The following is a 41,272-nucleotide window of genomic DNA, read 5'->3' as shown; positions in this document are numbered from 1 at the left end:
CGCGATGCGCGATGCGCGATGCGCGATGCGCGATGCGCGATGCGCGATGCGCGATGCGCGATGCGCGATGCGCGATGCGCGATGCGCGATGCGCGATGCATGCGACTGCGCCATGCCGCGTACGTTCCCGCAGAAACGCGGAGGGCCGCGAAAGCGGCCCTCCGGATCTATCGCGTCGATGCGCTCGCTTACTTCACGCGCATGCCGGGCTTCGCGCCGCTATGCGGCTCGAGAATGTAGAGGCCCGGTTCGGCCTTCTCGTCGGCCGCCGACGCGGCGAGCACCATTCCCTCCGACACGCCGAACTTCATCTTGCGCGGCGCGAGGTTCGCGACCATCACCGTCAGCTTGCCGACGAGCTGCTCCGGCTGGTACGCGGATTTGATGCCGGAGAACACGTTGCGGGTCTTCTCCTCGCCGACGTCGAGCGTGAGCTGCAGCAGCTTGTCCGAGCCTTCGACGGCCTGGCACGCGACGATCTTCGCGATGCGCAGATCGATCTTCGCGAAATCGTCGATCGCGATGATCGGCGATGCATCGTCGTCGGCGGGCGCCGCCGCGTTCGTCGCGTTCGCGGCCTTCGCGCTTTTCGCATTCTTCGCGACGTTGCCGCCGCCGTTCGCCGCGCCCGCGTCGGCCGCGGCGGTGCCTTGCAGCGAGCCGCGGTTCGCGGCGAGAAGCGCGTCGATCTGCTTTGGATCGACGCGGGTCATCAGGTGCTGATACGCGCGGATCGGCTGCTCGGACGACAGCGGCCGGTTCGCGTCGGCCCACACGAGCGGCGCGATGCCGAAGAACGCTTCGACGCCTTGCGCGACGCGCGGCAGCACGGGCTTGAGCGCAAGCGACAGCAGGCGGAACGCCTCGAGGCTCACGCTGCACGTTTCGTGCAGCGCGACCGCGTTCGCCGGGTCCTTCGCGAGTTCCCACGGCTTCGCGGTGTCGACGTAGCCGTTGACCGCATCCGCGAGTTCCATCGTCTGGCGCAGCGCGCGGCCGTACTCGCGCGCCTCGTAGTGCGCGGCGATCTGCGGCACCGCGTCGCGCAGCGTCGCGAGAAGCGGATGGTTCATCGCGCTGTCCTGCACGCGGCCGTCGAAGCGCTTGAGCAGGAAGCCCGCCGCGCGGCTCGCGATGTTCACGTACTTGCCGACGAGGTCGCTGTTCACGCGCGCCTGGAAGTCCTCGAGGTTCAGGTCGAGGTCTTCCATCGTCGCGTTCAGCTTCGCGGCGAAGTAGTAGCGCAGCCATTCGGGGTTCAGGCCCGTGTCGATGTAGCTTTGCGCGGTGATGAACGTGCCGCGCGATTTCGACATCTTCGCGCCGTCCACGGTCAGGAAGCCGTGCGCGAACACGTTGGTCGGCGTGCGGTGGCCCGAGAACTCGAGCATCGCGGGCCAGAACAGCGTGTGGAAGTACAGGATGTCCTTGCCGATGAAGTGATACTGCTCGGTCGTCGAATCCTTCTTGATCCACGCGTCGAAATCGATGCCGCGCTGCTCGCACAGGTTCTTGAAGCTCGCGTAGTAGCCGACGGGCGCGTCGAGCCACACGTAGAAATACTTGCCGGGCGCGCCGGGGATCTCGAAGCCGAAGTACGGCGCGTCGCGCGAGATGTCCCAATCGGCGAGCTTCGCTTCGCCCGCGTCGCCGAGCCATTCGCGCATCTTGTTGGTCGCCTCGGGCTGCGCGAGGCCGCTCACCCATTCGCGCAGGAAAGCCTCGCAGCGCGGATCGGACAGGCGGAAGAAGTAGTGCGTCGACGTCTTGCGCACGGGCGTCGCGCCGGACACGACCGAGTACGGATTGACGAGATCCGTCGGCTGGTAGGTCGTGCCGCACACCTCGCAGCTGTCGCCGTACTGGTCCTTCGCATGGCACTTCGGGCACTCGCCCTTGATGAAGCGGTCCGGCAGGAACATTTCCTTGACGGGGTCGTATGCCTGCTCGATCTCGCGCTCGGCGATGAAGCCCGCCTCCTTCAGCGCGAGATAGATCTTCTCGCTCAGCACGCGGTTCTCGTCCGAATCGGTCGTGTAGAAGTTGTCGAACGACACCCCGAAGCTGTCGAAGTCGCGCTTGTGCTCGCGCCACACGCGCTCGATCAGCTGCTTCGGCGTCACGCCCTCCTGCTCGGCGCGCAGCATGACGGGCGTGCCGTGCGTGTCGTCCGCGCCGATGTAGTAGATCTCGTGGCCGTGCATTCGCATCGTCCGCACCCAGATGTCGGTCTGGATGTACTCGACCAGGTGGCCGATGTGAATCTGCCCGTTCGCATAGGGCAGCGCGGACGTGGCGAGGATCTGGCGCCGGCTTTGCGGCGCGCCTGCCTGCACGGAGTTGAGGTCGGATGCGGACATAGGGTCTCTGAAGGGACTGCTTGGGGAAAATCGTAGGGAAGCTGCGATTCTAGCAGGGCGGCCGCTTGGCCGAAGTGCGGGCCGGCCGCGCGCAGCTGCGCACTTCCGGCCGGGTCGCGGCGCGGCGCTCGCCGGCGCGTCACGAATCGTAATATTCGGCGAATTGAAAGCCGCGCGTAAAGCGGCTATGTTTGCGTCGGCTGGCAACGCGGCAGGGCGGTCGGATGTTGCGGCGCAGCGCGGTTGCGTGCGGGCAAAAAAAACCGGGGCGGACTTTGCCCCGGAGCAACAACGACAAGAGGAGAATGGTGACGCGCCGGCAGCACCAGTCACGTACCGTAAAGACAGACTACGCAGCTCGGAAGAAGTTCGAAAAATTTTTCGAGTTGTTACGAGCTGCCTCGAAAGCCTTGTCCGGCGGGGCTCGGCGCGCCATTCTCCGGCGGTCGAAATTACTGCGCCGCTTGCGGAGCGCGCAGGTAGATCTCGACGCGTCGGTTCTGCGCGCGGCCGGCTTCCGTCGCGTTGTCGGCGATCGGGTTCGACGCGCCCATGCCTTGCGCCGACAGGCGGCCGCCCGCGACGCCGCGCTGCGACAGCGCGTTCACGACGCTTTGCGCGCGATTCTGCGACAGTGTCTGGTTGTGCGCGGCCGACCCCGTGCTGTCGGTGTAGCCGACGACCGACGCGGTGATCTGCGGGTTCTGGTTCAGCGTCGACGAGAGGTCGTTCAGGAGCGGCGTGAACGCCGGCGTGATCGCATACTGGTCGGTCGCGAACGTGACCGAGCTCGGCACGTTCAGCTTGAGCGAGCCGTCCGGCTGTTCGGTGACCTGCGTGCCCGTCTGTTGCGCGGACGGCGCGAGCTTGTTCTTGATCGCTTGCCAGTTGTAGCCCGTCACGCCGCCGACGAGCGCGCCGACGCCGGCGCCGATCGCGGCGCCCTTGCCGCCGCCCGCCAGCGCGCCGATGCCCGCGCCGAGCGCGGCGCCGGTACCGGTGCCGACAGCCGTGTTGGTGCCTTGCGGGGTTGCACAACCCGCCAGCAGGGCGCCGGCGAGAGCGAAAACGGACAAGCGCGTCGCGATTTTGGTATTCATCTTGGTTTCCTCTCTTGAGTGACTCGACAAGAACAAAAAAGAACCGCTCTTTCGGCGGGGGTTGCCCGCGCGCCGGCTGTGCGGGCGCGAGCGCATCGATCAGTCCTGCTCCGGGCGGCCGGGCCTGCCGCGATTGCGGACAAGCCCCGTTCGCCAGGATGGCTGTTAGGACCAAGCGCGCCCCAGCCTCTACAATATAGGCGGTGTGGCCCCGATGTGGCCCCGAAGCGCGCCGCCCGCGAAGATTGCTCCGCAAGTCGGCTTTCCGCAATGGCGTGCAATAAATTCTTTCACTTTTCTCGCTTTTCGCTCTGATATTTGAAGGTAGTTGACGTTTTAGGCGATTTTGAGCGACGTTCCCACGGAGTTTCGATGAGTATCGACAGGGCGCTCGTCGACGCCGCACTCGCGGCAGTCGTCGACCCGAACACCGGCCGCCCGTACGCGGCGCACCGCGGCATCCGCAACGTGACGATCGACGGCGACGCCGTTTCGGCCGACGTCGTGCTCGGCTATCCGGCCAAGAGCCAGTTCGACGACGCGCGCGCGCGGGTCGCCGCGGCGTTGTCCGCCGTGCCGGGCGTGCGCGACGCGCGCGTCGCCGTGTCGCAGGAAATCGCCGCGCATGCGGTGCAGCGCGGCGTGCAACTGTTGCCGAACGTGAAGAACATCGTCGCGGTGGCGTCCGGCAAGGGCGGCGTCGGCAAGAGCACGACGGCCGTGAACCTTGCGCTCGCGCTCGCGGCGGAAGGCGCGTCGGTCGGCATCCTCGACGCCGACATCTACGGTCCGTCGCTGCCGACGATGCTCGGCATTCACGAGCGGCCGGAGTCGCCCGACAACAAATCGATGAATCCGCTCGTCGGCCACGGGCTGCAGGCGAACTCGATCGGCTTTCTGGTCGGCGAGGACAATCCGATGGTGTGGCGCGGCCCGATGGCGACGTCGGCGCTCGAGCAACTGCTGCGCCAGACCAACTGGCGCGATCTCGACTATCTGATCGTCGACATGCCGCCCGGCACGGGCGACATCCAGCTCACGCTCGCGCAGCGCGTGCCGGTGACGGGCGCCGTGATCGTCACGACGCCGCAGGACATCGCGCTCCTCGACGCGAAGAAGGGCCTCAAGATGTTCGAGAAGGTGAACATCCCGATCCTCGGCATCGTCGAGAACATGAGCATCCACGTGTGCTCGAACTGCGGGCACGAGGAGCACGTGTTCGGCGCGGGCGGCGCCGAGCGGATGGCGCGGGAGTACGGCGTGACCGTGCTCGGCAGCCTGCCGCTCGACATCCGCATCCGCGAGCAGGCGGACAGCGGCGCGCCGACCGTCGTCGCGGACCCGCAAGGCAAGCTCGCCGAGCGCTACCGCGCGATCGCGCGGGGCGTCGCGATCGCGATCGCCGAGCGCGCGCGGGACATGTCGTCGAAGTTTCCGACGATCGTTGTACAAAATACGTAAAATCCCGGCAGGGCCGCGTCGGACGGTGTCGGCGGCGTGGCGAGTCACGGTATCATGACGACTTTCCCGAAGGTCCCCTTTACCGGCCCGGCGGGCGCTCGTCCGAGCGTTCCGCCCGGCATGAGGATCGCATGAAACGACGACTCGACGGCGTGCCGGGGTGGCTCGCGCTCAATGCGCCGCTTGTCCTGGCCGCCATCGGCCTTTTGGCCGGCTGCACCACTTTTGCATCGCAACACGAAAAGCGCGCCGACGCGCTGCTCCAGCCGACGGTCGGCAGCCAGGCGCGCGGCACCGTGACGCTCGCCGAGCGGCCCGACGGCGTGCAGGTCACGTACAACTTCGCGGGCTTGCCGCCCAACACCGATCACGCGCTGCAAATCCACGAGCGCGGCGACTGCAACGCCGCCGACGGCTCGAGCGCGGGCGCCGTGTTCGCGCCCGCGGCGGACCGCCTGCGCGCGGGCGCGCGCGTCGGCGGCGATCTCGGCAACATCCACGCGGATGCGAACGGCGTCGCGGCGGGCTTCATCGTCGCGCCGGACGTCGCGCTCGACGGCGTGCGCTCGGTGCTCGGCCGCTCGGTGCTCGTCCACCGCGATCCGGGCGACCCGGCGTTCCCGCAGCACGGCGCGGGGCCCGCGCTCGCGTGCGGCGTCGTGCGGCAATGACGCGAGTCGGTCCGTTCGCGATCGCGTAAAATGTGCGCCTTTCACGGCCGCCGGAACGTCCGGCGGCATTCATCCAGACACGCAGCGTTTTCCGGCGCCTTTTTATGAGCATCAAGTCCGACAAGTGGATTCGGCGCATGGCCGAAGAGCACAAGATGATCGAGCCGTTCGTGCCCGATCAGGTTCGCGCCGCCGAGGACGGCCGCAGGATCGTCAGCTACGGCACGTCGAGCTACGGCTATGACATCCGCTGCGCGGACGAATTCAAGATCTTCACGAACATCAATTCGACGATCGTCGATCCGAAGAACTTCGACGAAGGCTCGTTCGTCGATTTCAAGGGCGACGTGTGCATCATTCCGCCGAACTCGTTCGCGCTCGCGCGCACCGTCGAGTACTTCCGCATTCCGCGCACCGTGCTGACCGTCTGCCTCGGCAAGTCGACGTACGCGCGCTGCGGGATCATCGTCAACGTGACGCCGTTCGAGCCCGAATGGGAAGGCTACGTGACGCTCGAATTCTCGAACACGACGCCGCTGCCCGCGAAGATCTACGCGAACGAGGGCGTCGCGCAGGTGCTCTTCTTCGAGAGCGACGAAGTCTGCGACGTGTCGTACGCCGACCGCGGCGGCAAGTATCAGGGACAGCGCGGTGTCACGCTGCCGAAAACCTGATCTGCTTGCATATCGATCTGACCTATCGCCAGTCCGGGTGACCGCTGCGCCAGGGCCTGTTCATGCCCGCGCGCCGCGGTCGTTCTTTTTGGAGAATCGCCCATGAAGTTTCGTTTTCCCGTCGTCATCATCGACGAAGATTTTCGCTCCGAGAACATCTCGGGCTCCGGCATCCGGGCGCTGGCGGAGGCGATCGAGAAAGAAGGCGTCGAAGTGCTCGGCCTCACGAGCTACGGTGACCTGACGTCGTTCGCGCAGCAGTCGAGCCGCGCGTCGTGCTTCATCCTGTCGATCGACGACGACGAGCTGATGCTCGGTGAAATCGGCGCGGACGGCGAGCTGCCCGAGCTCGCGACGGCGATCATCGAGCTGCGCGCGTTCGTGACCGAGGTGCGCCGCCGCAACGCGGACATCCCGATCTTCCTGTACGGCGAGACGCGCACGTCGCGCCATTTGCCGAACGACATCCTGCGCGAGCTGCACGGCTTCATCCACATGTTCGAGGACACGCCGGAGTTCGTCGCGCGCCACATCATCCGCGAAGCGAAGGTCTATCTCGATTCGCTCTCGCCGCCGTTCTTCAAGGAGCTCGTCAAGTACGCCGACGAGGGCTCGTACTCGTGGCACTGCCCCGGCCACTCGGGCGGCGTCGCGTTCCTGAAGAACCCGCTCGGCCAGATGTTCCACCAGTTCTTCGGCGAAAACATGCTGCGCGCGGACGTCTGCAACGCGGTCGACGAGCTCGGCCAGCTGCTCGACCACACGGGCCCCGTGGCCGCGTCCGAGCGCAACGCCGCGCGGATCTTCAGCGCCGATCACCTGTTCTTCGTGACGAACGGCACGTCGACGTCGAACAAGATCGTCTGGCACGCGACCGTCGCTCCAGGCGACATCGTGCTCGTCGATCGCAACTGCCACAAGTCGATCCTGCACGCGATCACGATGACGCATGCGATCCCCGTGTTCCTCACGCCGACGCGCAATCACTTCGGCATCATCGGGCCGATTCCGCGCGACGAGTTCAAGCCGGAGAACATCCGCAAGAAGATCGAGGCGAACCCGTTCGCGCGCGAGGCGCTCGCGAAGAACCCGAACGCGAAGCCGCGAATCCTGACGATCACGCAGAGCACGTACGACGGCGTGGTCTACAACGTCGAGCAGATCAAGGATCTGCTCGGCGACCTCGTCGACACGCTGCACTTCGACGAGGCGTGGCTGCCGCACGCGGAGTTCCACCCGTTCTACCAGGACATGCATGCGATCGGCGCGGGCCGGCCGCGCACGGGCGCGCTCGTGTTCGCGACGCACTCGACGCACAAGCTGCTCGCGGGCATTTCGCAGGCGTCGCAGATCGTCGTGCAGGATTCGGAGAACCGCACGTTCGACAAGCACCGCTTCAACGAGGCGTACCTGATGCACACGTCGACGAGCCCGCAGTACGCGATCATCGCGTCGTGCGACGTCGCGGCCGCGATGATGGAGCCGCCGGGCGGCACCGCGCTCGTCGAGGAATCGATCGCCGAGGCGATCGACTTCCGCCGCGCGATGCGCAAGGTCGACGCCGAGTACGGCGCCGACTGGTTCTTCAGCGTGTGGGGCCCGGACAACCTGTCGGACGAGGGGATCGGCTCGCGCGCCGACTGGCTGCTGAAGCCGAACGATCGCTGGCACGGCTTCGGCCCGCTCGCGGAAGGCTTCAACATGCTCGATCCGATCAAGGCGACGATCATCACGCCGGGGCTCGACGTCGACGGCGAATTCGGCGAGACGGGCATTCCGGCCGCGATCGTCACGAAGTATCTGGCCGAGCACGGGATCATCGTCGAGAAGACGGGCCTGTACTCGTTCTTCATCATGTTCACGATCGGCATCACGAAGGGCCGCTGGAACTCGATGGTGACCGAGCTGCAGCAGTTCAAGGACGATTACGACAACAACCAGCCGCTCTGGCGCGTGCTGCCCGAGTTCGTCGCGCAGTATCCGCTTTACGAGCGCGTCGGCCTGCGCGATCTCTGCACGCAGATTCACGACGTGTACCGCGCGAACGACATCGCGCGCCTCACGACCGAGATGTACCTGTCGGACATGGAGCCGGCGATGAAGCCGTCCGACGCGTTCGCGAAGCTCGCGCACCGCGAGATCGACCGCGTGCCGCTCGACGAGCTCGAAGGGCGCGTGACGAGCATCCTGCTGACGCCGTATCCGCCGGGCATTCCGCTGTTGATTCCGGGCGAGCGCTTCAACAAGACGATCGTCAACTACCTGCGGTTCGCGCGCGATTTCAACGAGCGCTTCCCGGGCTTTCACACCGACATCCACGGTCTCGTCGCGGAAGAGATGAACGGGCGCATCGAGTACTACGTCGACTGCGTGCGCGATTGACGATGACGGCAGTCCGCAAGACGCTCGCGCGCCTGGCCGCCGCCGCGCTCGCCGGATGGCTCGCGGCGGGCGCGGCGCACGCGGAAGTCGCGGCGGCCGATCCGATCGACGTCGCGATGCGGCAGTGTCTCGCGCGGCGCGACCGCTCGTCGACGGCGGGCCAGATCCAGTGCATGGACGAGGCGCGTCAGCGGTGGCTCGGCGAAGTCGACGCCGCGTACCAGCGGCTGCAGAAGGCGGCGCCCGCCGACGCGCGGCGCGGCTGGCAGGAGAGCCAGCGCCGCTGGCTCGCGTGGCGCAAGGACGAGGCGCATCTGGTGCGCGCGGTCTACGAGACGACGCAGGGGACGATGTACGCGATGGCGAGCGCCGACATGCGGCTGCAGCCGGTGCGCGACCGCGCGCTCGCGCTGCGCGGCGCCGCCGACCGCTACGCGCAGCCGGGCGGCGACAAGGGCGCCGTGCACCGCGTGCGGCCTTGCATGCGCGATGCGGCTTGCGAGCATGCGCTCTTCGACATGAACCGCTATTACGCGAAATTGCAGGCGCGGATGCCTGCGGCCTCGCTGCCGACGCTCGTCGCCGCGCAGCGCGAGTGGGCCGCGTTTCGCGACGCGACGACGCCGCTTATCAGCGAGGACGGGCGCGTGGATCTGATCGGCGCGCGCGTCGCGACGCTCAAGCGGTTCTCGGAGACGGTCAACAATCGCTGAGCGCTCAGCGCACCGCGGCCGGGGTTCGTCTCCCGTTTCTTTGGCGCGCGCCGGTGAGGCCGCCCGCCGCCATCCTCGTGTCGATCTTGCGTGTCCGCTGCGCGGCGGCGCCGCGTCCGCTCACGCGTGCGCGGCGTGCGGCCCGAACCACGCGGGCACGAGCGCGACCGCGTCGTCGAGCGAATCGAGCACGCGCAGGCTCAGCGCGACGATCTCGGGCGTCGGCGCCTTCAGGTCCGGCACGGTGACGACAGACGCGCCCGCGCGCGTTGCGGCGAGCGCGCCGAAATCGCTGTCCTCGAACGCGACGCACGCGTGCGCGGGCAGGTTCAGCCGTTCGGCCGCGAGCCGGTAGACGGCCGGATCGGGCTTGCCGCGCTCCACTTCGTCGCCGCCCGCGATCGCGGCGAAGCGCTCCAGCACGCCGACCGCGTGAAGCCGCGTGCGAATCACGTCGCGCGTGGACGACGACGCGACCGCGCACGGCACGCCGGCGTCGGCGAGCGTCGTCAGGAGCGCGTGCGCGCCCGCCTTCAGCGGAAACTTCGGATGAGGCAGCGGTGCGGCGAGCTGCGTGCGCACCTGCGCGGACACCGAGCGGAACGCGTCGTCGCCGAGCAGGCCGGCGAGGATCGTCTGGCCTTCGCGGAACGAGCGGCCGACGATCTGCAGATAGTCGGCGGACGACAGCGCGACGCCGTGCGCGCGCGAGACGTCGATCCACGTATTCATGATGGTCCGCTCGGAATCGACGAGCAGGCCGTCCATATCGAAGATTGCCGCTGAGAACATGGGTTGTCGTCCGTGTATCGAGGCGTGGGCCGCGGGCTGCGCACCGTCGCGCGTTCGGGCGGCGTCGCCAGCGTGGTCGCCGAGCGCGCGGGCAGCCGAAAGCGGTGCGCGCCGTCGCGGCGATCGCCGCGTGTCGCTTGCCGCGCCCGGTTTCGCGTTAGCCGTGTGCCCGTCGATCGCGACGAGCCGCCGGCGCATATCGGCGCGGCCGGGCGCGCATCGCTTTGTGGGCTGCCCGGCGTTTCGCCCGGCAAATAAAAAAGACGGACACCATTCGGTGTCCGCCACGTGCATGCGAGCTTACTTGCCGAGCGCCGCGCGCGCCGCCTTCGCCGCCGCGCGCACCTGGTCCGGCGCGGTGCCGCCCGGATGGTTGCGGCTCGCGACCGAGCCTTCGAGCGTCAGATAGTCGAACACGTCGTCGCCGATCAGGTGCGCGACGTTCGGCAGCTCCTGCTTCATTTCGTCGAGCGAGAGGTCCGCGAGATCGATGCCGCGCGCGTCGCAGACCTTCACCGCATGCGCGACCGCCTCGTGCGCGTCGCGGAACGGCAGCCCGCGCTTGACCAGATAGTCGGCGAGATCCGTCGCGGTCGAGAAGCCCTGCAGCGCCGCCGAGCGCATCGCGTCCGGCTTCACCGTGATGCCCGCCGCCATCTCCGCGAAGATCCGCAGCGTGTCGGCAACCGTGTCGACCGTGTCGAAGAGGGGCTCTTTGTCTTCCTGGTTGTCCTTGTTGTACGCGAGCGGCTGGCCTTTCATCAGCGTGAGCAGCGCCATCAGGTAGCCGTTCACGCGGCCCGTCTTGCCGCGCGCGAGTTCGGGCACGTCCGGGTTCTTCTTCTGCGGCATGATCGAGCTGCCCGTGCAGAAGCGATCGGCGATGTCGATGAAGCCGACGCGCGGGCTCATCCACAGCACCAGCTCCTCGGAGAAGCGCGACACGTGCGTCATCACGAGCGCCGCCGCCGCCGTGAATTCGATCGCGAAGTCGCGATCGGATACGGCGTCGAGCGAGTTCGCGCAGATGCCGTCGAAGCCGAGCGACTTGGCCACCGCGTGACGGTCGATCGGATAGCTCGTGCCCGCGAGCGCGGCCGCGCCGAGCGGCAGGCGGTTCACGCGCGCGCGGCAGTCGCGCATGCGCTCCGCGTCGCGCGAGAACATCTCGACGTACGCGAGCAGGTGATGGCCGAACGTGACGGGCTGCGCAACCTGCAGGTGCGTGAAGCCCGGCAGGATCGTGTCGGCGTTCTTTTCGGCGAGGTCGATGAGCGCGCCGCGCAGGTCGTTCAGCAAGCCGCCGATGCGGTCGATCTCGCCGCGCAGCCACAGGCGGATGTCGGTCGCGACTTGGTCGTTGCGCGAGCGGCCCGTGTGCAGGCGCTTGCCGGCGTCGCCGATGAGGGCGGTCAGGCGCGCCTCGATGTTCAGGTGGACGTCCTCGAGATCGAGCTGCCATTCGAATTCGCCGCGCTCGATCTCGCCCTTGATCTGCGCCATCCCGCGCTCGATCGCGGCGAGATCGTCGGCGCTGATGATCTTCTGCGCGGCGAGCATGTTCGCGTGCGCGAGCGAGCCGGCGATGTCGACGAGCGCGAGGCGCTTGTCGAAGAAAACCGACGACGTATAGCGCTTGACGAGCTCGGACATCGGTTCCGAAAAGCGGGCCGACCAGGCCTCGCCCTTTTTGTGCAGTTGGGACGTCATGGCGATTCTTGAAAGGGGAGTGGAGCGGCGCGCGCCGCGAACGGACAACGCGGATTCTAGCATTCGCGCGGTGGGCGGCCGGTGGGGCGCGGTCGGGGCGGCGCGAGGGGGCGGAGCGCGTGCGCCGGCGGTTTCGGCGCGCGTGCGGGCGGGCTGCACGGCGACGGGCGATACGGCGGGCCGGCGCGGGGGCGCTTGCGCGGCGGGCGCGATGGGTGCGCGATGGGTGCGCGATGGGTGCGCCGCTCGCGGCGGTCGCGAGCGGCGGCCGCTGTCATGGACGCGGCGTCGCCTGATAGATACGGCGGCGCAATCGGGGCGAACGGTGTGAACGTGCGAGCGACGCAAACGACGCAAACGACGCAAACGGCGCAAACGGCGCAAACGGCGCAAACGGCGCAAACGGCGCAAACGATGCAAACGATGCGACCGAACGCCGGCGCCCGGCCGAGTCGGCCGACGCGCCATCGCGGATCGCGCGACGCGCCCGCGTGCGCATCGCGTCACTTCAAATCGCAGGTGAGCGGCCCGATCGTCGGCGGCGTGCCGTCGGCGGGGCGCGTGTAATCGAACGCGACTGCGCAGCGCTTGCCGCGGCCCGTTATCTCCAGATGATTGACGGCCGCGAGGCCGGTGACGAACGTGAGCCCGTCGTAGCCGACGATCGTGCTCGCGCCGCTTTCGCGATGCGTGACCGCAAGCCCGGGCGGCAGCGGCGCGCCGGACGCATCCTCGAGCACGATCGACGCCGATGGCTCGCGCGCGATCGAGAAATGCGCGAGCACGCCCGAGCGTGACTGCGGGACGACGTTGCGGATCGTGTCGGATATGCGCGCGTCGAGCGGCAGCTTCAGCGCGTCGATGCCGATCCGGTTGTTCTGATACGCGTTCAGGTCGGGGATCAGCAGATGTCCGCCGCGGTCGGTCGTGCCGATCACGCGATTCTCGTGCGTCACCGGCACGCCCGCCGATCCGTCCGTCGATACGAGCGCGAAGCCGTCGTCGACGCGCCGGGCGAGGTGCGCGTTGCCGTCCATCAGCACGACGGCGCCCGTCACGTCGAGCGCCGCGTTTTGCCGCCCCGCGATCGTCTGTGCGAGCGCCGTCACTTCGCCCGCGCGGCCGAGGTATTGCGCTTGCGCCTGGCCGTAGCGCGTGCCGCCCGCGTCGCCCGCCTGCGCACTCCAGCCGAAGCCGCCGCCGTAGTCGGGCGCGCGCATCGCGTTCACGTTGTAGACCGTCTTGCCGTTCTGCCGGCCGGCGTTCGTGTTGACGGACGTCCGGTCGCCGAGCGCGACGTTCAGGCTCAGGAACACGCCGCGCGAGTCGCGCTGATGGAAGTCCTGGAACGCGCTGATGTTGATCGACGCGAGGCTGCCGACGTTTACCGAGTACGACACCGAGCCGATCCGCGACGCCTGCAGGCCGGGGTACTTGAGACCGATGTAGCTGATCGCGAACGTCTGCGACCGGATGAACGGCAGCGACAGCGTCACGCGATCGGTCGCGCTCGGCACCGGCGTGCCGTCGCGCGCGGCGAGGTCGCCGTAGTTGCCGAACGCGCGCAGCGTCTCGGCGTCGATCGAGAAGCGCGGGCGCACGAGCTGATAGCCGATGCCGACCTGCGTGCCGGTGAGGCGCCCGAGGCTCTGCGCGACCGACGCGCTCGCGACGCCCGCGCCGCCGAGCCGCACGAGCGTGCCGGCGCCCGCGTTGTAGAGGCCGGGCGTCGCTTCCGCATGCGCCTCGACGGTCAGGCTGTCGGTCGCGCCGTAGCGCGCGGTCGCGCTCGCGGCCGGACGGCGCGCGTAGTCGAACGAGCGCAGGCCCCACGCGCGCCGCAAAAAGCCCGCCTCGACCGAGTAGCTCGCGAGGCCCGGCGCGAGCATTCGCGTGTCGATGTAGAGCGGCAGCGACGTCGCGATCGTGCGCCCGAGCGCGTCGCGCGTGACGACGGTGGCGTTGCCTCCGCCCGTGATGCCCGGCACGCTGTTGATGACGAACGGGCCGCTCGGCACGTCGCTGCTGAACTGGCGCACGCCGTTCACGTACAGATCGACCGTCGACGGCACGACGGCCGTGCCCGCGAGCGAGGGTACCGGGAACGTCACGAGATCGGGGCGCAGCGCGAAGTTGCTGCGCCATTGCAGGCCGCCGAGGCGCAGCGAGCGCGTCCATGCGAGCGACGACGAGATCGTGTCGCCGAACTGCGTCGTCGTGAGCGAGTTCGGATCGGACCTGCTCCACGACGTGTCGTAGCGCGTGTAGCGCTGGCCGCCGTGCTGGAAATACGCGACGCCCGTGCTGCTGAACACGCCCGCCGGGTCGAAGTAGCGCGCTTCGTGCCAGAGCGCGGCGCCCGCGCGGTCGGTCGTCTGCGCGTACAGGTCGTAGTTCAGCACGACGCCGCGGCCGGCGCTCGCGGGGACCGTCGGCGCGAGCGCGCGCGTGTCGAACGTGTGCGGGATGCGCAGCGAGTCGGGCGCGTCGAGGTCGATGGTTTGGCGCGCCGCGTCGTAGCGGTAGCGCAGCGAGTCGAGCGCATCGAGCGCGACGAGCGCGTTCGCCGGCTGCCGCAGCCGGGACGTCGCGATGCCGATGTCGTTCAGGTCGTCCTGGCTCGCGTAGAAGCGGCCGTCGGCGACGACGAAGTGCACGATCAGGTGCGTCGGCTGGCCGTTCAGCGAGACGGCGAGATACAGGTCGTTCGCGGTCACGGTTGCGTCCGCGCCGGGCACGGGCAGGCTCGTCGTCGGGTTGGGCGGTGCGGACAGCGCGGGGGGCGCGGCGGCCACGGCGAGCGGGGTTCGGGCGTTGGCCGAAGCGGGGGAGGCGCGCGATGCGGCCGGTGCGGGCGACGTCGCCGGAGAGGGCGACGTCGCCGGAGAGGGCGATGCCGGCGATGTGGGCGACGCGAACGGCAACGGCGATGCGGCCGGCGAAGGCGACGTGGACGGCGACGGCAATGCCGATGGCGAGGATTGCAAAAACGGCAACGACGGGTGCGACGAGGACGGCGAGGATGACACAGACGACAAAGACGACAAAGACGACAAAGACGACAAAGACGACAAAGACGACAAAGACGACAAAGACGACACGGACGACACGGACGACGCAACCGACTCGCTCCCATTCGCCACCGCCGCGAACCCGCCCGTCGACGTCACCGCGTCAACCGTTGCGGGCGCAACGACCGCGCCGGCCGCCGCCGCCGATGCGCCGCCGGATCCCGCGCGCACGGCGGCGCCGCTGAGCACGCGATCGACGGACGCCCCCGCGGATGTCCTCACGGAGCCCGACGCGAGCACGGCCGGACTCGCCGGCGCGGCGCGCGTTGCCGCATCCTCGGCGCCGGTTTCACCCGAAGCCGATGCGCTTTGCGCGTGCGCGCCCCGGCTCGCCGCGGCAGCGGCGAATGTCGCGGCGGCGAGTGCGATCGTCAGTCCGACGAACCGTCGATGCCGCCCAGGGTCCGTCGAGCGATGCGCGATGCGGACAGTCGGCACGTTCGAGCGAGTGGTTTGGAGGAACGGTCGAAGTGTGTCGTCAAGGCGGGCTCACGTCCGCCTCGACAGGTTGGGTGTTGATCGTCGCGCGCACCTTGCGGATGCGCGGCACGATCCGCGTCGCGTCGAGATGCAGCGGCCACTGCCGCATGCTGCCGGCGAGCGCGTAGCCGAGAAGGCCGGGGGCGATCTCGTAAGTCTTGCCGGCGTCGTCGACGAGCCGCACCGATGCGACCTGCGCATGCCGCCCGCCGTCGTTCGCCACGCGCAACAGCCAGCCCGACGCGCCGCGCACGATACGCCATGTGAGCTTCGGCGGGCCGAGCGCGGTGTCGGGCGCGACGAACACCGGAATCGAGTAGCGCAGCCGGATCGCGATGCCGTTGACGACGGGCGCGTCGCGCGTCGGCAACTCGTCGATCAGCACGCGATAGCTTTCCTCTGCGCGCGGCTTGTCGTGCGCGACGCGCACGAGCCGCACGAGCTGCTCGCTCTGCCCGCCGATCTGCAGCAGCGGCGGACTCGCGACGAGCCCCGGCGCGGGCACGAGCACGTCGTCGCCCTGCTCCTGGCTCCAGCGGAAGGTGCGCACCTGCCCGTAGATCGCCCGCGCGTCGGGGTTGCGCAGCATGACGCCCGCCGCCGGATTGTCGGCCGCCATCTCGACCGTGACGGGCGAGATCTGCAGCGTCGCGGCGCGGGCGGCCGGGACGGTGGCGGCAGCGACGGCGAGAACGGCGAGCCACCGGCGGACGAGCGACGTCACGGGCGGCTCAGAACGTGATGGTCGCGGTGATGGTCGTCTGGTAGGTGTCGGGTTGCGGCGTCGTCTGTGCGGGCACCTGGCCGTACACGGTCAGCGTCTGCGCGGTGCCGTTGCCGGTGCCGCTCACGGTGTCGGTGCCGACTGTGTTGCCCCACGGCGTCGAGTGTCCCGCGTTCTGATAGAGCTGGAAGCCGACCGTCGTGCTGGTGTTGCCGGACGCCGTGCCGGCGAGCAGGCGGCTCGAGACGCTCGAGCCGGACACGCTGCCCGGGTCGAGGCCGACGTTGTACGTCGTCGTGTTCGTGCAGGTGACGGACAGCGTCGTCTGCTGATTGACCGCCGACGCCAGCACGCCGGTCGTGCCGAACGACAGTGGGTTGGCGGAGATCGTGCAGTTGGCCTGGATCGTCAGCGAGACGTTGAAGGTGGCGGTGGCAGTCGCGGCCGATGCCGGACGAAACGACGGCGTGGCGACGAGGACAGCGGCGGCGAGGGCCGACAACAGAGGGCGTTGAAGGACATGCATCGCAATCGCTCCGTAGCTATGGTTATTTTCCCGTCACTATTCCGCCGCAGGCATCGAAATGTCAGGTGCGCCGTTCAATGAGCGCGCGATAAGCCGAAGACATGATTTTTTTGCGTTCCTAACAAGCCTAGTCGACGATTTCATTCCCGGCAACGGGAAAATGCCGGTGAATGATCGGGAGAAAAGCCTACGTAACCGGTGCAATACACTTTCAGGCAATGACGGCAAAATTCGTGAAAGCCGCATGGCCGCCGACGGCCGCCGGGCGGCGTTTTTCGGCCGGCGTGCAGTCGGCCGGATTCGGTCGGCCGGATTCGGATGAACGAATCCGGATGAATTCGGAATTTCCTCGCCGCGTGTCGGCGACGGTCGAGCCACTTTATGCCGTTCGCCGAAAATCGAATGGCGCGTGCCGATGGTTATACTGAAGCCGGTCCGAATGCTTGAGATACGTCAAAAAATGGCGATGACAAAATTCAGGCAGCGCGATTTGAAACAATGGCTGCTCGCGATGCTCGTTGCGTTGCTGATGGCGGGCCCGTGGAGCGCCGCACGCGCCGAGACGTGCTCGGTCACGACGCCCGCGCCGGATTTCGGCTCGGTCGACCCGATCACGCTCGCGGCCGTCACGACCACCGCGACGATGACCGTCACCTGCACGTGGTCGGCCGCCACGCTGACGCCCAGCGTGCTCGTTTGCCTGAATCTCGGCGGCACGCCGCCGCGCTATCTGACGAACGGATCGAACCAGATGCAGTACGACCTGTATCAGGATTCGGGCCACACGCAGAGCTGGGGCTCGACGTATTACGGCACGACGCCGATCTCGCTCACGCTCGTGAAGCCGGCGCTCAGCACGACCGCGAGCTCGAACGTCACGATCTACGGGCAGATCGCGGCGAACCAGCCGACCGTGCCGACGGTCGGCAACGCGAGCACCACCTATTCGCAGACGTTCGGCGGCACGCTGACGTCGCTCAACTACAGCTTCTACACGCTGACGCCGACGCCTTGTGCGTCGCAGGCGTCGGCAGGTACGTTTGCATTCACGGTGAACGCGACCGTCGTCAACGATTGTTTCATCAACGCGACAAACGTGGCGTTCGGCTCGACGGGCGTGATCCAGAGCGCGCTGAGCGCGACGGGCACGATCAGCGCGCAATGCACGAACGGCGACGCGTTCCGGATCGCGCTGAACGGCGGCGGCAGCGGCGACGTGTCGTCGCGGGCGATGCAGCGCACGGGCGGGGGCGGCGCCGTCAACTATCAGCTGTATCTCGACGCCGCGCATTCGACGATTTGGGGCGACGGCACGTCCGGCACGTCGACGGCGACGGGAACGGGGAGCGGCCTGTCGCAGTCGCTCACCGTGTACGGCCAGGTGCCCGTGCAGACGACGCCCGCGCCCGGCACCTACAACGACACGATCACCGCGACGATCACGTTCTGACGAACCTTCGCCCGGCGTCGCGCGACGCGGCTCGCGTTCGCATGCGCGCGCGGGCCCGGGTTCCCGCCGTCACGCGTGTTCCCGAACCAGCACGACGAGCTTCAGGTCTTCGCGATGCGCGGGCTTGAGCGTCATCTGCTGATAGACGACGCGGCCTTCGCGCGGATGGTCGAACGCGCGTTCGCCGCCTTCGCGCTCGCCGACGTCCTGCGACGCCCAGTAATGCGCGAACGCGTCGCTTTCGGCGAGCAGCGAATCGATCAGCGCACGGGTGGGCGCGTCGCTCAGATGGCGAATCGTGTCGGCGCGGAATTCTCCGACGAGCCGCCGCGCGCGCGTTTCCCAATCGACGATCAGCGCGCGCGCCGCGGGCGACGTGAACGTGAAGCGCAGCAGGTTGCGCTCGCCGCGCTCGCCGTCGAGCCAGCCGGTGAAGAGCGCGGCGGCCGCGTCGTTCCACGCGAGCGCGTTCCATTGGCGATCGAGCACGTACGCGGGCGTCGCGATGAGCTTCACGGCGGCGACGAGCGTTTCCGGCGCGTCGGTCGCCGCGAACTCGGGCTCGGCCGGGTCGCGCTGCGCGGCGAGCTCGAACAGATACGCGCGCTCGGCGCGTGACAGCCGCAGCGCAACCGCGATGCGCGCGAGCGCGTCGGCCGACGCCGACACTTCGCGGCCCTGCTCGATCCACGTGTACCAGGTGGGACTCACGCCGCAGAGCTGCGCGACCTCCTCGCGGCGCAATCCCGGCGTCCTGCGCCGCGGGCCGGGCGGCAGGCCGAGCGCCTGCGGAGACAGCCGCTCGCGGTGCGCGCGGATGAATTCGCCGAGCGCGCGGGCGGGCGTTGAGTCGAGGGACGGTGGGGCGGACGGGCGGCTCATCTGGGTCGGGCGATGCGTGAGGGCGAACGGAAATACGGTGCTCCGATCGCCAGGCTGGTGGAGCGGATACCAGGATAATCGATTGTCTTGTACCGGTACAAATCGGGTTCTATTGTAGCGGCTCACGGCGGCCGATGCAGTCGGCCGGCCGTCTGCGATCCCCACGCGACAAGGAGTCAGCGCATGAAACATCACGATCAGGTCGCCGACGCGTTCGGCACGACCGCATCCGCCTATTTGACGAGCGCCGTCCATGCGACGGGCGCCGATCTCGACACGCTCGCCGCCGAGATCGCCGGGACGCCCGGCGCGCGCGTGCTGGATCTCGGCTGCGGCGCGGGCCACGCGAGCTTCGCCGCCGCGCGCGGCGGCGCGAAGGAGGTGGTCGCGTACGATCTCGCGCCGCAGATGCTCGCGACGGTCGAAGCCGCGGCGCGCGAGCGCGGCCTCGCGAACGTGCGGGTCGAGCAGGGCGCGGCGGAGCGGCTGCCGTTCGCCGACGCGTCGTTCGACTGGATCGTGAGCCGGATGAGCGCGCATCACTGGCACGACGTGCCGCGCGCGCTCGCCGACGCGCGCCGTGTGCTGAAGCTGGGCGGCCGCGTGCTGTTCGTCGACATCGCGGGCGCCGATCATCCGCTCGTCGACACGCATCTCCAGGCGGTCGAGGTGCTGCGCGACGCGTCGCACGTGCGCGATTACCGCGTCGACGAGTGGCTCGCGTCGTTCGCGCAGGCGGGTTTCGCGGCGCGGGTGCGGGCGCGCTGGCGCCTGCCGATCGCGTTCGACGGCTGGATCGCGCGGATGAGGACGCCCGACGTGCGCGCGAACGCGATCCGCGCGCTGTGGGCGGGCGCGCCCGATGAGGTGCGCGCGTACTTCGACGTGCGGCCGGACGGCTCGTTCGAGCTCGATGCGGTGATGATCGACGCGCGCTGACGCGGCGGCGGGGCGGGGGATGGGCGGGGCGCTGGGAGATCGGGGAAGCCGGGACGGCGAGGCGTCGAAGTGTCGAAGTGTCGGAATGTCGGAATGTCGGAATGTCGGAATGTCGGAATGTCGAGGCGCCGGGCACCCTGCGCGGCGCGCGTCGATTGCTGGGAACGCGGTGCCGGGCGTTGAGATCTGAGCGTTGATAACCGATAACCGATAACCGATAAGCGAGTGCTGGGAGCTGGGAGCCCAGACCGAGCACCGAGCGCCCAGCCCAGCCGAGCCGAGCCGAGCCGAGCCGAGTCGAACCGAACCGAACCGAACCGAACCGAACCAAGCGTGCAACGCGATACGCAGATCGCGATACGCCGAATCCTCGGCGCGCGGAGCCGCGCGACGTCAAGCCCGAGCACGCGAGAAAGCCGCGCGGCGCGCCCCTCGCGCGGCGCCGTTCCTTCCCGGCACGTGACCGAACAGCGCCGGCCCCACACGCCGATTGCAGGGCGCCAGCCGCGCGAAAGCCGTCCGGCGAACCAAGCGCCCCGAGCAAAAAAACGGCCGCGCACGTGCGCGGCCGTCACCGTTTCGACGTCGGCAAGCGAGCCTCGCGCACGGCACGGCGGCGCCCGCGCGCAAGGCCGCGCAGCGCTCAGCCGGTATTGCGCAGCCCGGCCGCGATCCCGTTGATCGTCAAGTGAATTCCGCGCCGCAGGCGCGCGTTCGTGTCGCCCGCGCGGTGCCGCTTGATCAGCTCGACCTGCAAGTGGTTCAGCGGATCGAGATACGGGAAGCGGTTCTTGATCGAGCGCGCGAGGAGCGGATTCGCGGCGAGCCGGGCGCCGCTGCCCGTGATCTCGGCGAGCGCGTCCGACGTGCGGTGCCATTCGGCGACGATCCGCTCGAACACGTGCTTGCGCAGCTTCTTGTCGGCGACGAGCTGCGCATAACGCGACGCGACCGCGAGATCGGTCTTCGCGAGCACCATGTCCATGTTCGACATCAGATGCGCGAAGAACGGCCAGGTCTTGTTCATCTTCTTGAGCAGCGCGACGCGCTTCGCGCGCTCGCCGGCGTCCTTCGCGCCGTCGAGATAGGCGGCCACCGCGCTGCCGAAGCCGTACCAGCCCGTCAGCAGCAGCCGGCACTGGCCCCACGAGAAGCCCCACGGAATCGCGCGCAGATCCTCGATCTTGCGGTTCTTCGGGTCCTGCAGCTTGCGCGACGCGGGCCGGCTGCCGATGTTCAGCTCGGCGATCTCGGTGATCGGCGTCGACGAGAAGAAGTAGTCGGTGAAGCCGGGCGTCTCGTAGACGAGCGCGCGGTAAGCGGCCATCGCGGCGTCCGACAGCGTCTGCATCGCCGCCTCGAACGCGGGCAACTGCTTCGGCGCGTTGCTGTGCGGCAGGAGCGTCGCCTCGAGCGTCGCGGCGACGACCGTCTCGAGATTGCGCCGGCCGATCTCCGGGTTCGCGAACTTGCTCGCGATCACTTCGCCCTGTTCGGTCAGGCGGATCTGGCCGTTCACCGTGCCGGTCGGCTGCGACAGGATCGCCTGGTAGGTCGGGCCGCCGCCCCGGCCGACCGTGCCGCCGCGCCCGTGGAAGAGGCGCAGCTTGATGCCGCGCTCGCTGAACAGATCGACGAGCGCGAGCTCCGCGCGATAGAGCTCCCAGTTCGACGTGAGGAAGCCGCCGTCCTTGTTGCTGTCCGAATAGCCGAGCATCACTTCCTGCTCGTGGCCCTGGTGCGCGAGCAGCTCGCCCAGGCCCGGCAGCGCGAAGAACTCGCGCATGATGTCGGGCGCGTTGCGCAGGTCGGCGATCGTCTCGAAGAGCGGGATCGCCATCAGGCCGTTGCGCGCGTTCGCATGCGGCGTGCCGAGCGTGCCTTCGAACAGGCCCGTCTCCTTCTGCAGCAGCAGCACTTCGACGAGGTCGCTCACCGTCTCGGTGTGCGAAATGATGTAGTTGCGCACCGCGCGCGGGCCGAACTGCGCGCGGATCGCATGCGCGCGCTCGAGCACGCCGAGCTCGCTCATCGCGAGGTCCGAATAGTCGAGATACGGCGAGCGCAGCGGCCGAGGGTCCGCCAGCGCCGCGAGCAGCACGCGCAGCTTGTCCGCTTCGGGCAGCGCCGCGTAGTCGGGCTCGACGCCGCCGCGCGCGAGCAGCTCGGCGATCACCGCTTCGTGGATGTCCGAGCTCTGCCGCAAGTCGATGCTCGCGAGATGGAAGCCGAACGCCTCGGCCGCGCGCATGAGCGGCGCGAGGCGCGGCGCCGCGAGCGATTCGCCGTGATGCACGGCGAGCGAATCGGTCAGCACGCGCAGGTCGGCGACGAATTCCTCGGCGTCCGCGTACGGCGTCGCGCGCACGGGCGCGGCGCCGCGGCCCGCGCTTCTCACGGGCACCGCGCCTTCGCCGAGCCGCACGCGCGCGCTCGCCGCGAGCCGCGTGTAGACGCCAATCAGCGCGCGGCGATACGGCTCGTCGACGCGGTGCGGCGACTGGTCGGGCGACGCGGCCGCGAGCGCCTTCAATGCGTCGCTCGCACCGACGAGCAGGTTCGACACGGAGAGCTCCGCGCCGAGCTTGTGCACCTGCTCGAGGTAATGCTCGAAGATCACCGCGGCCTGGCGGTTGATCGCTTCGTCGAGCGTCGCGGCGGTGACGTTCGGGTTGCCGTCGCGGTCGCCGCCGATCCAGCTGCCCATCTGGAAGAACGCCGGCACGCGCGCGGGCAGGCCGTGCTCGGCGAGCGCCTCCTCGATGTCCGCGTAGAGCGCGGGCAGCTCGTCGAGGAACGTCGCGCGGTAGTACGACAGCGCGTTCTCGATCTCGTCGGCCACCGTCAGGCGCGCGTCGCGCAGCATCCGGGTCTGCCAGAGCGTCGTCACGCGCGCGCGCAGGAGCGCCTCGTTGTGCGCGAGCTCGCGCGTGGTGAGCGGCTGGTCGCGCTCGGCGAGCAGCCGCGCGATGTCGTGCTGCGCGTCGAGAATGCTCTTGCGCTGCACTTCGGTCGGGTGCGCGGTCAGCACGGGCACGATGAGCGCGCCTTCGAAGAACCGCCGGATCGTCTTCGGCGACGCGTCGCCCGCTTGCCTGAGCTTGTCGAGCGCGTAGGCGACGGTGCCCGCCTGCGGCGCGGAGCCCGCGAGCGCGTGGATTCGGCGGCGGCGATTGTGATGGCGGTCCTCGGCGATGTTCGCGAGATGCGAGAAATAGCTGAACGCGCGCACGACGCTCACCGTCTGCTCGGGCGTGAGCTTGCGCAGCATCTTCTCGAGCGTCTGCGCGGCGGCCTTGTCGTCCTCGCGGCGGAACTTGACGGCGGTTTGGCGGATCGTTTCGACCACGTCGAACACGGCGTCGCCTTCCTGTTCGCGGACGACGTCGCCGAGCAGCCGGCCGAGATAGCGGATGTCCTCGAAGAGCGGGCGGTCCTTGTCTTCGCGCGTGCGGCCTTGCGGTTTCGCGTGCGCGGCGTTCGCCGGCGCGAGTGCTTGCGCGGCGGCGCCGTTCGGCTTGCGCGCTGTTTTCGCGGCGCGGCGGGCGGGGGTGTCGGCGGTCGCCGGGGCGTAGGAGGACGAGACAGCATTGCGGCGCGTCGCGCGCGCCGATCCGGAAGACTTCACGATTGATTTCCTTGGGAAAGCACGAGTGAACGGGAACTGCGGTCCAGCAACAGCGAGCGCGATCAAGCGGCGCGGCGCCGCGCGCTGCACGGTGCGTGACGCGCGTCGCGCGCGGCCTCGTCGGACGACGAAACCGGGCGACGCGGCGAGCGACGCGACGACTGCGGGCCGGGCCCGCGTGCGGACGCCGGATTCCGCCTCGAACCGAACGATCGTTCGGGATCTTGACGCAGACCGTGCGGGCCGCGCGCACCGGCCGTCCGGCGGGCGGAGGCGCAAGGCGCGCGTGCTACCATAGTCCGTTCCTAATCCCGTCCTTCGATGTCCCTGCAATGAACTCCGAGACTCTTTCGGCCGAGCTGCCTGCGACGCTGACGATCGCGTCGCGCGAGAGCCGCCTCGCCATGTGGCAAGCCGAGCATGTGCGTGATGCGCTGCGCAAATTATATCCAGCTTGCGACGTGAAAATCCTCGGGATGACGACGCGCGGCGATCAAATTCTCGATCGCGCGCTCTCGAAGGTCGGCGGCAAGGGCCTCTTCGTGAAGGAACTCGAGAACGCGCTCGCCGACGGCCGCGCGGATCTCGCCGTGCATTCGCTGAAGGACGTGCCGATGGAGTTGCCCGAAGGCTTCGCGCTCGCGGCCGTGATGAGCCGCGAGGACCCGCGCGACGCGTTCGTGTCGAACGACTACGCGTCGCTTGCCGAACTGCCCGCGGGCGCCGTCGTCGGCACGTCGAGCCTGCGCCGCGAGGCGATGCTGCGCGCGCGCCATCCGCACCTCGACGTGCGGCCGCTGCGCGGCAATCTCGACACGCGGCTCGCGAAGCTCGACCGCGGCGACTACGCGGCGATCATTCTCGCCGCCGCGGGCCTGAAGCGCCTCGGCCTCGCCGCGCGCATCCGCGCATTGCTCGACGCCGAAGACAGCCTGCCCGCCGCGGGCCAGGGCGCGCTCGGCATCGAGATCGCCGCGCGCCGCGCGGACGTCGCCGCCTGGCTCGCGCCGCTGCACGACGCCGCGACCGCGCTCGCCGTCGAGGCCGAGCGCGCTGTGTCGCGCGCGCTCGGCGGCAGCTGCGAGGTGCCGCTCGCCGCGCATGCGGTGTGGCAGGGCGACGAACTGCGCCTGACGGGCAGCGTGTCGACGACGGACGGCGCCCGCGTGCTCGTCGCGCGCGCGCAGGCCCGCGCCGCGACGCCCGCCGACGCGCTCGCGCTCGGCCGCGCCGTGTCCGACGATCTCGAGCGCCAGGGCGCGCGCGCGATCGTCGACGCGCTCGTCGCGGCGAGCGCGCAAAAGGGCGGCGCGTGATGGCGGGCGCGCCGCGCGCGTTCACGGCGGTGCTCACGCGCCCCGACGGACAATCGGCGGAGCTTGCCGCGCAGCTTGCCGCGGCGGGCCTCGACGTGCTCGACTTTCCGCTCATCGACATCGCGCCGCTCGCCGACGACGCGCCGCTCGCCGACGCGTTCGCGCGGCTCGATGCATACGCGCTCGTCGTGTTCGTGTCGCCGAACGCGATCGATCACGCGCTCGCGCGGCTCGGCGCGATCTGGCCGCATCCGCTGCCGATCGGCGTGGTCGGGCCGGGCAGCGTCGCCGCGCTCGCGCGGCATGGAATCGCGGCGGGCGCGCATCGCGTGATCGCGCCGCGCGAGCCGGACGACGGCGGCGGCGAGCCGCACTACGATTCCGAAAGCCTCTTCGCCGAGATCGTCCGCGCGTTCGACGGCGAGGCGAAGCTCGCCGGCAAACGCGTGCTGATCGTGCGCGGCGACGGCGGCCGCGAATGGCTCGCCGAGCGGCTGCGCGAAGCGGGCGCCGAGGTCGAGCTCGTCGCCGCGTATCGGCGCGTGAGCCCGGAGCCTTCGATCGGCGCGTGGGAGCGCGTGCATGCGCTGCTGTCGGGCGCGCCGCACGCGTGGCTCGTGACGAGCTCGGAAGGCGTACGCAATTTGCGCGAGCTCGCGCACGAGCATTTGAACGAGACCGAGATCGACGCGCTGACGCACGCGCAGTTCGTCGCGCCGCATCCGCGGATCGTCGAGACCGCGCGCGCACTCGGTTTTGATAGGATTACGCTGTCCGGCGCAGGCGATGAGCGCATCGTCCGCGCGTTTCGTACGTTGGCCGATCAGGCCGATCAACCGGCGACTGCCGCTCCGATGCCTTCTCGCATGACAGACACCAACGATACCAAAGACGTCTCTTCCAAACCGGCCGCGGCCCCCGTTGCGCCGCCGAATCAACCGTTTACGCCGTTTGAAACGAAAGAGCGGCGCAGCGGCTCGAGCGCGGCGCTGTGGTTCGTGGTCGTCGTGATCGCGGCCGCGGCGGGCGTCGGCGGCTATGCGCTGAACCGTAAGGTCGATCGCCTCGACCAGCACGCGGTCGAGCGGCAGAAGGCGCTCGACGCGCAGACGGCCGAGATCCGCACGAAGACCGATCAGGCGCTCGCGAGCGTGCATCAGGCCGATTCGCAGCTGTCGCAGCTCGAAGGCAAGCTCGCCGATGCGCAGACCGCGCAGACCGCGCTGCAGCAGCAGTATCAGGACCTGTCGCGCAATCGCGACGCGTGGATGATCGAGGAAGTCGGCCAGATGCTGTCGAGCGCGAGCCAGCAGCTCCTGCTGACGGGCAACACGCAGCTCGCGCTGATCGCGCTGCAGAACGCCGATTCGCGGCTCGCGTCGTCGCAGAGCGCGCAGGCCGTCGTCGTGCGCAAGGCGATCGCGCAGGACATCGAACGGTTGAAGGCCGCGCCGTCGGCGGATCTCACCGGGCTCGCGATCAAGCTCGACGACGCGATCGGGAAGGTCGACGCGCTGCCGCTCGCGGGCGAAGCGATCGCGCCGCACGCGCAAACGACGCCAGACGTCGCCGCGAACGCCGAGCAGGCGGCCGCGGCGGCGGGCGAGCCGCGCTGGAAGGCGTGGTGGCGCGGCTTCTCGGCGGGCATCGGCGCGCAGCTGAAGTCGCTCGTCGAAGTGCGCCGCATCGACCACGCGGACGCGATGCTCGCGTCGCCCGAGGAAGGCTACTTCGTGCGCGAGAACGTGAAGCTGCGCCTGCTGAGCGCGCGGCTGTCGCTCCTCGCGCGCAACGACGGCGCGATGAAGTCCGATCTGCATGCCGCGCAGGCGGCCGTCGCGCGCTACTTCGACGGCGCGTCGAAGGACACCCGGATCGTTCAGGATCTGCTCAAGCAGGTCGACGCCGCGTCGCTGACGGTCGCGGTGCCGAACCTCAACACGAGCCTGAACGCGGTTCAACAGTTCAAGAGCCGGGGTTGACGACATGACGCTGCGTGGAATCATTTGGCTCGCCGTGCTGTTCGCGATCGCCGCGGCGCTCGCGACGGTCGGCCGCTTCGACACCGGCCAGGTGCTGATCGTCTACCCGCCGTATCGCGTCGACGTGTCGCTCAACTTCTTCGTGCTCGCGATCATCGTCGCCTTCATCGTGCTGTATGCGCTGATGCGGATCGTGCGCAACGTGTGGCGGATGCCGCAGCGCGTCGCCGCGTATCGCGCGCGGATGCGCAACGAGCGCGCGCAGGCCTCGTTGCGCGACGCGCTCGCGAACCTGTACGCGGGCCGCTTCTCGCGTGCGGAAAAGGCCGCGCGCGATGCGCTCGCGGTCGACGCGAACCAGGGCGCGGCGAGCCTCATCGCCGCCGCGGCGACGCACCGGATGCACGAGTATGCGCGTCGCGACGAATGGCTCGCGAAGGTGAGCGGGCAGGAATGGCAGGACGCGCGCCTGCTCGCGACGGCCGACATGCGCGCGGACGGCCGCGACGCCGAGGGCGCGCTCGCCGCGCTCGCCGAGATGCAGGCGTCGGGCGGCAAGCGCATCCATGCGCAGCAGATCGCGCTGCGCGCGCAGCAGCAACTGAAGAACTGGGGCGAGGTGCTGAAGATCGCGAAGGCGCTCGAAAAGCGCGAGGCGCTGCATCCGGCCGCCGCCGTGCGTCTGCGCCAGCAGGCGGCCGAGCATCTGCTGCGCGATCGCCGGCACGACGCCGACGCGCTCCTCGAAGTGTGGCAGTCGCTGTCGGCCGCCGAGCGGCAGTCGCCGCGCCTCGCGGATCTCGCGGCCGAATTGCTGATCGCGCTCGAGCGCCGCCAGGAAGCGCGGCGAATCGTCGAGGACGCGCTCGCGCACAACTGGAACGCGCGGCTGCTGCGCCGCTATCCGGACACGGCGGGCTCCGACGCGCTGCCGCTGATCCAGAAGGCGGAGGGTTGGCGCCGGGAACGCCCGGAAGACGCGGACCTGCTGTTCGCGCTCGGCCGGCTGTGCCAGCAGCAGCAACTGTGGGGCAAGGCGCAGTCGTTCCTCGAATCGGCGCTGAAGCTCGCCGACGACGAGCCGCTCAAGATCCGCACGCATCGCGCGCTTGCGCGCCTGTTCGAGCATCTCGGCGAGACCGACAAGGCCGCGCAGCATTATCGCGAAAGCGCGCTCTCGATCACGGTTGTTTGAGCGTTCGCGCCGGGGCGTCGCCCGGCGCGCGGGCGGGACGCAAAGAAGACGGCGGCCTTGGTGGCCGCCGTTTTCGTTTTTGCCGGCACGGGCGCGCCGCGCGTCGAATCAGATGTCGACGAGCGCCTTCGGCACCGACAGCGCGAGCAGGCCGCCCAGCAAGAGGAACCCGGCGAGCATGTACATCCCGGCGTCGTTCGACGCGGTCGCCTGCTTGAGCCAGCCGACGAGGTACGGGCTCAGGAAGCCGGCCAGATTGCCGACCGAATTGATGATCGCGATGCCCGCGGCCGCGGCCGTGCCGCCGAGAAACGCGGTCGGCAGGCTCCAGAAGAGGGGCAGCGTCGTCAGGATGCCCATCGTCGCGATCGTGAGGCCGAGCATCGCGAGCATCGTGTCGTGCGCCCAGACGACCGACAGCACGAGCCCGAGCGCGCCCGCCGCCGCGGGGATCGCGAGATGCCAGCGCCGCTCGCGGCGGCGGTCCGCGCTGTGCGCGATCGCGAGCATCGCGACGACGGCCGCCGCATACGGCACGGCGGACAGCAGGCCGATCGAGAACGTGTCGGTCACGCCCGTCGACTTGATCAGCGTCGGCAGCCAGAAGCCGACGCCGTAGAGCCCCATCACGAACGAGAAATAGATGAGGCCCATCAGCCACACGCGCGGGCTCGCGAACACGACGGCGAGCGGCAGGTCTTCTTTGCGCGCGTCCTCGAGCGCGATGTTGCGCGTGAGGAGGGCCTTTTCATCGTCGTCGAGCCATGCCGCCTTCGCGATCCGGTCGTCGAGCGCGAACAGCAGCAGGATGCCGACGAGCACCGACGGCACGCCCTCGAGCAGGAACAGCCACTGCCAGCCGTGCCAGCCGTTCGCGCCGTCGAACGTCTTCAGGATGTAGCCGGAGATCGGGCCGCCGACGACGCCCGACAGCGCGACGGCCGTCATGAAGAGCGTGGTCATCCTGCCGCGGCGGTGCGCCGGATACCAGTAGGTCAGATAGAGGATCACGCCGGGGAAGAAGCCCGCTTCCGCGACGCCGAGCAGGAAGCGCATCGTGTAGAACATCGCGGGCGTCGACACGAACATCGTCAGTGCGGAGATGATGCCCCACGTGACCATGATCCGCGCGATCCACACCCGCGCGCCGACCCGGTGCAGGATCACGTTGCTCGGGACCTCGAACAGAAAGTAGCCGACGAAGAAGATGCCCGCGCCGAGGCCGTAGACCGCGTCGGACAGATGCAGGTCGGACGCCATCTGCAGTTTCGCGAAGCCGACGTTCACGCGATCGAGATACGCGACCACGTAGCAGAGCAGCAGCAGCGGCGCGAGCCGCCACGAGACCTTGCGGTAGGTTGCCGCCTCGAAGGCGGACGGCGGAGTCGGCGTGAACGCCGGCGCGGTGCTGGCCATGATGTCTCCTCTGGCACGTTTGAATGGCGGTAGGCGGGGTGGAGCGCGGGCGGGCGGCGCGGCGCGTTCAGACGCAGCGGCCGCCGTCGACTTCGACGCACACGCCGGTGACGAACGCCGCGTCGTCGGATGCGAGATAGAGCGCCGCGTTCGCGATGTCCTGCGGCGTCGACAGGCGGCCGAGCGGGATCGTCGCGATGAAGCGCGCGCGGTTCTCCGGCGTGTCCGGCACGCCCATGAACTCGGCCGTGAGGCCGGTCTCGCCGAGCACCGGGTTCACGCAGTTCACGCGAATCCGGTCGGCTCCGAGCTCGACGGCGAGAGTCTTGCTCGCGGTGATCATCGCGCCCTTCGTGCTGTTGTACCAGACGAGGCCCGGGCGCGGCCGCACGCCAGCGGTCGACGCGATGTTGACGAACGCGCCGCCGCCGGCTTGGCGGAAGTACGGCACGAACGTCTGCACGCTCCAGAAGAGGCTCTTCATGTTGACCGCATACACGCGATCGAACTCGGCTTCGGTGACGTCGAGCACCGGCTTGTTGCGATGCGTGGTGCCCGCGTTGTTGACGACGACGTGCACGCCGCCGAACGCGTCGAGCGCGGCGTCGAGCAGCGCGCGCCAGTCGTCGCCGCGCGACACGTCGCCCGCGATGGCGAGCGCGCGGCCGCCCGCGAGCGCGATTTCGCTCGCGACGCGCTCGGCCGCCGCCGCGTTCAGATCGTTGACGACGACGCACGCGCCCTCGCGCGCGAACGTTTTCGCGATGCCTTCGCCGAAGCCCGAGCCTGCGCCCGTGACGACGGCCGTCTTGCCGCTCAACCGCATCGATTGTCTCCTGGATCTTGTCGTGAACGTTGCGAACGCGAACGCCGCCATGACGACGGCGGGCGGCGACGCGCGCTCGCGCGCTGTGCCGTGCGGCATTGCGCGCCCGCTCAGTCGTGCTTGAGCGCGATCGTCTTCAGCACGGTGAAGCCGTACAGCGCCTCGAAGCCTTTCTCGCGGCCGTAGCCCGAGCGCCCGGTGCCGCCGAACGGCAGCTCGACGCCGCCGCCCGCGCCGTAGTTGTTGACGAACACTTGCCCCGCGCGCAGCCGGCGCGCGAGCCGCATCTGGCGCGCGCCGTCGCGTGTCCACACGCCCGCGACGAGCCCGTACGGCGTGCCGTTCGCAAGCGCGAGCGCTTCGTCCTCGTCGGCGAACTTCATCGCCGCGAGCACCGGGCCGAACACTTCCTCCTGCGCGAGCCGGTGCGTGTGCGGGACATCGCGCAGCAGCGCGGGCGCCTGGTAGAAGCCCGTTTCGGGCGCGTCCGGCACGACTTCGCCGTGCGCGGCCATCACGATGCCGTCGTGCTGCGCGTCGGACAGGAAATCCCACACGCGCTGCTGCTGTTTCGCGCTGATGAGCGGCCCGCAGTCGAGATCGGCGCGGCCGGGGCCGACCTTCAGCCCGTTGAACGCGGTGGCGAGACGCTCGACGAGCGGCTCGTAGACCGCCCTGTCGATCAGCACGCGGCTGCCGGCCGAGCAGGTCTGGCCGGCGTTCTGCACGATCGCCGATACGAGCACGGGCAGCGCGGCGTCGAGATCCGCGTCGGCGAACACGATCTGCGGCGACTTGCCGCCCAACTCGAGCGTGACGCTCGCGTGGTGCTCGGCCGCCATCTGCGCGACGAGGCGGCCTGTATCCGGCGAGCCGGTGAACGAGATGTGATCGATGCCCGGATGGCGTGCGAGCGCCGCGCCCGCTTCGTGGCCGTAGCCCGTCACGACGTTGAGCGCACCCGCGGGAAGCCCGGCTTCGGCCGCGAGCGCCGCGACGCGCAGTACCGACAGGCACGCGTCCTCCGACGGCTTGACGACGCACGCGTTGCCCGCGGCGAGCGCCGCGCCGACGCTGCGCCCGAGGATCTGCATCGGGTAGTTCCACGGCACGATGTGGCCCGTCACGCCGTGCGGCTCACGCAGCGTGAGCACCGTGTAGCCGTCGCGGTAGGGGAGCGTCTCGCCGTGCAGCTTGTCCGCCGCACCCGCGTAGAACTCGAAATAGCGGGCGAGCGCGTCGGCGTCCGCGCGCGCCTGCGTGAGCGGCTTGCCGGTGTCGCGCGACTCGATGAGCGCGAGCTCCTCGCGGCACGCGGCGACGAGCATCGACAGCCGGTGGAGCATGCGTCCGCGCTCGGCCGCGCTCGCCGCGCCCCACGGGCCGCCGAACGCGGCGCGGGCCGCGTGGACGGCCGCGTCGACGTCGGGCGCCGTGCCGCGCGCGAGCCGCGCGAACGGCTCGCCGTCGGACGGATCGATCACGGCGATCGTCTCGCCGCCCGCGGGCGCCGCCCATGCGCCCGCGATGAAATGCTTCGCCTCTTCCATGCTCGCTCCCGGCTGCTCGGGCCGTGTCTGATCGTTGGCCGATTATCGGCCGAACGCGACGCAAGCGCCATCGGGCGATTGGCTATAATGCGCTTTCCATCGGAGGCGCCCGCGAGGCCGCCATCCGTCCCGATTCCCATCCGAACTTCAGAGAACGCTCATGAGCTTCAGCAACGTCCCGGCCGGCAAGGATCTGCCGCAAGACTTCAACGTGATCATCGAGATCCCGGCGCAAAGCGAGCCGGTCAAGTACGAAGCCGACAAGGAACTCGGCCTCCTCGTCGTCGACCGCTTCATCGGCACCGGCATGCGCTATCCGGTGAACTACGGCTTCATTCCGCAGACGCTGTCGGGCGACGGCGATCCCGTCGACGTGCTCGTCATCACGCCGTTTCCGCTGCTCGCGGGCTCGGTCGTCCGCGCGCGCGCGCTCGGCATGCTGAAGATGACCGACGAATCGGGCGTCGACGCGAAGCTCGTCGCGGTGCCACACGACAAGGTCTGCCCGATGACGGCGAACCTGAAGTCGATCGACGACGTGCCCGCGTACCTGAAGGATCAGATCAAGCACTTCTTCGAGCAGTACAAGGCGCTCGAGAAGGGCAAGTGGGTGAAGGTCGAGGGCTGGGACGGCATCGACGCGGCGCACAAGGAAATCACCGAAGGCGTCGCGAACTTCAAGAAGTAAGCGGCGCGACGGCGCTCGCCGCGGCGCCGTCCGGTTGCGCGAAACCGCGCGTGTCTCGTCAAGAGGCCGCGCGGTTTTGTTTGGTGCGCGTCCGCTGCGGGGCCGCCGCGCGGGCGGAACGCGCGCGCGCGGGTTCCGCTCTCCTTCCCGAAGTCGTCGGGGCCCCGGAAGACCCGGTCGCCGTCTGTTTCGATATTTTCGCCGCGTTTGGGGCCTTCTTCGGCTTCTTCGGCTTCGCGGCGCGATCCGCGGTAGCCGTGCCGCCCGTCGTCATCGCCGCGCCGATTGCGGTTGCGGCTTCGGCCGTCGCCGTTTCGGCGATGCCGGCTGCCGGCGCGGGTGTCGCGCAATCGCCGTCCGCGCGGCGTGTCGCGCCGGCGTCAGGGGCCGGCAGCACCGACGCGAGCGAGAGCGAGCCTCCCGCTAGCGCGCGCTTTTGCGTCGGCGTCAGCCGTTTGACCCAATATTCGGCGCGCGACGCGCTCGAGCGATCGGCGAGCTCGAACGACGCGAGCACGGCCCTCGGCTTGCGCGCGCGCGTGTAGCGCGCGCCCTTGCCTTGCGCGTGCTGCGAGAAACGTGCGGCGACGTCGGTCGTGATGCCGGTGTAGACGCTGCCGTCAGCGCATTCGATCAGATACAGATACCAGGACATGAAGGGCGGCGTGATGCGAAGCCGCCAGTGTCGCAGAAATTGCGCGGCGCGAGCGCGCGATTCGCCCGTCGGTTCATTCGGCGGCCGCCCCCGGTCGCGCGGCTAGCGGTGCGCGACCGCGTGGCCGGGCCGTGTGCGCGTCGCGGGCGCTTCCTGGATGCGCCGGAAGATCGCCGCGGACACGAGCGTCACCACGCCGACGCAAACGAAGCTCAGCTTGAAGCCGAGCAGCGACGAGCCGGTCTGCTCGCCAAACAGGCTCGTGAGCCCGCTGCCCACCGACGCGCCGAGCCCCATCGACAGCATCTGCACCATCGAATACAGGCTGTTGCCGCTCGCCGCGTCGCGGTGCGGCAGGCCTTTCAGCGTCACGCTGTTCATTGCCGCGATCTGAATCGAGTTGATCGCGCCGAAGATCGCAATCAGCGCCATTTCGGCGACGAGCGGCGTGTCGGGGCCGATCGCCGCGAACAGCGCGATCACGGCGCCGACGATCAGCGTGTTGACGAACAGAAACGTGCGATAGCCGTAGCGGCGAACGAGCGGCGCGATCCACGGCTTCGCGATCACGCCCGCGATGGCGGCCGGCACGAGCATGAGCCCCGAGCGCAACGGAGAATAGCCGAATTCGAGCTGCATCATCAGCGGCAGCAGGAAGGGCGTCGCGCCGATGCCGATCCGCGAGACCAGGTTGCCGGCGAGGCCGACAGCGAAGTTCGGTTCGCGAAAGAGTTCGAGCCGGAAGAGCGGATTCGCGCGCCGGCGCGCATGGGCGACGTACATGATCGCCGCGGCCGCGGCGATCGCGGTCACGCCGAGGGTCCAGTCCGTGTAGCCGCCGTCGGACAACGCGTCGATCGCGAGCGAGCCGGCGATCATCGCGCTCGACAGCAGCGTGTAGCCCGTGTAGTCGAACGGCGGAGGATCGATCGGCTCGTCGCGCGGCATGTAGCGGTGGACGGCGACGAGGCCGACCGCGCAGATCGGCAGGTTGACGAGGAACACCCAGTACCACGACATCGACTGCGTGAGCCAGCCGCCGAGCGTTGGGCCGAGGATCGGCCCGATCTGGCCGAAGATCGACACGAACGCGAGCGCGGCCACGTATTCGTCGCCGGGCACACCGCGCAGTACCGCGAGCCGGCCGATCGGCAGCAGCATCGAGCCGCCGATGCCTTGCAGCACGCGGGCGACGACGAGCTGCGTCGCGCTCGTCGCGGCCGCGCAGCAGAGCGAGCCGAGCGCGAACACGACAATCGCGACGAAGAACACGCGACGCGTGCCAAAGCGATCCGCGAGCCAGCCGGACGCGGGCGTGAGGGTGGCCATCGTCAGTGTGTAGGCGGTGACGACGCCGTGCATCGAGAGCGCGTCCTGGCCGAGCGCGTGGGCGATCGACGGCAGCGCCGTGTTGACGATGGTCGTGTCGACGGACTGCATGAAGAACGCGGTGGCGACGATCCATAGCAGCGTCGTTCGGGAAGAGGTGTTGGGCATGAGCGCGGACCGATGAGTTGGGTGCGTCGCGCCTGGCGCGCGCGACGCAAGCCCCGCCGCCTCGGGCGGCGCGCAGCGCTTGCCCGAGATCGTCGGGGGCGTTGGTTAGTGGGCGCGCGTGTCGAGGCGCGTGGCGGGCGGCAGGCCGGCGGCCGGAGCGGCGCCCGCCGCGCGGGCCGCTCGGCGAGCGCCGGGGGGCGGGAAGCCCGATGGCTTGCGCCGCCGCGCTGGTTTCGCAGACGCCATTTCAAACGGCGTTTCGGGACTGATATAGGGCGATAAGAATGGCCGGCGCGTGCCGTTTAGAATCGGCAGATGGAATGACATCATTTAATACTCCTAATTGATAATCCGCATGAAGATTCTCAACCAAAAGATCAAAATGTCTCCCCATCCTCTCCGACCGCGTCAGGCGGTGCGCCGAAGGGTGAAGCTAGCGGGTGGCCTTGGAATATGAGTGTTTTTATCGATTTTCAGAATATCGAATCCGAAAATCAGAAACAGGGACGAAAGCGAATGAAATCCGCCTCTCTCTATTTCGGTGCGCATTAAGCGCACCGAAAGTCTAGGGGTTTTTGTGTGAATAGTGCAACCGAATAATCTTTCAATTTCCGATTTGGAACGAATGATAATCAAATATCTCGCATAACCTGTTGAGGGAAATGAATGGCGATGCCGTTTGGGAGGCCGGCGCGCCGCGCTCGCGCGACTGCCGGCCGCGGGACGAGGCGCACGCCGCGGGCATCGCGTCGTGGTCAGCGTTCGCCGTCCCTGAACGGATTGTGCTCGCGCAACTCGTCGACGTAGGCGTGAATCTGGTTCGCCTCCTGCGAGAGGAAGCGGCCCACCGCGTCGGCGAACGCCGGATGCGCGAGCCAGTGCGCGGAGCGCGTGACGGTCGGCATGAAGCCGCGCGCGAGCTTGTGCTCGCCTTGCGCGCCGCCTTCGAACGTGTCGAGCCGCTCGTCGATGCAGAATTCGAGCAACTGGTAGTACGCGGTTTCGAAATGCAGGCACGGCACGTGTTCGAGCGCGCCCCAGTAGCGGCCGTACAGCGTGCCGCCGCCCGACGCGTCGCGCTGGTACACGGCGAGCGCGCTCGCGATCGGCCGGCCGTCGCGCTCGGCGATCACGAGCAGCAGGTTCTCCGGCATCGTCGCGCCGATCTCGCGGAAGAAATCGAGAGTCAGATACGGGCTCGAGAAGTGCTCGCGGTACGTCTGGCGGTAGCAGCGCGCGAAGAAACGCCAATCCGCGTCGGTCGCGTCCTCGCCGCGCACGCGCCGGAACGTGACGCCCGCTTGCGCGACCTTGCGGCGTTCCGCGCGGATGTTCTTGCGCTTCTTCTGCTCGAGCGTGCCGAGGAACGCGTCGAAATCGCGGTAGCCGTCGTTGAGCCAGTGGAACTGCACGCCTTCGCGCAGCATCATCCCCATGTCGGCGAGCGTGCGCGCCTCGTCTTCGGTCGGAAACAGCACGTGCAGCGAAGACACCTCGCTCTGCTCGGCGAGCGCGACGAGCGTCGCGGCGAGCCGGCGGCGCGCGTCGTCGTCGACGGCGAGGAGCCGGCTGCCCTGCACGGGCGTGAACGGCACCGCGCACAGCAGCTTCGGGTAATACGGCAGCTCGTTGCGCTGGTATGCGTCGGCCCACGCCCAGTCGAACACGTATTCGCCATACGAATGGCGCTTCGCATAGACGGGCGCGGCCGCGACGAGCGCGCCCGTCGCGGCGTCCGCGAGCGTGACGAAGCGCGGCGTCCAGCCGGTGTCGTCGACCGCGCAGCCCGCGCGGTGCAGCGCGCTCAGGAAGGCGTGTTTCAGAAAGGGCGTCGGGCGCGGCGCGCGCGCGACGAGCGCGTCCCACTCCGCGGCGCTTGCGTCGAGCGGAGACGACAGGATGCCCATGCGATAATCGCAGCGTTCGTGTTTCAACGATCCGAATCCGTTTCTTTAGTGGCCGGTTGTACCTGTCAGTACCCGTTCGTACCCGTTTGCACCGTCGGCCAGGCGCGCTGTCGCGCCGGCCGGCCGTGCGTTTGATCAAAGCTGTTCGCGCCGCGGCCCGAGGAGGCCGCGCTGATCCCGTGATGAAGACGACCCGTATCGCACTTGCCCAACTCAACGTCACCGTCGGCGATTTCGCCGGCAACGTCGCCAAGATCGTCGCCGCCGCACGCGCCGCGCACGACGCCGGCGCGCAGCTTCTGATCGCGCCGGAACTCGCGCTGTCGGGCTATCCGCCCGAGGATCTGCTGCTGCGTCCCGCGTTCTACGCGGCGTCCGACGCGGCGCTCGCCGCGCTCGCCGCGCAACTCGCGCCGCTCACGGGGCTCGCGGTGCTCGTCGGCCATCCGCTGCGCGGGACCGGCGCGGGCGCGCCAAGCGCCGATGGTAATGCAAACCGCGCGATCGAGCGCGGCGTCGCGCCCGTCGACACGTACAACGCGGCGTCGCTCATCGTCGGCGGCGAGGTCGTCGGCACGTACCGGAAGCAGGATCTGCCGAACACCGAGGTGTTCGACGAGAAGCGCTACTTCGCGACCGACGCCGCGCCGTACGTGTTCGAGCTGAACGGTGTGAAGTTCGGCGTCGTGATCTGCGAGGACGTGTGGCACGCGTCGGCCGCGCAGCTCGCGAAGGCCGCGGGCGCGCAGGTGCTGATCGTGCCGAACGGCTCGCCGTATCACATGAACAAGGAGGCGGTGCGCATCGACATCCTGCGCGCGCGGATTCGCGAGACGGGCCTGCCGATGGTCTACGTGAACCTCGTCGGCGGCCAGGACGAGCTCGTGTTCGACGGCGGCTCGTTCGTGCTCGACGGCGCGGGCGAGCTCGTCGCGAAGATGCCGCAGTTCGAGGAAGGCCACGCGATCGTCGAATTCGACGGCGCCCGGCCGCTGCCCGCGCGCATCGCGCCGGCGCTCTCGGTCGAGGCGCAGGTGTATCGCGCGCTCGTGCTCGGCGTGCGCGACTACATCGGCAAGAACGGTTTTCCGGGCGCGATCATCGGGCTGTCGGGCGGCGTCGATTCGGCGCTCGTGCTCGCGGTCGCGGTCGACGCGCTCGGCGCCGGGCGCGTGCGCGCGGTGATGATGCCGTCGCGCTACACGGCCGACATCTCGACGACCGACGCGGCGGACATGGCCAGGCGCGTCGGCGTGCGCTACGACGAGATCGCCATCGCGCCGATGTTCGACGCGTTCCGCGCGTCGCTCGCCGCCGAATTCGCGGGCCGCGCGGAAGATGCGACCGAGGAGAACATCCAGGCGCGCATTCGCGGCACGCTGCTGATGGCGCTGTCGAACAAGTTCGGCTCGATCGTGCTGACGACGGGCAACAAGAGCGAGATGGCAGTCGGCTACTGCACGCTGTACGGCGACATGGCGGGCGGCTTCGCGGTGATCAAGGACATCGCGAAGACGCTCGTCTACCGGCTCTGCCACTACCGCAACGCGGCGGCCGAGTACGGCAAGCCCGACATCATTCCCGAGCGGATCTTGACGCGCGCGCCGTCCGCGGAGCTGCGCGAGAATCAGACCGACCAGGACAGCCTGCCGCCGTACGACGTGCTCGACGCGATCATGCGGATGTACATGGAAGAGGACCGGCCGCTCGCGGACATCGTCGCGGCAGGCTATTCGGAGGCGGACGTGAAGCGCGTCACGCGGCTCATCAAGATCAACGAGTACAAGCGCCGCCAGGCGCCTGTCGGCATTCGCGTCACGCATCGCGCGTTCGGGCGCGACTGGCGCTATCCGATCACGTCGCGCTTCACCGAGAGCATCGACTGACGCGGCGCGCGGCGTAGAATCGGCGGACGACTTTCATTCATTCGACGCAAGGGGCACATCATGAAACGCATCACCGCCATCATCAAGCCGTTCAAGCTGGACGAAGTGCGCGAGGCGCTCGCCGAAGTCGGCCTGACCGGGCTCACCGTGACGGAAGTGAAGGGCTTCGGCCGTCAGAAGGGGCACACGGAGCTCTATCGCGGCGCCGAGTACGTGGTCGACTTCCTGCCGAAGATGAAGATCGAAGTGGTCGTCGCGAACAATCTCGTCGATCAGGTGATCGACGCGGTGATCGGCGCGGCGCGCACCGGCAAGATCGGCGACGGCAAGATCTTCGTGTCGGACGTCGAGCGCGTGATCCGGATTCGCACGGGCGAGGAGAACGAAGCGGCCGTTTGACGCCCCGGATGCGCGCGGCCGCCGGTGCGGCGGGGCCGGGCGGCTTCGGCCGCGCGAGGTCGCCGCCGAGGAGTTCGCCCGCGCATCCCCGTATCGCCCGCAGCGCCCATAACGCTTGCAACGCGCGCACGGTGTTCGACGCCGCGCCGCGCGGATATCGGCCGGCGCGCCGATCGCGCAACATACGCCGCGCAGCGCGCCATGCGCTTTCATGCGTATCCGCGCACGCGACACAAATAAAAAAAACGGTGCGACACCCCAAGGTATCGCACCGGTACGCGCCTCTCGCAGCAGCGTGAAAAGACTATCGGTTCGAATGATCCAGCGCGTGTGCTTAGAACAGGTGCTGGATGCCGGCGTACACGCCCGTCTGGTTGCCGCCGAACTTCGGGTTGCCCGTGGAGATGTCGGTGCCGGCCGGGTTCGCGTTCAGGCCGAAGTTCGCGGTCTTGCTGTTGCGCACCGTCGCGACCTGCACGTCGAGCAGCGTGCGCTTGGACAGGTTGTACGAGCCGCCGACCGTGTAGATGTTCGCGTTGCCGCCGCCGTGGTTCGCGTTCACGTGATAGACGGCCGCGATCAGCGCGGCGGCGGGCGTTGCCTGCCACGTCACGCCGCCCCAGACTTGCTGCGTCGTCGTGATGCCGTTGTTCACGGCCGGGCCGCCGTCCGCGTGCGATGCCTGGTACGCCGCCTGCAGCTTGAACTGGCCGAGGAACACGTTCACGCCGGCGAAGTATTCGCGCGAGTAGTTGAACACGTCGTCGAGCTTGCCGTTGGCCGGATCGCGCGCTTCGTCATAGAGGCCGCGGATCTGGAAGAGCGACGTCGTGTAGGTCAGTTGCAGGCCCGCGCTGCGGCCCTGGCTCGTCGAGCCGTTGCCGTTCCAGTTCGTCGCGTTCGACAACGCGTATTGGCCGTAGACGTCGAAGCCGTAGAGCTTCGGCGATTGATACGAAATGTTGTTGCTGGTCTTGTTCCAGTTGCGGCCGCGCACGAGCGACGCCGTCGACCACGACGACTGCCCGAACGGGTCGAAGTCCCACACGCCGTTCGCGATCGCGAGCTCGCGGCCGAGCAGCAGGGTACCGTATGCGTCGTTGGAGATGCCGATCGTCGCCCAGCGATTCCAGAGGCTGCCGCCGCCCGGGCCGTTGCCGTTCATCGTGTCGAAGCTGCCTTCGAGCTGGAACACGATCTTGTTGCCGCCGCCGATGTCCTCGGAGCCCTTCAAGCCCCACAGGCTCGTGCCCCAGTCGCCGCTTTCCGCGCGCCAGCGGCTCGTGCTGCCGCCGTTCGCGCTCGGCAGGCCGTTCATGTATTCGATGCCGGCGTCCAGACGGCCGTACAGCGTCACGCTGCTTTGAGCGTGAGCCGCCACTCCGGCAGTCGCCAGTACTGCCGCGAGCATAACTTTCTTCATCATCTCCTCCATACCCTGTCAAAAAGTCAACCCAGAACTGCGCAACCTGTCCGGCTTTGCGTGCCGGACAAAATGGGGTAACCAGAGAGACCGCGTGCAGGCCGGATGGGCGACGCACTTGAGCGAAGCGAACGGGAGTGCCGTTTTGCGGGCCCGTGCGGCCGATTGGCCTTGCCGGGGTCTCCTGTCGTCATGAAGTCAAACTACATTTCATGACTTTCGTTTTGCTACTTTGGTTACTAATTTAGCAAAAATACACTTTTGTGGCGACGAAAATCGTTGTTTGACTAGCACGTGTCGCCAAATCGCCATATATGTGTGCGCGGCACCGCCGGACGACTTTCGTCAACGCGGCCGAATCCCTTGCCCGTCAAGGCACGCACGGAATCCGGGGGCATGGGTCAAGGATTGCCACTATTGACGCTGGAAATTCGTGCGGTTAGAAGCGCCGGCGCCGATTGCGTCAGGAATCCGTAATGAAAACGCGGCTGGCGGACCGGGCGCGCGGCCGCCGTTTCGCCGTTTCGCCGTTTGCGACGCGGCGCACGGCGGAGCCGGCGTCAGCGTGCGCGAGCGGTCGATGCGCCCGCGATCCGTTTCTACGAGGGAATCGGCGCGAGCGCGCAGAGCGAGTGGGTGCGTTACCGGCTCGCGGGCGACGCGCTGCGCGCGTTCGCGAGCGAAGCGCCCGCGGATGCCGCGAAAGAGTTCGAGCCGGATGCGGCGTGACGAGACGGTGGCGCGGGCGGGGCGTGCGCCGCACGGCGCGCCCGCTCGGCGGCTTACTTGAGGCTGCCGGACAGGAACTGCCTCAGGCGCTCGCTCTTCGTGTTGCCGAACACGTCGGCGGGCGCGCCTTCTTCCTCGACCCGCCCCTGGTGCAGGAACATCACGTGGTTCGACACGTTGCGCGCGAAGCCCATCTCGTGCGTGACGACGATCATCGTGCGCCCTTCCTCCGCGAGCTTC

The 41,272-nt window shown here is 68.8% G+C and carries 29 protein-coding genes and 1 pseudogene; 13 read left to right on the top strand and 17 right to left on the bottom strand.

Features of this window, described 5'->3' with window-relative positions:
* Nucleotides 1-188: 188 nt before the first annotated feature.
* Both metG and X946_RS21635 read right to left on the bottom strand, forming a co-directional pair.
* Nucleotides 189-2,360 carry a methionine--tRNA ligase gene (metG, locus tag X946_RS21640; protein WP_038751800.1) on the bottom strand — a complete coding sequence of 724 codons (2,172 nt, stop codon included), beginning with the start codon at nt 2,358-2,360 and terminating at the stop codon, nt 189-191.
* A 452-nt stretch (nt 2,361-2,812) separates the two neighbouring features.
* Nucleotides 2,813-3,460, bottom strand: a complete 648-nt coding sequence (locus X946_RS21635) for an OmpA family protein (RefSeq protein ID WP_038751797.1) — start codon at nt 3,458-3,460, stop codon at nt 2,813-2,815.
* A 372-nt stretch (nt 3,461-3,832) separates the two neighbouring features.
* On the opposite strand from X946_RS21635, the gene apbC reads away from it, so the two are divergent.
* From apbC to X946_RS21610, 5 genes are all read left to right on the top strand, one after another.
* On the top strand, nt 3,833-4,921 hold the full coding sequence (gene apbC / locus X946_RS21630) for an iron-sulfur cluster carrier protein ApbC (RefSeq protein WP_038751794.1): 1,089 nt from the start codon (nt 3,833-3,835) through the stop codon (nt 4,919-4,921).
* Nucleotides 4,922-5,052: 131 nt separating this feature from the next.
* Nucleotides 5,053-5,592 (top strand): superoxide dismutase [Cu-Zn], encoded by a 540-nt coding sequence (sodC, locus tag X946_RS21625; RefSeq protein WP_038751791.1) that lies wholly within the window; start codon nt 5,053-5,055, stop codon nt 5,590-5,592.
* A gap of 104 nt (nt 5,593-5,696) precedes the next feature.
* Nucleotides 5,697-6,266 (top strand): dCTP deaminase, encoded by a 570-nt coding sequence (dcd, locus tag X946_RS21620; RefSeq protein WP_009892477.1) that lies wholly within the window; start codon nt 5,697-5,699, stop codon nt 6,264-6,266.
* Between the two features lie 102 nt (nt 6,267-6,368).
* Nucleotides 6,369-8,648: an arginine/lysine/ornithine decarboxylase gene (locus tag X946_RS21615; protein WP_038751788.1), complete on the top strand. Its 2,280-nt coding sequence runs from the start codon at nt 6,369-6,371 to the stop codon at nt 8,646-8,648.
* A gap of 2 nt (nt 8,649-8,650) precedes the next feature.
* Nucleotides 8,651-9,361 (top strand): lysozyme inhibitor LprI family protein, encoded by a 711-nt coding sequence (locus X946_RS21610; protein ID WP_038751786.1) that lies wholly within the window; start codon nt 8,651-8,653, stop codon nt 9,359-9,361.
* Nucleotides 9,362-9,481: 120 nt separating this feature from the next.
* On the opposite strand, the gene X946_RS21605 is transcribed toward X946_RS21610, so the two are convergent.
* The 5 genes from X946_RS21605 to X946_RS21575 all read right to left on the bottom strand — a co-directional run bounded on the left by X946_RS21605 (nt 9,482) and on the right by X946_RS21575 (nt 16,664).
* Nucleotides 9,482-10,153: an HAD family hydrolase gene (locus X946_RS21605; protein ID WP_038751783.1), complete on the bottom strand. Its 672-nt coding sequence runs from the start codon at nt 10,151-10,153 to the stop codon at nt 9,482-9,484.
* Nucleotides 10,154-10,453: 300 nt separating this feature from the next.
* Nucleotides 10,454-11,863 (bottom strand): argininosuccinate lyase, encoded by a 1,410-nt coding sequence (gene argH, locus X946_RS21600; RefSeq protein WP_038751780.1) that lies wholly within the window; start codon nt 11,861-11,863, stop codon nt 10,454-10,456.
* Between the two features lie 503 nt (nt 11,864-12,366).
* Entirely contained in the window at nt 12,367-14,658 is a 2,292-nt protein-coding gene (locus X946_RS21585; protein WP_038751771.1) for a fimbria/pilus outer membrane usher protein, read from the bottom strand.
* A 754-nt stretch (nt 14,659-15,412) separates the two neighbouring features.
* Nucleotides 15,413-16,138, bottom strand: a complete 726-nt coding sequence (locus X946_RS21580) for a fimbrial biogenesis chaperone (protein ID WP_038751768.1) — start codon at nt 16,136-16,138, stop codon at nt 15,413-15,415.
* A 7-nt stretch (nt 16,139-16,145) separates the two neighbouring features.
* Nucleotides 16,146-16,664, bottom strand: coding sequence for a Csu type fimbrial protein (locus X946_RS21575; protein WP_038751765.1), 519 nt, complete (start codon nt 16,662-16,664; stop codon nt 16,146-16,148).
* A 439-nt stretch (nt 16,665-17,103) separates the two neighbouring features.
* Between X946_RS21575 and X946_RS21570 the strand changes: the two genes are divergently transcribed.
* Nucleotides 17,104-18,114 carry a Csu type fimbrial protein gene (locus X946_RS21570; RefSeq protein ID WP_038751808.1) on the top strand — a complete coding sequence of 337 codons (1,011 nt, stop codon included), beginning with the start codon at nt 17,104-17,106 and terminating at the stop codon, nt 18,112-18,114.
* Nucleotides 18,115-18,183: 69 nt separating this feature from the next.
* Here X946_RS21570 and X946_RS21565 read toward each other — a convergent pair whose 3' ends face one another.
* Nucleotides 18,184-18,996 carry a helix-turn-helix transcriptional regulator gene (locus tag X946_RS21565; protein WP_038751763.1) on the bottom strand — a complete coding sequence of 271 codons (813 nt, stop codon included), beginning with the start codon at nt 18,994-18,996 and terminating at the stop codon, nt 18,184-18,186.
* Nucleotides 18,997-19,179: 183 nt separating this feature from the next.
* On the opposite strand from X946_RS21565, the gene X946_RS21560 reads away from it, so the two are divergent.
* Nucleotides 19,180-19,935 (top strand): class I SAM-dependent methyltransferase, encoded by a 756-nt coding sequence (locus X946_RS21560; protein WP_038751760.1) that lies wholly within the window; start codon nt 19,180-19,182, stop codon nt 19,933-19,935.
* A 643-nt stretch (nt 19,936-20,578) separates the two neighbouring features.
* Here the strand turns inward: X946_RS21560 and ppc are convergent.
* Nucleotides 20,579-23,563 carry a phosphoenolpyruvate carboxylase gene (ppc, locus tag X946_RS21555; protein ID WP_038751757.1) on the bottom strand — a complete coding sequence of 995 codons (2,985 nt, stop codon included), beginning with the start codon at nt 23,561-23,563 and terminating at the stop codon, nt 20,579-20,581.
* A 332-nt stretch (nt 23,564-23,895) separates the two neighbouring features.
* Here ppc and hemC point away from each other — a divergent pair, with 332 nt between their 5' ends.
* The 3 genes from hemC to X946_RS21535 are packed head-to-tail and all read left to right on the top strand — an operon-like array spanning nt 23,896 to nt 28,056.
* Nucleotides 23,896-24,879, top strand: coding sequence for a hydroxymethylbilane synthase (gene hemC, locus X946_RS21545; protein WP_038751752.1), 984 nt, complete (start codon nt 23,896-23,898; stop codon nt 24,877-24,879).
* A complete protein-coding gene (gene hemDX, locus X946_RS21540; protein WP_038751749.1) occupies nt 24,879-26,861 on the top strand; it encodes a fused uroporphyrinogen-III synthase HemD/membrane protein HemX in 1,983 nt (660 codons plus the stop codon). The genes hemC and hemDX overlap by 1 nt, the downstream gene beginning before the upstream one ends.
* A gap of 4 nt (nt 26,862-26,865) precedes the next feature.
* Nucleotides 26,866-28,056, top strand: coding sequence for a heme biosynthesis protein HemY (locus X946_RS21535; protein ID WP_038751746.1), 1,191 nt, complete (start codon nt 26,866-26,868; stop codon nt 28,054-28,056).
* 108 nt (nt 28,057-28,164) lie between these two features.
* On the opposite strand, the gene X946_RS21530 is transcribed toward X946_RS21535, so the two are convergent.
* The 3 genes from X946_RS21530 to X946_RS21520 all read right to left on the bottom strand — a co-directional run bounded on the left by X946_RS21530 (nt 28,165) and on the right by X946_RS21520 (nt 31,848).
* Complete coding sequence (locus X946_RS21530; protein ID WP_038751743.1) at nt 28,165-29,472, bottom strand: MFS transporter; 1,308 nt, start codon at nt 29,470-29,472, stop codon at nt 28,165-28,167.
* A 67-nt stretch (nt 29,473-29,539) separates the two neighbouring features.
* On the bottom strand, nt 29,540-30,298 hold the full coding sequence (locus X946_RS21525) for an SDR family oxidoreductase (protein WP_038751805.1): 759 nt from the start codon (nt 30,296-30,298) through the stop codon (nt 29,540-29,542).
* A 110-nt stretch (nt 30,299-30,408) separates the two neighbouring features.
* Nucleotides 30,409-31,848 (bottom strand): aldehyde dehydrogenase family protein, encoded by a 1,440-nt coding sequence (locus X946_RS21520; protein ID WP_038751741.1) that lies wholly within the window; start codon nt 31,846-31,848, stop codon nt 30,409-30,411.
* A gap of 160 nt (nt 31,849-32,008) precedes the next feature.
* Here X946_RS21520 and ppa point away from each other — a divergent pair, with 160 nt between their 5' ends.
* The gene (gene ppa / locus X946_RS21515; RefSeq protein WP_038751738.1) at nt 32,009-32,536 is read left to right on the top strand and encodes an inorganic diphosphatase; all 528 of its coding nucleotides are present in this window, start codon (nt 32,009-32,011) and stop codon (nt 32,534-32,536) included.
* 58 nt (nt 32,537-32,594) lie between these two features.
* Here ppa and X946_RS21510 read toward each other — a convergent pair whose 3' ends face one another.
* The 3 genes from X946_RS21510 to X946_RS21500 form a co-directional block, all read right to left on the bottom strand.
* Entirely contained in the window at nt 32,595-33,191 is a 597-nt protein-coding gene (locus X946_RS21510) for a GIY-YIG nuclease family protein (RefSeq protein ID WP_038751735.1), read from the bottom strand.
* Nucleotides 33,192-33,293: 102 nt separating this feature from the next.
* Nucleotides 33,294-34,688 carry a DHA2 family efflux MFS transporter permease subunit gene (locus tag X946_RS21505; protein WP_038751733.1) on the bottom strand — a complete coding sequence of 465 codons (1,395 nt, stop codon included), beginning with the start codon at nt 34,686-34,688 and terminating at the stop codon, nt 33,294-33,296.
* Nucleotides 34,689-35,443: 755 nt separating this feature from the next.
* Nucleotides 35,444-36,622 (bottom strand): GNAT family N-acetyltransferase, encoded by a 1,179-nt coding sequence (locus X946_RS21500; RefSeq protein ID WP_038751730.1) that lies wholly within the window; start codon nt 36,620-36,622, stop codon nt 35,444-35,446.
* 155 nt (nt 36,623-36,777) lie between these two features.
* Between X946_RS21500 and X946_RS21495 the strand changes: the two genes are divergently transcribed.
* On the top strand, nt 36,778-38,481 hold the full coding sequence (locus X946_RS21495) for an NAD+ synthase (RefSeq protein ID WP_038751727.1): 1,704 nt from the start codon (nt 36,778-36,780) through the stop codon (nt 38,479-38,481).
* A gap of 60 nt (nt 38,482-38,541) precedes the next feature.
* On the top strand, nt 38,542-38,880 hold the full coding sequence (locus tag X946_RS21490) for a P-II family nitrogen regulator (protein ID WP_004193987.1): 339 nt from the start codon (nt 38,542-38,544) through the stop codon (nt 38,878-38,880).
* A gap of 334 nt (nt 38,881-39,214) precedes the next feature.
* Here the strand turns inward: X946_RS21490 and X946_RS21485 are convergent, their stop codons facing one another.
* Both X946_RS21485 and X946_RS21475 read right to left on the bottom strand, forming a co-directional pair.
* On the bottom strand, nt 39,215-40,303 hold the full coding sequence (locus X946_RS21485) for a porin (RefSeq protein WP_038751802.1): 1,089 nt from the start codon (nt 40,301-40,303) through the stop codon (nt 39,215-39,217).
* A gap of 782 nt (nt 40,304-41,085) precedes the next feature.
* Nucleotides 41,086-41,272 (bottom strand): annotated as a pseudogene (locus X946_RS21475) (histidine/lysine/arginine/ornithine ABC transporter ATP-binding protein); the annotation flags it as partial.

Origin of the sequence: Burkholderia sp. ABCPW 111 (genome assembly GCF_000773065.1) — a bacterium.
In the GTDB taxonomy this organism is placed as follows: domain Bacteria; phylum Pseudomonadota; class Gammaproteobacteria; order Burkholderiales; family Burkholderiaceae; genus Burkholderia; species Burkholderia savannae.
This window is presented reverse-complemented; position numbering and strand designations above follow the sequence as displayed.

Excerpts from the sequence above, each read along its gene's own strand:
- metG (WP_038751800.1), bottom strand. The coding sequence starts at position 2,360 with ATGTCCGCATCCGACCTCAACTCCGTGCAGGCAGGCGCGCCGCAAAGC.
- X946_RS21635 (WP_038751797.1), bottom strand. The coding sequence starts at position 3,460 with ATGAATACCAAAATCGCGACGCGCTTGTCCGTTTTCGCTCTCGCCGGC.
- apbC (WP_038751794.1), top strand. The coding sequence starts at position 3,833 with ATGAGTATCGACAGGGCGCTCGTCGACGCCGCACTCGCGGCAGTCGTC.
- sodC (WP_038751791.1), top strand. The coding sequence starts at position 5,053 with ATGAAACGACGACTCGACGGCGTGCCGGGGTGGCTCGCGCTCAATGCG.
- dcd (WP_009892477.1), top strand. The coding sequence starts at position 5,697 with ATGAGCATCAAGTCCGACAAGTGGATTCGGCGCATGGCCGAAGAGCAC.
- X946_RS21615 (WP_038751788.1), top strand. The coding sequence starts at position 6,369 with ATGAAGTTTCGTTTTCCCGTCGTCATCATCGACGAAGATTTTCGCTCC.
- X946_RS21610 (WP_038751786.1), top strand. The coding sequence starts at position 8,651 with ATGACGGCAGTCCGCAAGACGCTCGCGCGCCTGGCCGCCGCCGCGCTC.
- X946_RS21605 (WP_038751783.1), bottom strand. The coding sequence starts at position 10,153 with ATGTTCTCAGCGGCAATCTTCGATATGGACGGCCTGCTCGTCGATTCC.
- argH (WP_038751780.1), bottom strand. The coding sequence starts at position 11,863 with ATGACGTCCCAACTGCACAAAAAGGGCGAGGCCTGGTCGGCCCGCTTT.
- X946_RS21575 (WP_038751765.1), bottom strand. The coding sequence starts at position 16,664 with ATGCATGTCCTTCAACGCCCTCTGTTGTCGGCCCTCGCCGCCGCTGTC.
- X946_RS21570 (WP_038751808.1), top strand. The coding sequence starts at position 17,104 with ATGCTTGAGATACGTCAAAAAATGGCGATGACAAAATTCAGGCAGCGC.
- X946_RS21565 (WP_038751763.1), bottom strand. The coding sequence starts at position 18,996 with ATGAGCCGCCCGTCCGCCCCACCGTCCCTCGACTCAACGCCCGCCCGC.
- X946_RS21560 (WP_038751760.1), top strand. The coding sequence starts at position 19,180 with ATGAAACATCACGATCAGGTCGCCGACGCGTTCGGCACGACCGCATCC.
- hemC (WP_038751752.1), top strand. The coding sequence starts at position 23,896 with ATGAACTCCGAGACTCTTTCGGCCGAGCTGCCTGCGACGCTGACGATC.
- hemDX (WP_038751749.1), top strand. The coding sequence starts at position 24,879 with ATGGCGGGCGCGCCGCGCGCGTTCACGGCGGTGCTCACGCGCCCCGAC.
- X946_RS21535 (WP_038751746.1), top strand. The coding sequence starts at position 26,866 with ATGACGCTGCGTGGAATCATTTGGCTCGCCGTGCTGTTCGCGATCGCC.
- X946_RS21530 (WP_038751743.1), bottom strand. The coding sequence starts at position 29,472 with ATGGCCAGCACCGCGCCGGCGTTCACGCCGACTCCGCCGTCCGCCTTC.
- X946_RS21525 (WP_038751805.1), bottom strand. The coding sequence starts at position 30,298 with ATGCGGTTGAGCGGCAAGACGGCCGTCGTCACGGGCGCAGGCTCGGGC.
- X946_RS21520 (WP_038751741.1), bottom strand. The coding sequence starts at position 31,848 with ATGGAAGAGGCGAAGCATTTCATCGCGGGCGCATGGGCGGCGCCCGCG.
- ppa (WP_038751738.1), top strand. The coding sequence starts at position 32,009 with ATGAGCTTCAGCAACGTCCCGGCCGGCAAGGATCTGCCGCAAGACTTC.
- X946_RS21510 (WP_038751735.1), bottom strand. The coding sequence starts at position 33,191 with ATGTCCTGGTATCTGTATCTGATCGAATGCGCTGACGGCAGCGTCTAC.
- X946_RS21505 (WP_038751733.1), bottom strand. The coding sequence starts at position 34,688 with ATGCCCAACACCTCTTCCCGAACGACGCTGCTATGGATCGTCGCCACC.
- X946_RS21495 (WP_038751727.1), top strand. The coding sequence starts at position 36,778 with ATGAAGACGACCCGTATCGCACTTGCCCAACTCAACGTCACCGTCGGC.
- X946_RS21490 (WP_004193987.1), top strand. The coding sequence starts at position 38,542 with ATGAAACGCATCACCGCCATCATCAAGCCGTTCAAGCTGGACGAAGTG.
- X946_RS21485 (WP_038751802.1), bottom strand. The coding sequence starts at position 40,303 with ATGAAGAAAGTTATGCTCGCGGCAGTACTGGCGACTGCCGGAGTGGCG.